The 57,671-nt window shown below is 52.1% G+C and carries 46 protein-coding genes (1 of these 46 running past the window's edge); 24 read left to right on the top strand and 22 right to left on the bottom strand.

All coding sequences use genetic code 11. From position 1 onward, the window contains the following. Window positions 1–975: the 5' portion of a DHA2 family efflux MFS transporter permease subunit gene (locus RIC05_RS06720; RefSeq protein ID WP_350046430.1), read on the bottom strand. The gene continues 627 nt to the left of window position 1, outside the view; 975 of the gene's 1,602 nt are visible here — the first part of the coding sequence; its start codon is at window positions 973–975; the stop codon falls past the left edge of the window. Next, a complete protein-coding gene (locus RIC05_RS06715; protein ID WP_350046429.1) occupies window positions 975–2,078 on the bottom strand; it encodes an HlyD family secretion protein in 1,104 nt (367 codons plus the stop codon). Before RIC05_RS06715 ends, RIC05_RS06720 begins: the two co-directional genes overlap by 1 nt. A 93-nt stretch (window positions 2,079–2,171) precedes the next feature. On the opposite strand from RIC05_RS06715, the gene RIC05_RS06710 reads away from it, so the two are divergent. Then, complete coding sequence (locus tag RIC05_RS06710; RefSeq protein WP_350046428.1) at window positions 2,172–2,810, top strand: TetR/AcrR family transcriptional regulator; 639 nt, start codon at window positions 2,172–2,174, stop codon at window positions 2,808–2,810. A gap of 167 nt (window positions 2,811–2,977) precedes the next feature. Here the strand turns inward: RIC05_RS06710 and RIC05_RS06705 are convergent, their stop codons facing one another. The 6 genes from RIC05_RS06705 to RIC05_RS06680 form a co-directional block, all read right to left on the bottom strand. Then, window positions 2,978–3,442: a RidA family protein gene (locus RIC05_RS06705; protein WP_350046427.1), complete on the bottom strand. Its 465-nt coding sequence runs from the start codon at window positions 3,440–3,442 to the stop codon at window positions 2,978–2,980. Beyond that, on the bottom strand, window positions 3,435–4,310 hold the full coding sequence (locus tag RIC05_RS06700; protein WP_350046426.1) for a PhzF family phenazine biosynthesis protein: 876 nt from the start codon (window positions 4,308–4,310) through the stop codon (window positions 3,435–3,437). The genes RIC05_RS06705 and RIC05_RS06700 overlap by 8 nt, the downstream gene beginning before the upstream one ends. After that, on the bottom strand, window positions 4,307–6,181 hold the full coding sequence (locus tag RIC05_RS06695) for a TRAP transporter permease (protein ID WP_350046425.1): 1,875 nt from the start codon (window positions 6,179–6,181) through the stop codon (window positions 4,307–4,309). Before RIC05_RS06695 ends, RIC05_RS06700 begins: the two co-directional genes overlap by 4 nt. A 68-nt stretch (window positions 6,182–6,249) precedes the next feature. Beyond that, window positions 6,250–7,251: a TAXI family TRAP transporter solute-binding subunit gene (locus tag RIC05_RS06690; protein ID WP_350046424.1), complete on the bottom strand. Its 1,002-nt coding sequence runs from the start codon at window positions 7,249–7,251 to the stop codon at window positions 6,250–6,252. An 80-nt stretch (window positions 7,252–7,331) separates the two neighbouring features. Continuing rightward, window positions 7,332–8,174, bottom strand: a complete 843-nt coding sequence (locus RIC05_RS06685) for a helix-turn-helix domain-containing protein (protein WP_350046423.1) — start codon at window positions 8,172–8,174, stop codon at window positions 7,332–7,334. A gap of 203 nt (window positions 8,175–8,377) precedes the next feature. After that, window positions 8,378–8,551 (bottom strand): hypothetical protein, encoded by a 174-nt coding sequence (locus RIC05_RS06680; protein WP_350046422.1) that lies wholly within the window; start codon window positions 8,549–8,551, stop codon window positions 8,378–8,380. Between the two features lie 420 nt (window positions 8,552–8,971). Here RIC05_RS06680 and RIC05_RS06675 point away from each other — a divergent pair, with 420 nt between their 5' ends. The 5 genes from RIC05_RS06675 (at window position 8,972) to RIC05_RS06655 (ending at window position 19,429) form a co-directional block, all read left to right on the top strand. Then, window positions 8,972–10,186 carry an NADP-dependent isocitrate dehydrogenase gene (locus tag RIC05_RS06675; RefSeq protein ID WP_350042100.1) on the top strand — a complete coding sequence of 405 codons (1,215 nt, stop codon included), beginning with the start codon at window positions 8,972–8,974 and terminating at the stop codon, window positions 10,184–10,186. Window positions 10,187–10,696: 510 nt separating this feature from the next. Then, window positions 10,697–11,677: an AraC family transcriptional regulator gene (locus tag RIC05_RS06670; protein ID WP_350046420.1), complete on the top strand. Its 981-nt coding sequence runs from the start codon at window positions 10,697–10,699 to the stop codon at window positions 11,675–11,677. Between the two features lie 420 nt (window positions 11,678–12,097). Then, entirely contained in the window at window positions 12,098–14,641 is a 2,544-nt protein-coding gene (locus RIC05_RS06665; protein WP_350046419.1) for a tectonin domain-containing protein, read from the top strand. Window positions 14,642–14,929: 288 nt separating this feature from the next. Next, entirely contained in the window at window positions 14,930–16,798 is a 1,869-nt protein-coding gene (locus tag RIC05_RS06660; protein WP_350046418.1) for a secretin GspD/PilQ domain-containing protein, read from the top strand. A 36-nt stretch (window positions 16,799–16,834) separates the two neighbouring features. After that, entirely contained in the window at window positions 16,835–19,429 is a 2,595-nt protein-coding gene (locus tag RIC05_RS06655; RefSeq protein ID WP_350046417.1) for a hypothetical protein, read from the top strand. 301 nt (window positions 19,430–19,730) lie between these two features. On the opposite strand, the gene RIC05_RS06650 is transcribed toward RIC05_RS06655, so the two are convergent. Then, window positions 19,731–20,537 carry a hypothetical protein gene (locus tag RIC05_RS06650; RefSeq protein WP_350046416.1) on the bottom strand — a complete coding sequence of 269 codons (807 nt, stop codon included), beginning with the start codon at window positions 20,535–20,537 and terminating at the stop codon, window positions 19,731–19,733. Between the two features lie 185 nt (window positions 20,538–20,722). Here RIC05_RS06650 and RIC05_RS06645 point away from each other — a divergent pair, with 185 nt between their 5' ends. From RIC05_RS06645 to RIC05_RS06635, 3 genes are all read left to right on the top strand, one after another. Continuing rightward, window positions 20,723–21,247: a sigma-70 family RNA polymerase sigma factor gene (locus tag RIC05_RS06645; protein ID WP_350046415.1), complete on the top strand. Its 525-nt coding sequence runs from the start codon at window positions 20,723–20,725 to the stop codon at window positions 21,245–21,247. Further along, window positions 21,244–22,026 carry an RT0821/Lpp0805 family surface protein gene (locus RIC05_RS06640; RefSeq protein ID WP_350046414.1) on the top strand — a complete coding sequence of 261 codons (783 nt, stop codon included), beginning with the start codon at window positions 21,244–21,246 and terminating at the stop codon, window positions 22,024–22,026. Before RIC05_RS06645 ends, RIC05_RS06640 begins: the two co-directional genes overlap by 4 nt. A gap of 103 nt (window positions 22,027–22,129) precedes the next feature. Further along, window positions 22,130–23,116 (top strand): hypothetical protein, encoded by a 987-nt coding sequence (locus RIC05_RS06635; RefSeq protein WP_350046413.1) that lies wholly within the window; start codon window positions 22,130–22,132, stop codon window positions 23,114–23,116. A gap of 110 nt (window positions 23,117–23,226) precedes the next feature. On the opposite strand, the gene RIC05_RS06630 is transcribed toward RIC05_RS06635, so the two are convergent. The 4 genes from RIC05_RS06630 to glpQ form a co-directional block, all read right to left on the bottom strand. Continuing rightward, window positions 23,227–23,997 (bottom strand): substrate-binding periplasmic protein, encoded by a 771-nt coding sequence (locus RIC05_RS06630; protein ID WP_350059748.1) that lies wholly within the window; start codon window positions 23,995–23,997, stop codon window positions 23,227–23,229. A 174-nt stretch (window positions 23,998–24,171) separates the two neighbouring features. Next, window positions 24,172–25,035, bottom strand: coding sequence for a pirin family protein (locus RIC05_RS06625; RefSeq protein WP_350046411.1), 864 nt, complete (start codon window positions 25,033–25,035; stop codon window positions 24,172–24,174). Between the two features lie 184 nt (window positions 25,036–25,219). Continuing rightward, entirely contained in the window at window positions 25,220–25,822 is a 603-nt protein-coding gene (gene wrbA, locus RIC05_RS06620) for an NAD(P)H:quinone oxidoreductase (RefSeq protein ID WP_350046410.1), read from the bottom strand. Between the two features lie 126 nt (window positions 25,823–25,948). Next, a complete protein-coding gene (gene glpQ / locus RIC05_RS06615; RefSeq protein ID WP_350046409.1) occupies window positions 25,949–27,028 on the bottom strand; it encodes a glycerophosphodiester phosphodiesterase in 1,080 nt (359 codons plus the stop codon). Window positions 27,029–27,280: 252 nt separating this feature from the next. Between glpQ and RIC05_RS06610 the strand changes: the two genes are divergently transcribed. Continuing rightward, on the top strand, window positions 27,281–31,174 hold the full coding sequence (locus RIC05_RS06610; RefSeq protein WP_350046408.1) for a PAS domain-containing hybrid sensor histidine kinase/response regulator: 3,894 nt from the start codon (window positions 27,281–27,283) through the stop codon (window positions 31,172–31,174). Window positions 31,175–31,179: 5 nt separating this feature from the next. On the opposite strand, the gene RIC05_RS06605 is transcribed toward RIC05_RS06610, so the two are convergent. The 3 genes from RIC05_RS06605 to dctP all read right to left on the bottom strand — a co-directional run bounded on the left by RIC05_RS06605 (window position 31,180) and on the right by dctP (window position 34,741). Beyond that, complete coding sequence (locus RIC05_RS06605; RefSeq protein WP_350046407.1) at window positions 31,180–32,367, bottom strand: vWA domain-containing protein; 1,188 nt, start codon at window positions 32,365–32,367, stop codon at window positions 31,180–31,182. 5 nt (window positions 32,368–32,372) lie between these two features. Continuing rightward, complete coding sequence (locus tag RIC05_RS06600; protein ID WP_350046406.1) at window positions 32,373–33,224, bottom strand: AAA family ATPase; 852 nt, start codon at window positions 33,222–33,224, stop codon at window positions 32,373–32,375. A 413-nt stretch (window positions 33,225–33,637) separates the two neighbouring features. Continuing rightward, window positions 33,638–34,741 (bottom strand): TRAP transporter substrate-binding protein DctP, encoded by a 1,104-nt coding sequence (gene dctP / locus RIC05_RS06595; RefSeq protein ID WP_350046405.1) that lies wholly within the window; start codon window positions 34,739–34,741, stop codon window positions 33,638–33,640. Window positions 34,742–34,904: 163 nt separating this feature from the next. Here dctP and RIC05_RS06590 point away from each other — a divergent pair, with 163 nt between their 5' ends. Further along, window positions 34,905–35,546, top strand: coding sequence for a TetR/AcrR family transcriptional regulator (locus tag RIC05_RS06590; RefSeq protein ID WP_350046404.1), 642 nt, complete (start codon window positions 34,905–34,907; stop codon window positions 35,544–35,546). Here the strand turns inward: RIC05_RS06590 and RIC05_RS06585 are convergent, their stop codons facing one another. The 3 genes from RIC05_RS06585 to RIC05_RS06575 form a co-directional block, all read right to left on the bottom strand. Next, window positions 35,547–36,116 carry a YdeI/OmpD-associated family protein gene (locus RIC05_RS06585; RefSeq protein ID WP_350046403.1) on the bottom strand — a complete coding sequence of 190 codons (570 nt, stop codon included), beginning with the start codon at window positions 36,114–36,116 and terminating at the stop codon, window positions 35,547–35,549. Window positions 36,117–36,231: 115 nt separating this feature from the next. Next, window positions 36,232–37,227, bottom strand: a complete 996-nt coding sequence (locus tag RIC05_RS06580) for a helix-turn-helix transcriptional regulator (protein WP_350046402.1) — start codon at window positions 37,225–37,227, stop codon at window positions 36,232–36,234. A gap of 216 nt (window positions 37,228–37,443) precedes the next feature. After that, complete coding sequence (locus RIC05_RS06575) at window positions 37,444–38,064, bottom strand: TetR/AcrR family transcriptional regulator (protein WP_350046401.1); 621 nt, start codon at window positions 38,062–38,064, stop codon at window positions 37,444–37,446. A 143-nt stretch (window positions 38,065–38,207) separates the two neighbouring features. Between RIC05_RS06575 and RIC05_RS06570 the strand changes: the two genes are divergently transcribed. The 8 genes from RIC05_RS06570 (at window position 38,208) to RIC05_RS06535 (ending at window position 46,404) form a co-directional block, all read left to right on the top strand. Next, complete coding sequence (locus tag RIC05_RS06570) at window positions 38,208–39,296, top strand: polyamine ABC transporter substrate-binding protein (protein WP_350046400.1); 1,089 nt, start codon at window positions 38,208–38,210, stop codon at window positions 39,294–39,296. Between the two features lie 164 nt (window positions 39,297–39,460). Then, window positions 39,461–40,324 carry an ABC transporter permease gene (locus RIC05_RS06565; RefSeq protein WP_350046399.1) on the top strand — a complete coding sequence of 288 codons (864 nt, stop codon included), beginning with the start codon at window positions 39,461–39,463 and terminating at the stop codon, window positions 40,322–40,324. Window position 40,325: 1 nt separating this feature from the next. Beyond that, window positions 40,326–41,117: an ABC transporter permease gene (locus RIC05_RS06560; protein WP_350046398.1), complete on the top strand. Its 792-nt coding sequence runs from the start codon at window positions 40,326–40,328 to the stop codon at window positions 41,115–41,117. Beyond that, on the top strand, window positions 41,114–42,232 hold the full coding sequence (locus RIC05_RS06555; RefSeq protein WP_350046397.1) for an ABC transporter ATP-binding protein: 1,119 nt from the start codon (window positions 41,114–41,116) through the stop codon (window positions 42,230–42,232). Before RIC05_RS06560 ends, RIC05_RS06555 begins: the two co-directional genes overlap by 4 nt. Then, window positions 42,229–42,960, top strand: coding sequence for an MBL fold metallo-hydrolase (locus tag RIC05_RS06550; protein ID WP_350046396.1), 732 nt, complete (start codon window positions 42,229–42,231; stop codon window positions 42,958–42,960). Before RIC05_RS06555 ends, RIC05_RS06550 begins: the two co-directional genes overlap by 4 nt. A 74-nt stretch (window positions 42,961–43,034) precedes the next feature. Next, window positions 43,035–44,459: an aldehyde dehydrogenase family protein gene (locus tag RIC05_RS06545; protein WP_350046395.1), complete on the top strand. Its 1,425-nt coding sequence runs from the start codon at window positions 43,035–43,037 to the stop codon at window positions 44,457–44,459. A 162-nt stretch (window positions 44,460–44,621) separates the two neighbouring features. Next, window positions 44,622–45,356 carry a hypothetical protein gene (locus RIC05_RS06540; RefSeq protein ID WP_350059747.1) on the top strand — a complete coding sequence of 245 codons (735 nt, stop codon included), beginning with the start codon at window positions 44,622–44,624 and terminating at the stop codon, window positions 45,354–45,356. A 205-nt stretch (window positions 45,357–45,561) separates the two neighbouring features. After that, a complete protein-coding gene (locus RIC05_RS06535; protein WP_350046393.1) occupies window positions 45,562–46,404 on the top strand; it encodes a tetratricopeptide repeat protein in 843 nt (280 codons plus the stop codon). A gap of 54 nt (window positions 46,405–46,458) precedes the next feature. Here RIC05_RS06535 and RIC05_RS06530 read toward each other — a convergent pair whose 3' ends face one another. Then, window positions 46,459–47,718, bottom strand: coding sequence for an MFS transporter (locus tag RIC05_RS06530; protein ID WP_350046392.1), 1,260 nt, complete (start codon window positions 47,716–47,718; stop codon window positions 46,459–46,461). Window positions 47,719–47,804: 86 nt separating this feature from the next. Next, window positions 47,805–48,506, bottom strand: coding sequence for a TetR/AcrR family transcriptional regulator (locus RIC05_RS06525; RefSeq protein ID WP_350046391.1), 702 nt, complete (start codon window positions 48,504–48,506; stop codon window positions 47,805–47,807). A gap of 286 nt (window positions 48,507–48,792) precedes the next feature. Between RIC05_RS06525 and RIC05_RS06520 the strand changes: the two genes are divergently transcribed. Next, window positions 48,793–50,127: a DUF2254 domain-containing protein gene (locus tag RIC05_RS06520; protein WP_350046390.1), complete on the top strand. Its 1,335-nt coding sequence runs from the start codon at window positions 48,793–48,795 to the stop codon at window positions 50,125–50,127. A gap of 76 nt (window positions 50,128–50,203) precedes the next feature. On the opposite strand, the gene RIC05_RS06515 is transcribed toward RIC05_RS06520, so the two are convergent. Further along, entirely contained in the window at window positions 50,204–50,644 is a 441-nt protein-coding gene (locus tag RIC05_RS06515; protein ID WP_350046389.1) for an Lrp/AsnC family transcriptional regulator, read from the bottom strand. Between the two features lie 143 nt (window positions 50,645–50,787). Between RIC05_RS06515 and RIC05_RS06510 the strand changes: the two genes are divergently transcribed. The 4 genes from RIC05_RS06510 to RIC05_RS06495 all read left to right on the top strand — a co-directional run bounded on the left by RIC05_RS06510 (window position 50,788) and on the right by RIC05_RS06495 (window position 57,470). Then, a complete protein-coding gene (locus RIC05_RS06510) occupies window positions 50,788–51,684 on the top strand; it encodes a DMT family transporter (protein ID WP_350046388.1) in 897 nt (298 codons plus the stop codon). A gap of 126 nt (window positions 51,685–51,810) precedes the next feature. Next, window positions 51,811–52,620, top strand: a complete 810-nt coding sequence (locus tag RIC05_RS06505) for an ImuA family protein (protein WP_350046387.1) — start codon at window positions 51,811–51,813, stop codon at window positions 52,618–52,620. Further along, window positions 52,544–54,163 carry a Y-family DNA polymerase gene (locus tag RIC05_RS06500; protein WP_350059746.1) on the top strand — a complete coding sequence of 540 codons (1,620 nt, stop codon included), beginning with the start codon at window positions 52,544–52,546 and terminating at the stop codon, window positions 54,161–54,163. Before RIC05_RS06505 ends, RIC05_RS06500 begins: the two co-directional genes overlap by 77 nt. Window positions 54,164–54,167: 4 nt before the next feature. Further along, window positions 54,168–57,470, top strand: coding sequence for an error-prone DNA polymerase (locus RIC05_RS06495; RefSeq protein WP_350046385.1), 3,303 nt, complete (start codon window positions 54,168–54,170; stop codon window positions 57,468–57,470). Window positions 57,471–57,671 lie beyond the last annotated feature (201 nt).

The following is a 57,671-nucleotide window of genomic DNA, read 5'->3' as shown; positions in this document are numbered from 1 at the left end:
GACAATGCCGATCTCAAGACTGTCATAGCCCCGAATACGGCTGAGCATCAGCGGCATGATATAGACACTGCCATACAGGCCGATACCAAGGGTAAAGCTGAACACGCAGCCCATGGTAAAGTTGCGATCAGCAAATGATTTCAGATCAACAATCGGCTTGTCATAATGAAACATCCGCCAGAAGAAATAGATGCCCGCCAGCACGCAAACAATTGTGCCATAAACGATTGCTGTTTCATCGAACCAGTCATCTTTCGGGCCTTCATCAAGCACATATTCCAGACTGCCCAAAAACACCGCCATGGCGACAAGCCCCTTAAGGTCAAACCCCTTAAGCAAGGACCGGTCGCCCTTATCGATATGCAGCGTCATGCCAACGACAACTGCGATCAGAATACCGGGAAGAACATTGATCAGAAACAGCCAGTGCCAAGATAGCGACTGGGTTAAAAAACCGCCCAATGTCGGACCAATGGTAGGTGCCATGGTGGCAATCAATCCGATCATGACTGAGGCCGTATTGCGTTTTTCCGGCGGGAAAATGATGAAGGTCGTGGCGAATACTGTGGGGATCATCGCACCGCCCAGGAACCCCTGCATGGCCCGGAACCAGATCATGCTTTCAATCGACCATGCAAAGGCCGATGCAATCGACATGACGGTAAAGCCAAGTGCGGAAATCACAAACAGCCAACGGGTTGATATCAGGCGCGACAGAAAGCCCGAAAGCGGGATCATCACCACTTCGGCAATCAGATAACTGGTTTGAACCCAGCCGATTTCATCCGGGCTTGCCGACAGGCCTGCCTGAATATTTTCAAGCGAGCTTGCGACGATCTGAATATCAAGGATCGCCAGAAACATACCGACAACCATCGCGATCCAGCCAATGAACTGGGCACGATCAACCGGCCCGCCTTGCGCAGGACTTATGGCGGGGCTTGGTGCGGTTGAACTGTCAGCCGTACTGCTCATCAGTTAAGCTCCGAGACTTCCGTAGCTGGCAGAGTGCTTTGCGCCAGACCTGAACCGGCAACATGACGTGTGCCATCGGCATCGCGGGTATCGACATCGACAACAACCGACAGGCCCGGACGCAATGCCGCCGCCCATTTGCTGTTATCAAGCGAAATGCGGATCGGAACGCGCTGGGTGATCTTGGTAAAGTTGCCGGTCGCATTTTCCGGCGGAAGCAAGCTGAACTGTGCACCGGTTGCCGGGGCAAAACTTTCGACATGGCCGGTAATTTCGGCATCCGGGAAGGCATCCACCTCGACCGAGACTTTCTGTCCCGGGGCCATGTGGCTGATCTGGGTTTCCTTGAAGTTTGCCACGATATAGGTGCCCGGCAACGGCACCAGCACCAAAAGCTGCTCGCCCGGTTGCACCAATGCGCCGGTCTGAACCGACCGGTTGCCAACCACGCCATCAAACGGCGCATAAATCTTGGTATCATCCAATGCCTGTTGCGCCTGATCGCGCGCAGCTTCAGCCTGACTTACGGCGCGCTCGGCCTCGACTTTCTGGGCGCGCAAAACACCCAGACGTCCCTTTTCCACCGCCAATGTCGCATTGGCGGCCGCGACCTCTGCCTGCGCTGTTTGACGATCAGCCTTGGCGTAATCGAATTTCTGACGGCTGGCCGCGCCCTTTTTGACGAGATCCTCATACCGTTTGTAATCGTCGCTGGTGCGTTCCAGTTGGACGCGCGCGATATCGACATTGGCCGATGCCTGCTTGATCGCAGCATCCTGAAGGGCAATCTGTTCTTCCATAGTACCAACAGCGGATCGGCGCGCCTCAAGGGCTGCGTTGGCCTTTGCCAGTTCAAGTCGGAAATCCTCATCCTTGATGCTCAGCAAAAGGTCGCCTTTATGCACCGGCTGATTTTCCGCGACCCGCAATTCGCCGACATAGCCTGATACCTTGGGGGATATGGCAACTTCATCGGCCTGGAGATAGGCGTTGTCGGTACTCTCATGGTACTGACCTTCGGTCACCCAATAGTACCCGTAATATCCACCGCCACCGATAATCGCCGCTGCGATCAGGGGCAGGATGATCTTTTTCACACTCATCGCCTGATATTTCCTTTTGGTATTGATCAGTACCATTTGTGTATTTATGGTACTATCCAGTACCAAACGTCAAGCCCGGAATCGGAATCCCCTGTGTCAGACACCAAGAAGATTGATCCAAGAACCCTGAAACGCCGTGAGGCCATCATTGCCGCGGCACGGGAATTGTTTTGCGAACATGGACTTGCCGGTACGACACTGGAAATGATCACAGCCGAGGCTGGCGGATCACGCCGCACGATCTATGAACTGTTTGGCAACAAGGATGGGGTGTTCGAAGCGGTCATTCGCGACTGCACGGGTCGAGTCACCTCTGTCATGAGCGATCTTGAAATGTCGGACATGCCGCTTCGCGCCGCCCTGATCCATTACGGCGAAACGCTGATGACGCTTCTGACCATGCCCGATACCATTCGCTATATGCGGCTTTTTCTGTCCGAGGTGCCGCGCTTCCCGAAACTGGGCAAGGTCTTTTATGAAAGCGGACTGATGACGGGGCGTCGATACATTGCGTCTTATTTCGAACGTCAGATGACGGATGGCAACTTCCCGAAGGGCAACCCTTGGCAAGCCGCCATATTCTTTTCCAGCCTGATCAAGGCGGACTACGATATCCGCCAAATGTCCTATATCGATTGGGAACCACAGGAAAAGGACCTGCGCAGCCATGTGATTGCCGCAGTCGATATGTTTCTGCGCGGCCATGGGCTTGATCCGGAAAAAATGACGTAAACCATACGACGAACAACCCTCATGCCTGTGGTCGAAGGTGTTCGCATAGACTTTCGAAACTTATCACCCTGCAAGGTGGTGCTTCTCATATCCGAAAAATTCCGTAAGACCATCTCGAAACCTCAATGGAGCAAAGACTTTTACTGAACTCTAATCAAGACCTTGCACTAAGCCATAATTTGAAATACCGCTTCAATTTCGACTAACCCACCAGAAGGCAAACTACTAACACCAACCGCAGTCCGGATATGTTGCCCAGGGGACCCTGGCCACACTGTTCGGAAAACGCTTGAAGCACCGTCAAGGACCTTAGAATGGTCTTTGAAGTCCATTGTTGCCGCGACAAATCCTCGCACTGACACAACTTGACTAATCCGGTTTAAAGCTCCCAGATGCCCTTTAGCCACCGCCAAGCATCTTAACGCACAGACCTCTGCCGCTTTAACGGCCTGACTGATGTTCTCTCCATCATCAATTCGTCCGTATAAAACTCCATTTTTTGATCGCGATAGCTGACCTGACGTATGAAGCAACTCATTGACAACTATTGCGGTTACATAGTCTCCATTGGCTTTGGGCAGTTCTGGCAAATGATAACCTGCCCGGTTCAACCTCTCTTCAACATCATACATGACCAGCCACCTTCGACATACGGCGCTCGACAATACATTCACCTTTCAACCAACATGACACCACCTTGCCATCTTGTTGCTCAAAGCTAATGTCGATACGCGAAGGAAAGTTCATTGCCTCGCCCTGATGGATTACGACACCTTCAGTATCTTCAACGTACTTCAAGTCCAGCAGACCGAACGCAAGTGCCGATGCTGCAATTCCTGTAGCCGCATCTTCCGGATAGCCGGAATTCGACGGGAACTGGCGCGCATGAAAATGACCTCGCTCCTTGCCCACAGCGAACGGATATAGTCCGGTACTCTCCATTTGGTTGCAAACTGACCGAATATGCTCGAAGTTTGGATTCAATTGATGGAGTTCTTCAACCGATTTAATCGGGATCAGCGTTTTTGTCCTACTTGTTTTCGCATTCATACATATAGCGTTGTGAAAGTAGTCGTGGGGCAGGTTTAAGACGGATGCAATGTCCTCCCCGGCTTTGCGAGATAGCTTTCTAACAACCCCAAGGGGCTGAGAAATTGCAATAGCTCCACTTTTTGGGACAATTGCTCGCACCAGACCACTTTTTGTTTCGATCAGCTGATTTTCGCCAACAATCAAACCTGCATCACGCAAAGCCCAGAGTGCTCCGATGGTTGCATGGCCACACATTTCCATCTCATGATTTGGGACGAAGTACCGCATTTGCCAATCTGCAGGTGAAACTTCGCTTGGCTTCTGAACAAAACCGCTTTCATGACCGGTAACTTCGGCAATCTTGCGCATCTGCTCATTATCAAGTTCATCCGCAGCGATAACAATCGGCGCGGGATTTCCCCCGTATTCGGTAGCAGGGAAAACGCGAATGATTTTTATGTCTGTCATTTTTTATCTCCAGCAACACTCATCGCATCTTCACTGCACTTCTTGTTTCTTTTTACAAATGAATACAACAAGATAGCCCCACCAATAGCAGCTCCGGCGACTTGCAGAGACCAACTAGGGAAAAGAATAAGGATTGAAGCGGAAGCAGTTATGAGGCGTTCATACGCGTTCAACTTCGCAAACGCCTGTCCAGTTGACGCAACAGCAAGAAGAGCAAGCGCAAAAACACCTGTTCCAGTTGCATGTACAACGTCGGAAACGTTGTTTGTAAAAAGTAACCCGTGAAACACAAACAGGACCGGCATGATGTAAAGCCCTTTGCCTAACATCATCGCATTAACTCCTGTTTTAACCGGATTTCCTCCCGCGATACCAGCAGCAGCAAAAGCCGCGAGACAAACGGGTGGTGTTAAAAGAGAGTCCTGGCTTAGCCAAAAAATGGCCATGTGAGCGGCAACCGGCTCGACGCCCAGTGACACGAGTGCTTGTGCCCCAAATGCGGCAACGACAATGTACGATGCTGTAACAGGCAGCCCCATGCCGAGAAACATTGAGATCAGCGCAATAAGCCCGAGGATGATCAGAGCGTTCTCGTCACCAAAAGCAGCAAGAGATTGGGCAAGAGCCACAACTAGACCAGATGTTTCAACTGAGACGACAATAAGACCAGAACAGATCAAAACAATTGCCGTTGGCAGCACTGTTTTCATCGTGTCTTCGACAATCGGAATCCATTTTGAAACCGTCAGTGGCTGCGGGCCAAGAAAGCTGCACACCACAACACCTGCAGCGGCAATCGCAGCTGAATAAACAGGTGAATATCCAATTGAGAGCAAGACAATCAGGACAGCGATAGGAACAATGAAAGCAATACCATCGCGAAACTTTACTTCAGGAACCTCGTCATCTTCACAGATGGTTAAACTCCCTGATTTCAACAGTTGCAAATGAACTGTGAAGGAAATCGACATAAAGTACAGAATGGCTGGGATGATCCCTAGCAGAACGAGTTCGGTATACGGAACACCGACCCAGTCCGACATTATAAAGATTCCGGCGCCCATGATCGGCGGTACAAGTTGAGACCCGGTCGAAGCCGCGGCCTCGACGCCACCCGCCATTTCAGGTTTCAAACCTGCTCGTTTCATCATTGGGATTGTCAACGCCCCCGTACCTGCGACGTTCGCCACAGCACTACCACTGACAGTCCCCATGAGGGCGCTGGACAACACAGCGACGTGGGCTGACCCACCCGGAATTTTTCGCAGTAGACGCACAGTGCCATTGATAATGAACTGTGTAGCACCTGCAGCACGCATCAGACAGCTCATGAAAACAAACATGAAGATGATTGTCGCTGAAATCGTCGTTGTAGATCCTAACAGAGCGCCATCTTGCCAAAATAGCCGATAGGCCATCCGGTATTCGCTGATACCTCCAAAGAAAAACACACCATCAGCGTATTTTCCGAGATACATAACGTAGGCCATCAAGAAAACAGCAATGGCCGGTATCACCCACCCAACCACGCGTCGGGTCAGTTCAAGGACCAACAGTACCGCTCCAAATGCGACCAATTGGTCCATGAGTGTTAACTCGAAGCGTTCAAAAACCTTGTCCTCGTTCAAGATGAAATAGACACCGGCACAGAGACCTGTAAGTGCCAAAACTGTGTCTCGAAGCTTCGTTAACAGGGTAGCATCCTTCAGTAAGCCAAAGGCACCAAAGCCAAGACACAGAACAAAGGAAAGATGCCATGCATTCAGAATTGTGTCCGATATCGGAATGAACACGATAAATGTGATATGCAAGGCAATCGCAATCGCGGCCAATACACGCCAAGCGAGCGCGGAAAACAGAACTGTCCGCACGAAAGAGCTCCCAGGTTTTAGGTAAGAGAGGAAGGCGGCGGGAGAACAACGTCTCCCGCCTCAAGACATCATGGCATCAGATGGGTGGGGACATCGATCCCGACATCTTTGTAGTAACGAATGGCACCAGGATGCAGGGGGACAGGCAAACCCTGTAGTGCGTCATCCATACTGATCGCGCGGGCCGCCTGATTGGCCTGTTGAAGTTTGTGAAGATTTTCAAACATTGCCTTGGTAATCAGATAGACCGTTTCTTCAGACAGATCGGCAGAAACAGCAAGGAAGTTTGGTTGGCGAATGGTCTGCACCGTCTCACCCTGATTTTCGTATGTTGCTGCTTTGATTTCTGCTCTTGTAAAGAGCCCGCCCGAACTCTTGCTTATTGCATCAAGTTGTTCATCGCTGACATTCAGAAGAGCAATCTCGTCGCCCGAAGTAACAAAGGCCTGCGCGACAGAAGGGGTTGGCACACCAGCAGAAGCACTCATACCATCAATTCGCCCGTTTTGCAGCGCCTCTGCTGCCGCATCATATTTCATGTTGGTCACTGAGAATGCTTTTTCCGGCTCAATGCCAACAGCACCAAGAACCAAACGAGAGGTCCCTTCTGTTCCTGAATTACGTGGTCCGATAGAGAACTGAGTGCCAAGATCACCGAGATCCGCAAGTGTGCCAGATTTAATTTTATCTTTCCGCACAACGAACTGTTCGACATTTTGCCACAAAGCGGCAATTGACCGCAGATTTGTTACCGCAGGACGCCCTGCGCGTGTACCTGACGCGGTGTATCCGTCCCTGCCGTACAAGCCCATCATGATCGCCATCTGGGCTTCGCCCAAGCGTATCAGGTCAACATTTTCAGCAGAGCCCCCCGAAGTTATCGGCGACATACGAATGTCGTAGAACTCCGCAAGGTCGTTAGTAACAGCCGTTGAGAGGGCAACGCCTACCGGATAGTAAGAGCCACCGGTTGAAGCCGTGGCGAGAACAATGTTCTCTGCCGCCGCGGCTCCTTCTGCGAACAAAAAAATGCCCGCAGCGGCAAACACAATACGTTTAATTCTTCTCATTTTGGTCTCCCTGATTGATACCAAGTCAATCAATAAGCGAAACCAAAATCCGTTACTTTGTTGTCAGGGCCAGAAAACTTTCAGTTACAGGCCAAAGCGTTTCTTTTTCTTAGTGCGGAGGGGGAAACGCCAAACTTTTCTCGAAAACCGGTTGAAAACGAAGCAGCGCTTTCAACACCAACTGACAAAGCAATTTGCTGCATAGACCACTGAGTGTTAATCACCTGATCATAGGCATGGCGATACCTTTGATCTTTCAAGAACCCGTGAATAGATCTGCCAGTTTGTTGACGAAAAACTCTGACTAGATGTCGACGGGAAATACCACATAACTCCGCAAGAGTATCTATTGAAGGCGGGTCAGCAAGGTCAGAGACAAGTATCTCTATAGCCTGGTCAACAATCCCTCTATGCGTTTCTTCCGGATGCACAAAACAGGCTTTACTTGTTTTGATATTTTTGAGGCAATCTTCTGCGATCAGCGCCGATAGCTTGGCCTTCCAGTCCCCCTTACTCTGCCCAGAAAAGCTTGAAGAGAGGTTATTGTCTTCGCGCTCAAGAACATGCAAAAGATCAACAGTTGTCTGACCCAAAGACCAGATACCAGACATCAAACCCGCCCCTGCCCCAAGGCCAAAGTGGCCCGATAAAAACAATTCCCATTCCTTATTCAAATAGAATGCGAAATGCTTCTGGTCAGAGCGAATGGCTTTCGTTTGATGAGGCACCCCCGACGCAACGTAATATGCGCACCTGCGCTCCAGTGAACGGTGCTGCTGCGAGAATTGATCAATTACTTTCATCGTACCTGAGCGGGGTATCAGAATCATCGCATGGTCTGCATGACTGTGCTCTGCAGTTGAATAGAATCTCTCATGCGAGTGAACAAACTTGACAGTATCAGTGTTGGAAAGATCAACCATCGGAAAACGAGCTCAAAGAAAACCTTTTAACTTTTAATAACAGACCTAGCTAAAGTATCGTCCCCATTATGTGAAAAGGCAAATTGATTCCTGTCGCATCTAAAACGCGACATCAAATGCAGGAGACGACCTCATTGATAGTGATCAAAGGCATCAACAGGGTTACTTGCGTGCAACCTAGTCGAACTAGAATCACATTCAAACTAAAACAAGGTCAACAGCCGCCAGGCAACCGGCCCCAGCATCGTCAGGACGCCAACCCACATCATGGCAACACCCCAGTTGCGATCACGATTGGTAAAGCCAAATCCCAGCAGGCAAAATCCAATCACACAGATCACCAGAACAGCAATGTTTTCGGTTGTCGTCATGTTCATGGCAGTTCCCCTTTGATGACGCCGCATAGAAACGGAGTCTCCACCCTCCACCGGCAATAGCATCACATTATCGGTTAACCGACCAGCCGGTCATTGATCCGGATCATAAAAATCAGCCCCGTACAGCCGATCTATCGTTTTTTCGAACATCTTGGTAAAATCGCCTAACCGATCAGGATCATTGCGCTTTTTAGCGGTTAAAATTAACAGAATTGCCGCCGCCACCCCTTGAAATTCCGGGTTTCGCGCCCCTCATCACATTGTTGTATTCCAGCCCTCTTTGATTTTCTGGTGGCTTCCTGTATGTTGCGGGCTCCCGACGCGGCCAGGGCGCTCCCTCGCGCGCCGGAAGACAGAGATTTAACCATCTTGAATGGCAGCCGCGCTGTATTCCGGCAGCGGCCAGCAAGGGAGTATTCTATGAGCAAGATTCAAGTTAAGAATCCCATCGTCGAGCTTGACGGCGATGAAATGACCCGGATCATCTGGGACTTCATTAAGAACAAACTGATCCTTCCTTATCTCGACGTTGACCTGAAATATTACGATCTTTCAGTTCAGAAACGTGACGAGACCGACGACCAGATCACCATTGATGCGGCAAACGCCATCAAGGAACACCGCGTTGGTGTTAAATGCGCGACCATCACCCCGGACGAAGAACGTGTAACGGAATTCGGCCTGAAAAAGATGTGGAAGTCGCCGAACGGCACCATCCGTAACATCATCGGCGGTACTGTTTTCCGTCAGCCGATCATTTGCTCGAACGTTCCGCGTCTGGTTCCGGGTTGGACCCAGCCGATCGTTATTGGCCGTCATGCATTTGGCGATCAGTACCGTGCGACCGACTTCAAAGTTCCGGGCGCAGGTAAACTGACGATTAAATTCCAGCCGGCAGACGGTGGTGAAGCCATCGAACATGAAGTCTTCGACTTCCCGTCTTCGGGCGTTGCCATGTCGATGTACAACCTTGACGATTCCATCAAAGGTTTCGCACGTGCTTGCATGAATTATGGTCTTAACCTCGGCTGGCCGGTTTACCTGTCGACCAAAAACACCATCATGAAAGCCTATGACGGCCGCTTCAAAGACCTGTTCGAAGAAGTCTTCCAGGAAGAATTCGCAGACAAGTTCAAAGCAGCCGGCATCACCTACGAACACCGCCTGATCGATGACATGGTTGCTTGTGCCATGAAATGGAACGGTGGCTTTGTCTGGGCTTGTAAGAACTATGACGGCGACGTTCAGTCTGACACCGTGGCACAGGGCTTTGGCTCGCTCGGTCTGATGACTTCTGTTCTGATGACCCCGGATGGGCAGACCGTCGAAGCAGAAGCAGCACACGGCACCGTGACCCGCCACTACCGTCAGCACCAGCAGGGCAAAGAAACCTCGACCAACCCGATTGCGTCGATCTTTGCCTGGTCGCAGGGTCTGAAATACCGTGGTGAATTCGATGGCACCCCGGAAGTCGTCAAATTTGCTGAAACCCTTGAAAAAGTTTGCGTCGACACCGTCGAAGCCGGCTTCATGACCAAGGATCTGGCGCTTTTGATCGGCCCGAACCAGAAATGGCTGACCACGACCCAGTTCCTCGACAAACTGGACGAAGGTCTGAAAGCTGCAATGGCCTGATCAGTGATCTGATCTGCCCCGTTACATAAACGAGCAGTTTACCAATCAGAAAAGCCCCTACTGACGCATATCAGTGGGGGCTTTTTTAGTATTAGGGTTCTGACCATAAGTCCAACAGGGATGACAAGTCCGATTGCACCGGTCTGAATCATTGCGCCCTGATAGCTCATTGATTTCAAAGCATTAACTCTTTTGCAAGCTGCACGGTCTACAGAGCCGCAACGACAAGGTTGTAAAAACCTTTTTCCGCCGCCGTGCCTGAAAAACAATCGACAATAGATTAGGCCATCCTTTAGCGGTACTATTAGGAAATATTCATCAATAGATAACTTGCATTACTTCTAATATATCTAGAATTTCTAGTGTAGTTTTCTGCCTTTTTATTAAGTAGTCGGCGCATATTCTTGATCTGCGACATGGGGATGTTTCATTGACCGGGAAATTCTGTCGCCGTAGCTCTTTGATATCTGGAATGGCGGATTATTTGGGAAATGGACGCCGGGGGCGACAATGACCTATCTGCGAAACCATACGATTTTATCGTCGTCCGATTTAGATGAAGTTCGCGCGTCCATCAAGGATCTGGCTTCGCGACACGATTTGGATGTTAAGGGGCCCAATGCGGAATTTAGCGCCCGTGTTGCCGCATTGGAATGTGGCGACCTCAGCCTCATGCATGTCACGCTTGGCGCAACCAAACTCAGTGTGGCTTCTTCTGAAGAGGACCCTGACGGGCTGCTTTTATACATGCTTACCAGTGGTTCGGGGATCGCCCAACATTGTGGACAAGAACTGACCTTTTCGACGAATGGCGGGTTCATGCGTGATTTGGCAGCCCCGGTAAGCGCCACTGAAGATAACTTTGGCGCTTACGTCCTGCGTTTATCGAAGGAAAAATTGAAAAACCATACCCGTTCTCTGGTTGGGGACGACGTCGATCTGATGGGATTGAGCTTCAACACTGCAATTGATCCCGCCGGGCTGGGTTGGAATGTTTTTCGCAAGACAGTGCACTATGTCGCCGAGGCACTGGATGGTCCGTTACGCGAATTGCAAAACCCGATCGTAACTTCGCAAATGGAAGATATCCTGTTGACGCAGTGCCTGAGCCTGTTGCCTAACAGCTATCAGGACATCATGAACGGCCAAGACGTTACACAGGTTGTTCCATATTACATCAAGCGTGCCCGTGATTACATTCACGCCCATGCCGACAAGAAAATCGGGCTTGCCGATATTGCAGCCGTGGCCGGATGTGGCTACCGCGGAATACAAAGGGGCTTCTTGGATGCCTACGGGACAACGCCAATGGCCTATTTGCGCATTGTGCGATTGAAACGCGTCCGGGCAATCTTACAGTCAGAGTTAGATGGAAGTGCCATCGCTGATGTCGCGAAGCAGTGGAGCTTCACGCATATGGGGCGGTTTGCGCAGGATTATTATCGGGAGTTCGGCGAGCTTCCCTCTGAGACAGTCCGCAAATACTCATAAAGCATTCATCTCAATATCCAAAAAACGGCCGCAATATCCGAAAAGCGTCATAAACGTATGACGGCTTATCATTACGTGTTCCCTTCTCACGGCTCCTGCTCAATTCTCTGCGCGGGGATTGGGCCGTCATGCCCTGATTTTCAGACGTGACGGATAGTGGGGGAACACTTGGTTCAAAGGACAGTCCTGAAATTTGTCAGGACTGTCCACCCAACAGCAATCAAAGCGTTAACCTTGCTCTGCAAAGACTTGGTGTGTCGCTGCTTGATCTGCTGTCTGGCAATCATTTCGGGTTATCCCGGCTCGTCTCATCCCCAACGCAGTCCATGGGAACATCCCGTGGCATTTTGCGTGATGAACTCTGATCCATTCCAGAGTTCCATGCGCAAGAGACAACATGTTTTGGTTGAGGAATGACCCATGGGAACCCGTTTTCGGTCCGCGAATACAGTTTGGCGCAGTTTGCTTGTCCTGACTGTTTTCGTTATCGGCGCTTTGGCAAATGCGTCTGATGCAAAAACACAATCACTGACGATCGTATCCGGACCGCCCCCAGAGGAAGGCCATGTGATTTGCGGTGCGATGGATTTGAAGACGGGTAAGCTTATGCCGCCGTGCGGTTTTGATAAGGCGACGAAAACCCGTAATGCCGTCGGTAGATGCCCAAGTGGGTCTTTCTTTGATATTGGAACGTGGTCCTGTTTCTCCTGCCCAAGTGGCTACAACCGAACCGGTTTCGCGGTCGATACGCCGAAAGCCTGTTCCAAGCAAATTTCCACGCAATACACAGGCGCGACGCGAACAGGCAAGCATAAGGCTTGTCCTAAAGGGTCGTTCTTTGACGGCCGCAACGGCGGCGAGTGCTGGGCTTGCCCGGCCGAGTTCGGTCGCACCATGTCCTCGGTGGATTCTTGGGATGCCTGCGGCAAAATTTTTCAAGATGCGCGCCGGGCCGAATTCATTGACCGGGTTTGCCCCGAAGGGGCGTTCCCCGATCTTAATGGCAGCTGCTACACCTGTCCGGAAGGGTTCCGCCGCACCATCAATGCGGTGACAGGAAGCCAAGCGTGTTTCCGAAATGAATCATTGGTGTCGGCGACCAAAATGGCCTCTTTATCATGTCCAGCCGGCGAACTTTTCGACTTCATCGACGGGGGAACCTGCTGGTCATGTCCGGTGAATTCGGTCCGGTCGGTTTATGGCGTTAAGACCAATCAGGCTTGTGAATACCTTACCATGCGTTGGGAACCCGCAAGACGCACGCCGAATGGGTTGTTCGGTCTGCCTGGCGCCCATGAGATTGTTGCCGAGGTGATTAAGGACCGTACGCTGATCGATGAAGGCATCACCAATTACATCGCAGCAGCCGGACTCAATAAAGCCAAAACAGACGAGCTAAAAGCCGAAGCTTGGAACCTAATCCTGACGGAACCCGAGGAATCGGCAATCCTAAAGGCGGCCGTTTATATGCATGTTTTCAACGTGATCAAAAGAGGGCCAAAGACAAAGCCTGAACGGGACTTGTTGAACTATATGGCCGTGTACGTCCAAAAATCCCGGCTTTTGGTGGCGACAGAAATGCAAAGCGTCTGGGAAAGCTGGGAGCGCGGCTTGAAGGTAGTGCGGCCAGGTATGTCAGACGGCTTGAATCCCAATGATATTGGTGTTCGTCCGCCACAAATGGAAGACCAGGTAGGCGACATCATGTTGCTTGCACCTGGTGCTGCAATTGTCGTCGCATATGCAGGGCTTGGAGGCGCAACGCTTGTATCAACGTCCGTCGCCAAAGCGGTGGGAACGGTTGGCAAAGCAATTTTTCCCTACCTGAAGCAAGGCTTGAAAGAAACAGCGAGAATAACAGTAACGACGACTAGTATTGGCACCACCTCTATGGCCTTTATGGCGCCGACAATGATTATTTTGACCGCAAGCTCGATTGTCGCCAGCATCGGAACCGATATTGCCCTGGATCAGATCAAACAGGCATCCATTATCACTGACGCCCTGGCGAACTCGAAAAAGCCCGTAAACTTATCCCGCCTTCTATTGACCGATAACGGCCGGACAGAGGTATTAACGAACTGGGCTCTGATGACGCAAGAGCCCATCAAGCCAAACACACGGACCTGGGCGCAATTGATGCCGTCTGATAAGGCACAGAGTGGCGTGACGTTTGAAGACGGCAAGGTTGTTGTCGGCAACTTCGATATCGATACTGCTATTGATGGCGGCCAAACTAAGAATGACACAATCACGTTAACCCAGATTGAATCGATCAGTATTGACGCCTCGGCCGGGCGTTCGGCGAAATGGGATCTTATACCGGGAGAAGCCACAGATGTCGCGACCGGTACGGACGGGACAACCTATGTCATCGGCCTGACCAAGGTTGGCGGCGGGTATGAAATATTTAAACGCGCCAAGACCGCAAAAAGATGGACCAAAATGGCCGGTGCGGCAATCCGTGTCGCTGTTTCAGATAAAGACGCATGGGTCGTCAACGACGCGGGCCTGATATTCGCCCAATCAGGATCAAAATGGCGGCAAATCCCCGGCCCGAAGGCACAAGATATTGGTGCTAGTGCCACGGGGGTTTGGATCATTGCGACTGATGGCAGCATCCATTTCCGCGACGGAAACCGCTGGCAAAAGGTTTCGGGAACGGCAAAACGGATCGACATTGATCAGAATGGTCGACCATGGGTCGTGAACGATAAAGGCGATATCTTTGTTCATGACAACAACAGGAAGTGGGAAAAGCTTCCTGGTACTGCTGTCGATATCGCAGTTGATATCCCGGGCGCAGCCGTCGTCATTGGCACGAATGGCAAGACTTACCTGTTTAATGGCACGAAACGCGATTGGGATATGATTGCACAGGATACGGATTCCAACGCCGTCGGTGCCGGGGGTGGGCAGGTCTGGCGGCTGACCAAGAACAATGAAATTTACCAGATGCAATAAGATAAGGGGCTGACGCAACGTCAGCCCCTTTCGTTCTGTTTTCAGTTTTTGAGGGTGAAGACAATCCGGACAGTTCTGTAGTCCGGATTGTCAGGGATCGAATTACACATGGCCGTCGCGCCGGGGGGCGTTTTGTTTTCAAGCAATAAGGCTGTTGATTTTTTGGGGAAGTGGCGTTTGGTCCAGATAAGTAAAGAACTCAAGCGACAAAATATGATGAAAACATCCTTTAGAGCGGCTGTAGTTTTATCGACGTTTCTGGTTGCTGGCTGTCAGACAGTAGATTTGATGTCTCAGCGTTCACTAAGTGGCAACGGCGCACAGTCAGTGCCCCGCGAAGGTGGGCAACACCCCGTCTTCACAGATTCCGTCGTCGAAGACGATGCCGTTCAGGTTCTGGTGCGCGAAAGTATCAACGCATTGGAAGCCCAGAACATGGATGAAGCATCCCGCTTGATCAATCTGGCTTTGAAACTTGATATCACCAATCCGGATTTGCAGTTTCTCAACGGATTAACCTACCATCTGATGGGGGTAAAGGGTGACGCCAGCAAGTTTGAATTGGCCGAGCAAGGTTATCAGCAGGCACTTAAATTTGACCCGGGTAACTTGTCGGCAAATTACCAATTGGGCCTGTTGTATATGGATCAACGGCGTTATGGGCTTGCACAGGGCTATTTCGCAGCCGTTGCCCTTCATCGTGGTGACGATCCGGCAGTGCTTTATAGCCTGGCCTCGGCTTCATATTATGCGCGGGACCCCAAAACGGCGGAAGCCGCGCTAAAGCGTTTGCTGAGCGTTGCACCTGACGCAAATGAACAACCCGAAATCCTGAAAGCTGCGGCGTTGTCTCTCGCCGCAATGGATGATCGCGCGGGGGCAGCGTCGTTTGTCGAGGCCTATCGCAAGGCCGTGTTGGGTCCGGAAAACATCACGTATCTGGAAAACCGGGTTCAGGGGTGGCAGTCCTTTTATGATAGCGATGCCAAGGTCATGATGGCGCAGTATGGAAATGATCCATATGGCTCCAGCAATCCATACGGTTCGAGTAATCCCTATGGTTCCACTGATCCCTATGGTGCGGCGCCCGATCCTTATGCCGCCGCGCCACAGGACGCTTATGGGGCCCCCGGCCCACAAGGTGGTCCAACGCAACAAGGCTTTGTGGATTCAAGTATGGTGGTGGTCGATGTTGTCTTGATCGGCACCCAGGAAGATGTTCGTAATTCGCGCGGCATCAATTTGTTGAACGGATTGCAATTGCAGTTTGGAGACCCACTGACCGGGACGACCGGATTTGGGTATGAGTCAACACGCACCAAGGATTATTTGAATACCGGGCTGGAACAAAGCACCCAAACAATCACGCGTGCAATCAGTATTCCCGCTGTGACATATTCGCTTAATATTGCCAATTCGGCCGATGCAAATAATCAGGTTTTGGCCAAACCAAGTCTGGTGGCGCAGGCGGGGCAAACGTCCGAGTTTTTCTCGGGTACAGAAATTCTTGCTGCTGCGGTTTCCGGCGGCAATGGCGATAGCGTTTCGGTGCAAAAGGAGGTTGGTGTCAAACTTGCCGTCACACCGGAAATTTTGCCTGATGACATGATCCGTTTACATGTCGTAGCTGAACGGACCTTCCTGACCGATCCGTCCAATTCAGTTGTGTTTGAATTCCGCCTCGACACAACCAAGACCAATGTGAACTCAACCGTGACAATGAAGTTCGGCGAGACCCTTGTGCTTGGCGGATTAAGCGAGCGCGAGACATCCAAATCAGCCGATGGCGTGCCGGGTTTGATGGATGTGCCGCTTATCAATCTGTTGTTTTCCCAGCGTGTTGAACGCCATTTCGAACGTTCTGTCCTGATTTTGATGACGCCACGTCGCCCGCATTACGCCCGCCGCGCGCAAGCTGATCGTGATGTTGTGATCGACGAAATGTCGGATCTGGAACGCGACATCGAACGTCTTCAGCTTCGTCATAAAGACTGGTTTACACCGCGCGCAACCTTCAACGAAGTCATTGAAAAGCTGCAAGGACGTGAATTCTTTGAGGAATTCAGAAGCGGCGATGTGAAAGTTCAGTCTTGGCAAAACGACCCCCAAGACCAGCAACACATCGCGATGGTGCGTGAACGTTTGCTTGGTAAATAGCGTTTGTTTTCAAAAACTGTGATGCGAGGTTGTCCAATGACATTGGCAATGCTGCGGTTTTGTCTGGTTATTTTCTGTGTCGCACTTGGTGCAGCCCTGCTTCTCAAGGGTGTTTGGGCGCAAAATACCCCAACCCCACCATCTGTGAATTGGACCCGGTTGCCGGGAACGGCTGTTGATATATCGATCAACAGTCAGGGGCAGGCCTATATCGTTGCGCCGAATGGTACGCCCTGGCGTTGGGATGCGCTGGAACAACGTTGGCGCAAGATGTCTGGTGATTTCGTCCGGATTTCCGCAGCTGAGGGAAATCGCCCGTGGGCGATCAACGCGCAAGGCGTGGTTTTTCGCTATAACGGTTTGTGGTGGGAAAGCAAGGATACAGAAGTTGTCGATGTCGCTGCCGATGCGTTGGGCAACGTCTATATCGCCAAAGTGAACGGTGAAATAAAAAAATGGAACCCGCTGCGTAGTGAATGGCGGACGCTGGAAGGTCAGGCGTATCGCATCGCATTGGATATGGCGGGAAATCCCTGGGCCGTGACCCGCGATGGAAGTATTCGAACTTTCAACGGCAAGGATTGGACTACTGTGCCCGGACGGGCAATCGACATTGCTGTTGGTGCCAATGATACAGTGGTAATTGCCGATGCTGAGGGCCGGATAAGGGTCTGGAACAGTCTACAGCGCAGTTGGCAGGTGCTTGCCGGGGTTGATAGTGTGACAGCGGCGGCGGCGGCACCGGATGGCGGGCCATGGGCGGTCCTCGCGGATGGCAGCATTATGGCGACCACATTGCTGGTCGCACCAGAGCAAATCAAAACTGAACAAGGCCGCGCCCCGGAAGCAAGGGCACCTACGGTGGTCGCACCAGTCGACACAGCCCCTGCGGCCGTTGCTTCTGGAATTTCGGCAGAACCTTTATCAACGACGACGACCGTTGCGCCGTCGCCCCAGGTGGCACCGGTAGCTGCACCTGTGCAGATTGCAAGGCCCCTCACCGCCGCCCCGGTTTCACCTGAAACAGGCGCGCCGCAAAATGGCGCCAAGACGGTTGCGCCCGGGACAGAGAACACTGCCACGCTTGATCCGGTAGCTGTAACGACGGACGAAAATATTACCTTTGTGAACACCCAAAAAAGCGCCTCGACACTGGCAATCGGTCGGGACGGTAGTGTGTTTGGTCTTGATGCCGCAGGGAACATCCTGCGATGGTCGAACACGCGCAAACGCTTCGAAAGCTTCCCGGGCACCCTTATCCGTATTGCAGTTGACGCACAGGGCAACCCATGGGGAATTTCTACTTTGGGGCGGGTATTTCGCCATACGGGAAATTTGTGGAAACAAATCCCCAACGCGACAGGTTCTGACATTGCCATTGGCGCGGATGGATCGGTTGTGATCGCCGGCGCAAATGGAAATTTATCGAAACTGAATGACACAATGACCCGGTTTGATCGTATTCCGGGCCAGGGCCTGTTGGTGGCGGTGGCACCCGATGGCACGCCTTGGACCATTCGTTCTGACAATCTGGTACAGCGTTGCGCATCAACGCCCTGCGAAGTCTTCTCGCAAAAAGCAAAAAGTATCTCCATCGGTCCAGATGGGAGTGTCTATGTCGTCGCCGACAGCAATTTTCTGATGCGTCTGGGCACGGATGGTAAGAATTTTGACGTGATTCAAACGCCAGGTCATACACCACAGAATGTAGCAGTGGGGCCAAATGGTTATCCATGGGTGGTTACGACATCAACACTTGCACTGGCCTCTACGTTCTTTGAACGCAACGAACAGGATGATCGTACAATCGCCGCATCAACAGCCGGTGACACCACCGGCAGCGGAAGTACTGCAGCAGTGGTCGATGTTCCCTCAAACAATGCCTTTACGTTTACGAAGAACTTTGCCTTCGAGACGTTTGTCACGAACCTAAATACGATTGAAGAATTTGTCGTCGGGCAAGATGATGGTGTCTATGTGTATGGTTCGTCCCAAAATCAGGGGCCAAACCCGTTTTTGAAATTCAACAGCACGCAAAAGAAGTTCGAGGAAGTCTCTCTTTCATTCAATCAAGACTTGCGCAACATCGACATTGCGAGCGACGGCAGCATCTGGACGACCGAAAACGGATCGATTTATAGACTGTCGTCAACCGGCAGCATCAAGCGAACCTACAGTGTCACATCCGGTAGTATCGAAAGCTTGTCGATCGGCATCGATAACACGGTTTATGTTGTGATCAGCAACACGCTTTATCACCTTAAGCCGGGAACCAACGCGTTTACCAAATTCAACAATGATGACGTTTCCAAGGTCGCTGTTGGTCGGGCCGGCGATTTGTGGATTATGGATTCCAACAACATCGTCCAGCAATTCACCGGCACAAAATTTGAAAATCGCCCGTTGGGGCAAAGCGTAAATGCAAATGACATCGGAGCGGGCACAGACGGTAGTGTTTATATCTCTGCTTTGGATAACAGCCAGTACGTTTTGAAAAAATGGAATGCCACAAACAACTCGTTCGACACGGTCAAAAATGCGACCCCCAACAGAGTAGATGTTGCATCTGATGGCCGTCCGTGGATTGCAAATACCAGCTCAAGCACTGACGTCAAACGAGCCAAGGATTAACCCCTTTCAATGAGTACCGACCGCATTGGGTTACAGAAAATGACGTCAACACCCTCTCCAGCTTAGGACCTTGGCCCTACAGTCAAGGATTTGGCGCTTTTGATTTGATCACGCTGGCAGTTTCGCCAAATTCAGAAGCCCTCGCCGATTACTCGGCGGGGGCTTTTTCGTGCTCGGCCCCCAATTCTTTATCAAAAAAATGGCCCCGTCGGTGGGGGACCAGACGGGGCCTTGAGTATCACCGTGGGCTTGGGTACGACCACGGTGTTTGAAGCAGGATCAACTGCTTTGTAGTTCGTCCTTAGGCATTATCGCCTGTGTCGCCGGTATCAGCGGTATCGTCAGTGTCACCTGTATCGCCTGTATCGCCTGTATCACCGGTGTCACCCGTATCACCTGTGTCGCCCGTATCACCGGCATCCCCCGCGTCACCGACGTCCGGCTCACCATCATCAGGGGTTTCGCCATCATCTGCGTCCGGACGGGTCAGCTCTTTCCAGCCCTTGGTAATGATGTCCTGCTCGACATCCGGGTCAACGTCAGGCCCGGCTGGTGCGCCAAATACCCGCTGGATACCCGGTGGCAATGCACCGGCAAGCCCTGGCGCGTTTGCAATGCCGGGCGGCATGCTGCGATCTGCAACGCCTTCTTCTTCACCCTCTTCGGCAGATGCAGATTTCGACTGAAGACCAAGCCCCTGCGCGCTGGAACGTGCAGCAGCACTGTTGCCCTGCCCTTTGCCACCATCTGCGCCATTCCCATTGCCGCCACCGTTACCACCGGCATTCCCGTTGCCACCAGCATTGCTGTTACCGGGACCGCCGGAACCACCGCTATTGCCCGGACCATCGGCACCATTGCCGTTACCGTTACCGCCGCTATTGCCGCTGCCTCCCCCATTGCCGCCGGAGTTACCGTTGCCGCCACCATTACCATTGCCACCGCCATTGCCGTTTCCGTTGCCTTGGGCAAATGCAGCATTGTCGGTCATTTTATAGAGGCTGATATCGAACGACACCGGTGTTGCAATCAATGCAAAGGCACCAAGGCCCAGTGCGCTTACCGTGGCGATCTTCGTGCGCAGACGTTTTGTTTCGTGGCGTGTCATTGGTCTTCTCCAATCCAGTGCAGGGAATTTCGTGTTGATTTGCAAGGACAACGCCCCGGCTTATCGCTTTATTCCCAACCGTCGTAATTTTTTCTGTATTTTTTTTGAACTGTGACGGAAGAAACAGACCAACGCGCACGTTATCTACACAATAGGACCCACAAAACCAGAATGGGACACCCGGTTTGGACACCGCACTCAAAACAGAACTAACTGATCTGTTACCGCGCGCCTTGCGGTTTGCGCGGTCATTGACACGTGATCCAATCGCAGCTGAGGACTTGGTACAAACCGCCTATGCCAAAGCAGTCGAGCGGATCCATCAATACGAACCCGGGACCCGGCTTGATAGCTGGATGTACCGGATTATTCAGACCAGCTGGATTGACGAAAAGCGTCGGGACCAGCGACGCGGCAATGTCATTTCGTTTGAAGATGCGCGCGACAGCAGCGCACCGAGCCAAAACCATGGCGGTGTAGACAGAATGTTCCTGCAATCTGCCTTGGCTGCACTGGGGGAAGAACAGCGTTCTGCCATCACATTGGTTTTGATTGAAGGATACAGCTACCGCGAGGCCGGCGACATTCTTCAAGTGCCCGATGGAACCGTCATGAGTCGCGTCGCCCGTGCCCGAAAGGCCCTTGCGGCCCTGCATGACGATGACAGCCAGACAACAGATAACACAGATATTCAACGAGGATCGCCATGACCACAGCATTAACGGATCAGGACTTTATTTTGCTGTCGGCTTATATCGACGGCGAACTCGCACCGACTGAAAGCCGCAAGCTTGAAGACCGGATTGCCAATTTCCCGGTATTGACCCGCCAATTCAACATTATGGCTGGTCAATCCATCGTCCTGCGCAACCAGTCCGAAAGGCTTCTGCCTGATGCGCTTTATCCGGAACTTTCGAAAAACATCGAAGATATTCTCGATAACAAGCCAATCCCGTCGCGTGTCCGGACCTATACAGACAGTGGCAAGACATCAATCACACCACCGCACGCGGCAAATGGCAACACTGCGATCTGGACCGGTATTGGTGCGGCCGCAGCCGTTCTGATCGCCTTTGTCGGTGGCAATTGGTTTAGTCAGATGGCGGCAACTGACGTCGCAAGCCTATCTGACGGTAATGCGCAACTTGTGACCTATTCGCCGGTTAGCAATCCGGTACTTGATCAGGAAATCAGTCTGACACTGGAAAAGACTCTAAGCGGTGCAATCCGCCATGTCGCCCTTGATCAAGGGAATTCTGATAATGCGGAAACATTGATCGAACCGCTGCGCACCTTCCGTCAGTCCGGGCATTTTTGCCGTGAATATCAGGTGACGTTCCCGACCAATACCTTCGCCAATGGTCCTGACAGTTTTTATGGCCGCGCATGCCGCACCGGCGATGGTCAATGGGAAACGGTTTATCGCTTGATCCCAGGCGCCAGCCTGCCCGAGATCGAAGATCCCATGGCACCGAAACAGAAACTCTAAACGCAATCAGACAGTAATCGGGTATCCACCAGTTGCTGCCTGATTGCGACTTGACGACCAAGATGAGAAGACACAAATATAAAGAATGAGCAGGATCGAACCAATGACTACGCCCAATCTGATGCGCCCGGTAACGGCGCTTTTTTGCGTTTTCGCCCTTGTCGCACTTGGCAGTTGTCAAACGATGGATGACTTTTCCCAATCCCTGAACGATCTCAATGACGGGCTGGGCGCCTACGCAAAAGAAACGCCAAATTCCGGACCTGAACTTGCCCCGGCATCCTTGCCAAGCTTTGGTGTTGGCGACGCATTTGTTTTTGACAGCGGCCGGGCCATTTATGTCAAAAGCCTGAATGGCGATCGCGTCGAATGGAATGGCGGCGGGGACTACCGATTTGAAACAACGGCGGATTTCACCGGTCCCAACCTTGACTGGTCCTATACCGATCAGGAAGACCGCAAAAGAACTGGCAGTGCGACGGTCAAGGAAGGCTCAGAAACCATCTGGCCACTCTCGGTTGCGAAGTTTGTCCGGGTATCGACGAAATCGGAAAATATTGATCCCGATACCGGCGATACCAACAGTTTCGACCAATGGCTGACTTGCAAGGTTCCAGCCACCGAAACGGTCGAAGTCCCAGCAGGCACCTTTGACAGTTTCGTCATTGAATGTGCGCGGTATTACAAACAATGGTGGATGCAAACGACCAGATGGTGGTACGCGCCCGACGTCGGCTTTTACGTAAAGCGGTATCGCAAGTGGAATTCAGATGAGGAAGATGAAGAAAGCCTTCTGACCTACGGTCCCGCACCGGCCAAAATTCCACAGAAACAGCGCGAACGCGTGTCAGACACCGTTCAAGTCGCACTCGAGAATATCAATTCTGGTGATACCAAACGCGCAACACAGTCTTCCCTGACCATCGCAATCACCCCCCTTAAGACAGTACAAACGGACAAGGGGGTTTGGTGTCGCACATATCGCCAAGAACTCAGTGCGCGCAGCCGAACCAGCGAACAGATCAAAACCGCCTGTCGCACCGATGACGGGTGGGTTATTGAAGACGAGGTTGCCGACAAGGCGAGTTAAGCCATCAGTCAGATCATTGTCGCATCACCCCTGTTGGAACGGCTCATATCCCGATGGAAGAGTGTCCTTACTTCCAAGGGCGTGACCAACCAAGACTGGTCACAAGTGTGCTAGTACTGCGCCTGCCCAAGGATCTGGTCGAGTTCGCCACTATCGCGCAATTTCTTCAGGCCCTGATTGAAATCATTCATGATGGTTTGGGCTCTGGGGTGTTTTGGGCCAATGATGAAATGTAAGGGCATATCAGAAAGGCTTTCATCGATATGACCAAAATCATCTTCGGAAAACCCACCCTCGGTTATCGCGGCAAGGGCTTCTGGCACGGGGGAGACAACGCTATCGACCCGCCCCGCGGCAAGCAATTTGAAACAGGTTTTCATATCCGGTGGCGAAACGCGGTTTGCCTGTCCTGATCCAAGCAGGCGCCCCGTCTGGCCAAGTTCCCCATGCCCCAATGGCAAACAAATCGCCTTACCGACCAGATCAATATTATCGCGATAAGGGTCCCGTTTTTTGGAAAACCAGCCATAGGCAGACAGATTGGCAATCGGATTAGAAAACAACATTGACCGAGCACGTTCAGGCGTTTGCGCATAGGGGTACGTACCATCGACTTCCCCTTCAAGCGTCATTTCATACCCTTTGAGCCAAGAACGCCAGATCACCGTCACCTGCTGATAACCGGCAATGTCAAAACTTCTGCGAACAACTTGGGTAATGATGCCACCGCCATCAAACTTTCGATCTGCGAAAGGGGGAAAAGCATCGCCGGTGACCAATCTGATTTCTTGGCGAAGTTCATCTGCCATTACAGGCGATGCGGATGCAAAGCCCGCCAAGATCAAGACCGTATAAAGAATGCGCCGCGCTATTGTGACCATCGCGCTGTGATCGCCTTTTGTTTCATGCTTTCTATAGGTTAGAAAATATTACGCTTCTTTCAAGCCCGGAACGATCCCAGAAGCAACTTTAAATCTGTCCAACAAAAAAGTCCCGATCAAAAATGACCGGGACTTTCGCGTTAAACGCTTACTGCGTAGAGGGTTCCGAGCGTTTTACGATGCAGCCTTGCGCACAAATCTGCCATTCTGGAAATCGTCAAAGGCCTGCATCAGTTCCTGTTTGCTGCTCATGACGAACGGGCCATAGCGCACAACCTGTTCATGCAACGGACGGGCTGCAATCACCAACATCCGCCCACCGTCTTCGCCCCCTTTGAGCGTCACACTGTTCCCGTTGCGCAAAACCGCCAGATGGTGCGTCGGAACGTCTTTACCGGCAATCACCGCATCGCCGATGAAAACATAGACAACCCCGGCATGGCCTTCTGGCATCGGGATGGAAACTTCTGCACCGGCATCAAGTTTGACATCAACAAACACCGGATCAGTCGAAATTCCGTTGATCGGACCGGTTTTGCCAAACATTTCACCGGCAACAAGGCGCAGATCAACCCCCTCACTTACGGCAATTTCAGGCACATCCGGCGCTTCGATATTCTGGTAGCGCGGATCGATCATTTTGTCCTTGGCAGGCAGGTTGATCCACAGTTGGAACCCCTGCAAAAGGCCGTTTTCCTGCTTGGGTGTTTCAGAATGAATGATCCCGCTTCCGGCTGTCATCCATTGCACACCACCTGATCGCAAAACACCTTCTGAGCCAATGCTGTCTTTATGACCCATTGCGCCTTCGACCATATAGGTCACAGTTTCAAAGCCACGATGGGGATGTTCCGGGAAACCGGCAATGTAATCATCGGCATTGTCGGTCGAGATTGAATCAAGCATCAGGAACGGATCAAGCATATCAAGCTGTGGCGAGCCAATAGAGCGTTTCAGCGAAACCCCTGCCCCGTCCGAGGTATCCATGGCCCGCAAAACCCTTTTCACACCGCGTGCTTTTGTATCGGCATCCGACATTTTCAAATCTCCTGAGCTCACCGGTGCTGCGCACCAGATACAATTTCATTGCACCACTTTCGCACAAAACTGTCGCCAAACAAGACGCAATCAGGCACCGGATTGTTTCCATATGTGCGAAAATATACAAAAAGGCAGTCCCGTTGGCGGAACTGCCTTTCTTGTTCATAACAGATTTTAAGGCTTAGCCAGCCAGTTTTGCGGCAAGTTCAGCAACATGCTTGCCTTGGAACTTGGCGATATCAAGCTCGTTCTCCGACGGCTGGCGCGAACCATCAGCCCCGGCAAGGGTTGATGCGCCATAAGGCGACCCGCCCGTGATTTCATCCATATTGGTCAGGCCGGCACAGCTATAAGGTACGCCAACAATCACCATGCCATGATGGAGCAAGGTCGTATGGGTTGAGGTGATCGTGGTTTCCTGACCACCGTGCTGGGTGCCGGTCGAGGCAAAAACAGAACCGATTTTGCCGATCAAAGCGCCCTTGGCCCAAAGGCCGCCGGTCTGGTCAAAGAAGTTCCGCATCTGGGCTGACATATTGCCAAAGCGGGTTGGCACACCAAAAATAATCGCATCATATTCTGGAAGATCCGAAACACTTGCAATCGGTGCAGCTTGATCAAGTTTCGCACCGGCGGCCTTTGCGGCCTCTTCTGGCATGATTTCCGGGACACGTTTGATGTCGACATGCGTACCGGCAACGCCGCGCGCACCTTCTGCCACGGCATTGGCCATGGTTTCGATATGCCCATACATGGAATAATAGAGAACAAGTACCTTGGTCATAGCGAGCTCCTTGGATGATGTGTCAATTTTTTATGATGGCAGTCTCAGGCGACATTCGAAACGTACAGGTTGGAAACAAACTGATGCATGAAACGCAACAACCGTTAATCCACCTTTACGTTTAAATTATGCCCCCGGATTGCTGGCGAGATATTGCACGACCTGATCGGGGAAATCGGTGAAAATGCCATCAATCCCGGCATCGTCAAAAATCGCCTTTAATGCAATATCCATATCCCCGGCCCACTTCGGCAATTGATCCGCACGCAACGTATAGGGATGAACCATAAGCTGTGCCCGTTGGGCCGAAATCAGGGTGGGTGTCATCATCGCCGTGCCATTCTCGCTCAGCCCTTCAATGACCTGAGGCAACCATGGGCCAATGCCATCCACGACCTTGGCCATGTCAAGAATGCCGTCTCTGGATTTCAGATAGTCATAATCGGTTCCGTCCGGTGCGCCCCAGCGGTTTTCGCCGATCAATTGTACCAGCTTGCCCTGATAATTCAGTTCATTGCGGATACGCTGCGTTTCGGCCCAGTCAAAGCACTGAACAAAGGCATTTGAAGCCGGATTGTTATAGCCCCATTTCTCAAGGACCGAGATCACGGTTTTGGTGATGTCCTGCCCTTCGGCACGGTGGAAAGCCGGGTCTTTGATTTCGGGATAAATGCCAACATCGCGCCCGGTGGAATGGTTCAGTCCCTGAACAAGTTTGATTTCTTCTTCCAGTGTCGGGACTTTGAACATGCCAAATTCACCCGGGAAACGATCCGCATAAACCTGCTTGCCGGTATCGGCCTTAAACCGTTCGGTGACGTTCAGGGTTTTGATTTCGGCCAAGGTGAAATCAATTGCGTAATACCGCCCGTCTTCGCGGGTACGTTCGGGGAATTTTTGCGCAACGTCGGTGGTGGTATCAAGATGAATGTCATGAAGGATGACCGGAATGCCGTCCTTTGACAGAACCACATCCTGTTCGATGTAGTCGGCCCGCATGCCATAGGCCAGCGCCTTTGCCGCCAAAGTATGTTCTGGCAAATAGCCCGACGCACCGCGATGGGCGATAACGACTTTTTCCTGCGTCACATCCTGGGCAAGTGCGTGACCAACACTTGGTCCAAACATATTCAGACCAATCAACGCAGCGAAAACCGACAGGCTGACAGCAAACAGTGCTGCACGGATCGTCTTTTTAACCATCATCCCAAAATCCTTAATGCCATTTGCCACCGCCATACTTTCCTGCGGCGTTTTCTGGACTATAGGCTCAGCCTTTGGGCTGAGAAACGCTCCTGTGTGTTGTTTTCACGTTCTTCATGAAACTGTTACACACCCAGATAACGCTTGATGACCGGTTGAGTTCCACAACCATTTAATTGACCCGTTAGCACAATTGCCACTGGACAAATTTCGCACGATACCAATTTAGCATAGAACAAGGTTCACACGGCTCTGGTGGTATTGGAGATCCAAATTAAAAATACATTTTCTCTAAGAAAGTTGCGGTTCCTGACACTAACCATTGCGACGATCGGCATCGTCATCACAGGGGCAACAGCATGGCAGTTACACACCGGAAACCTGAACTATATCCACACTGCCGTTGAAAAAATCGCAGAAGAGACGACGGCTGCAATCAGCGAGCGCTTCAAGCTTTACCAATATGGGTTGAGCGGTACGAAAGGTGTCATTCTTGCTTCTGGCGAAAACGACCTTACCCGCAAGAAGTTTGTTCAGTACAGCCAAATCCGCGATATCGATACAGAATTCCCCGGCGCGCGTGGCTTTGGCTTTATCCGGCGCGTTGCTGTCAGTGACGAGGCCGAATTTCTGGAACAAGCACGTAAAGACGATGCCCCGTCTTTTTCAATTCGACAGTTAACCCCCAATTCCATCGAACGATACGTCATACAATATATCGAGCCCTCCGCCAGAAACATGGAGGCCATTGGCCTTGATATCGGGTCAGAAGCCAACCGACGCAAAGCAGCCGATGATGCGATGAAAACCGGAACAGTCCAGCTTACCGGACCGATCACGCTCGTACAGGCATCGGGTAAAACAAAGCAGGCTTTTCTGATTCTGGCGCCGGTATATAGACCCGGAAGCGATCTGGAAACTGAAGCACAACGCGTTTCGGCTGCGTTTGGCTGGAGCTACGCCCCCTTGTTGATGGAAGAAGTTCTTGCCGATCTGGATATTTATAACGGTGCTTACGAACTTGACGTGATTGACGTTACCGATCCGAGCAACGCCGTCACCTTTTTCAGGAACCTGCCGGAAGGTTCGGTTGCTAAAACCGATTTCGACCACAGCATAAAAATTGAAATTTTTGGCCGGGTCTGGTTGATCAACCTTATTGTCACACCCGAATTTATTCGAAACCTTAATCTGACATCGCCCGAGGCTGTACTGGCGGCGGGAACTACTGCCAGCATTGCACTGGCACTTTTGTTCGCCGCGATGATGTCGAACCTGCGCAATAAGCGCGATGCCATGGAACGACGCGCCGAACTGGCATCCATCGTCGAATCCTCGTTTGATGCAATTATTGGCCGTGACCTTTCAGGGATCATAACAAGCTGGAACCCCGGCGCGACGGCCTTGTTTGGCTATAGTCAGGAAGAAGCCCTGGGGAAATCGTTCAATGAAATTCTGGTTCCCCTGACCTTGCGACAGGAAGAAGTTGAACTTACCGCACGACTTGAAACCGGGCAGCAGGTTGAAAACTTTGAAACGCAAAGACTGCGCAAGAATGGAACGCCGGTTGATGTTTCGGTTACGGCATCGCCCATCAGATCGAAATCGGGAGAAATCATAGGATCTTCCAAAACAATGCGGGATTTCACCGAACAGAAAAGAGCCCGTATACGCATCAGCGAGATGAACGAAAATCTTGAAGCAATGATCGCCGAACGTACGGCTGAATTGACCAGTGTGAATTCTCTACTGACAAACATTTTACGGTCAGCATCAGATGTCGCAATCATTGCAACCAATGAAAACGGTCTGATTACGTTATTTAACAGCGGTGCTGAACATTTGCTGGGATACGACCGGTCGGACGCCATTGATAAAATGGATATTTTTAGCCTGTTCAAACAGGAAGAACTTGGAAAGCGTGCCGCGCTCCTGTCCGAACGTTACGGCCATGCCATAACGCAAAATCAGGCCCTGTTTTACGATGCACTTAATGGTCGGTCGATGGCTACCGACTGGACGCATGTCAGAAAAGATACAACGGAATTCAACGCCTCGACCATTATATCGGAAATTCAGGACGAAGAAGGAACACACCGCGGGTTCTTGTTTGTCTCGATCAATATCACACAGCAATATAACTTCCGCCGTCAGTTGGAGATTGCACGAAATCAACTTGAAATGGCTGCTGATGTTGCCGAAATGGGTGTTTGGTCCTGGGAGGTTGCAGATAATTCTCTGCAATGGAATGACCATATGTTCAAAATTTATGGATATCCCGAAACCGTAAAAAACAAGGGCGTCAAACTTGACCATTGGACTTCCCGCCTCGCCCCGAAAGACATCGAAAGAGCACAAAATCGCCTATCTTCTCTTATTGAAGGGACGAATGATTTCAACATCAATTTTGAGATTATAACGCCTGCAGGCGAACAGCGTGTTCTTCAGGCCGGCGCGGATGTCGAACGCGACGAACAGGGAAATGCCATCCGGGTAACAGGCTTCAATCTGGACATCACAGACCAGATTCATCGGGAAGAATTACTGCAACAAGCTAAAGAAAGTGCCGACAGGGCAAATGTCGCAAAATCAAACTTTCTTGCAAATATGAGCCATGAAATTCGCACGCCGATGAATGCCGTGCTCGGGATGCTGCAACTCACACAGCAAACCGACCTTACGGCCACTCAAAATGACTATCTAACCAAAGCACAAAGTTCGGCAAAGGCACTGCTTGGAATATTAAACGATATTCTCGACTACTCTAAAATTGAAGCAGGCAAACTGGAACTCGACATGCACGAGTTCGAACTTCATCAATTGTTTGAGGATCTGGCCGACACGTTTTATGGCAGTCACCACAACGACAATGTCGATCTGATTTTCAACGTCTCATCCGATATTCCAATGCGGGTCATAAGTGACGGCCTTAAATTGCAACAGGTCCTGACCAATCTCGCCGGGAACGCGTTAAAGTTCACCCAGAACGGGTATGTCTGCATTTCCGTCACGCCCGTCACAGGCCAACAAGCACTTTCAACGAGACTTCGCTTCGCCGTTGAAGACACCGGCATTGGCATTTCAGATCAACAACTAGCGCGCCTGTTTACCGGCTTCACACAGGCAGAGGCGTCAACCACGCGCAGATTTGGTGGAACCGGTCTGGGCCTGACAATCAGTGAAAGCATTGTTGCGGCCCTTGGTGGGAAAATTAACGTAGAGAGTCAGATTGACAGAGGAAGTGTGTTCTCGTTCGAACTTGAATTTGATGTGCCTGCCGGTTCTAACAATACTGCAATTCCTTCTGAGAACGCTCCGACGAACGAGGCGGTCTATTTGCTCTCCGTGACGGATAAAGCGAGGGAAATTTATCAAAAATCTCTGACCCCTCTTACGTCCAGCCCACGCGACTGTCAGTTGGTGATCTCAGAATCTCTGGCCGGGTTTATCAAATCTTTGCCAGCCCCAAACCAGCCAAACCAGACGCTGGTAACAATGATCATTGATGAACACGGCTTATCTGATAACGACACCCGTGATCTGGTCAATGCACTGGCTGCCTTTGACACTGATAGTACGCAAATTGTTTCGCTGTGCAGGCAAGAAAGCAATCTAAAAAAGGTTGATCCTTCCTTGCCTGTACGCACGCTTCAAAAACCTTTTACGTCCCGATGCCTTCACGCTGCGCTCGAAAGAACATTAACAGTAGACGGACACGCAACCATCAACATCGCCAAGCCGAAGACCGCACGTCTTGCAGGTTTGAATATTCTGGTCGTTGAAGACAATCTATTGAACAGAGAAGTCGCCAAAGGACTGCTACAAAGCGAGGGTGCTACAGTTAGCTGCGCGGTTAACGGCCTAGAGGGCGTTGAGAAGGCGCTCGCACCAAATCAGACTTATGATTTTGTTATGATGGATGTACAGATGCCTAAAATGGATGGCATGGACGCAACACGCGAAATCCGGAAGTTCAAATCGAAATCTGAACTTCCGATTATTGCAATGACAGCAAATGCATCTCACAGCGACCGGGCGAGCTGCCTTGATGCCGGCATGAACGCCCATTTAAGCAAACCGATCGACCCTGAAGAGTTGGTATCTGTACTCATCGACACGGATAATGCTGAACGGAAAACACACCCTTGATCTTCCTAACGATTAAGCTCGCCCGTCATGCGATCAAGCCCATCCAGGCTTAATGGGAACATGCGCCCGGCCATCAGTTTGTGCATGATCTGGATCGATTGATGATGTGGCCACCAGTTTTCCGACTGCGGATTGATCCATGCGGCATGGCCGAAATGATCAAGTAAACGTTGAAGCCAAACAGCGCCTGATTCTGCGTTCCAATGTTCCACCGCCCCGCCGGGATAGGTGATTTCATAGGGGCTCATGGTGGCATCGCCAACGATCACGAGTTTGTAGTCCACGCCATATTTATTGATCACGTCCCAGGTTGATACCTGTTCGTTCCAACGCCGCGCATTATCCTTCCAAAGCCCTTCATACGGACAGTTGTGGAAGTAATAATATTCAAGATGTTTGAATTCGGTTTTGACCGCAGAAAACAGTTCTTCACAGACCTTGATATGGTCATCCATCGACCCGCCGACATCAAACAGCATCAGGACCTTGACCGCGTTATGGCGTTCGGGGCGCATCTGCACATCAAGCCACCCCTGCCGTGCAGTTGACGTGATGGTGCCGGGCAAATCAAGCTCGTCCGCCGCCCCGGTGCGTGCCCATTTGCGCAACCGGCGCAAGGCAACCTTGATGTTGCGCGTGCCGATTTCGACACTGTCATCAAGGTTTTTAAATTCGCGTTTGTCCCAGACTTTGACCGCGCGGCGATGGCGGGATTTATCCTGCCCGATCCGCACCCCTTCGGGGTTGTAGCCATACGCGCCAAACGGCGACGTTCCAGCCGTTCCGATCCATTTACTGCCCCCTTGATGGCGGCCTTTTTGGTCTTCCAAACGCTGTTTAAGCGTCTCCATCAGCTTTTCCCAACCGCCAAGGGCTTCGATCTCGGCCTTTTCTTCGTCCGTCAGGAACTTTTCAGCGAGTTTGCGCAACCATTCATCGGGGATTTCGGTTTGCCCGACCTCATCCATGCCATCGGCAAGGTCAATCACACCTTTGAAATGTTCGGAAAAAACCCGGTCGAACTTGTCAAGATGGCGTTCATCCTTCACCAAGGCCGCGCGAGAAAGATAATAGAAATCCTCTACCGAATATCCCGCCAGTCCCTTTTCCACCGCCTCAAGCAACAGCAGATATTCGCGCAAGGATACCGGAACGCGGATCTCTTTAAGCTTATAGAAAAAGCCGGTGAACATCCCGCTTAGCGCCCTTCGCGCCGGGCCATAAAGGCAAGGCGTTCAAACAGATGCACATCCTGTTCGTTCTTAAGCAACGCACCGTGCAAAGGCGGAACGGCGGTTTTGGCATCCTTGGCCCGTAAGGCTTCAGGTGGCAAATCTTCGGCCATCAAAAGTTTCAACCAATCAAGAAGTTCCGAAGTTGATGGTTTCTTCTTTAAGCCCGACACATCGCGCATGTCGTAAAACAGGTTCAATGCTTCGGCGACCAGACGTTTTTGAATGCCGGGATAATGTACCTCGATGATCTCGTTCATCGTATCGGCATCGGGGAAGCGGATGTAATGGAAGAAACAGCGGCGCAGGAATGCGTCTGGTAGTTCCTTTTCATTGTTCGATGTAATGATCACGATCGGACGGTTGGTGGCCTTGATGGTTTCCTGTGTTTCATAGACAAAGAATTCCATGCGATCGAGTTCCTGCAACAGATCGTTGGGGAATTCGATATCGGCCTTATCGATCTCGTCAATCAGCAAAACCGGTGCATCGTCGCCTTCGGCTTCAAACGCTTCCCACAGTTTTCCTTTGACGATGTAATTGCCAATGTGATGAACCCGCTCGTCGCCCAACTGGCTGTCGCGCAGGCGCGATACCGCATCGTATTCATACAGGCCCTGCTGGGCGCGGGTGGTCGATTTGATCGACCATGTGATCAGTTTTTTACCAAGGGATTTGGCGATTTCTTCGGCCAGAACCGTCTTGCCGGTTCCGGGCTCCCCCTTGACCAAAAGCGGACGTTGCAACGTAATGGCGGCATTGACCGCGACCATCAGATCTTCGGTTGCGACGTAATTTTCCGTACCCTGAAATTTCATTTGTGCCCTGCAACAAAGGTTGACGTTTACGTTAACCTAGGGTGTTAAAGCTACTTGAGCAAGGGGGCAAACCAACCTTGTAATCTTGTGACTGGTGACCGCAATTACGCATAGTTTCGATTAACCGCCTGCACGGGGCTTTGCATAACTGCTACTTCCTGAAAACTTGTTCTTGTGCCCCCTTTATCAACCCACTCAGCTGATGTTGTGGTTTTGTGTCCTTGTTGGTCTATTCGTTATCGAGCATGCACCTTATTACCGCTTTTAAACAACGGTTTACGTTGAGAACAGCCTCGGCTTTCGACATCAAGAGGGCAAGTTTTCAAAATGAAATGCAAGGAACACAAACCGTGCTCCTTGCATCGATGGGGTTGGCCGGATGTCGGCCGGGGAGATTTGGTTCCGAAGGCGGTTTAGTTGGTCTTCACCATCACGTCATTCATGATCGCGGTAACCTCGCCCATCACAGCACCCGCTTTGGTGATGCCATTGGCTTCCTGTTCAGTGACCCAGGCCGCCTGAACGTCCTGATATCGGGTGGCGGCGGCGAAGGCTTTGACCTCGGCTGCGTCAAGCATGCGGACATTTGCCCCCGCCTCTCGCAGCTTTTCGACCTGCGCATCAAAGCTTTGGATCATGACATTGCCAAGGGCTTCATAGGCCTTGCTTGCCGCGCGTTTGATCGCGTCCTGATCCTCAAGCTTCAGGCTATCCCAGACATCCTTGTTCATGGTGAGCGGATAGACGTGACCAAGCCACAAGTCATAGGAGACCAGAATATTTGGTGCCACCTCATGAGCATTGAGGAAATAGCCGCTATCGACATTAACCATCAGACCGTCAAGTTCACCGGATTTCATCGCTTCATAAACTTCCGGCCCCCAATGCACGCGCACAGGCGTCGCACCAGTGTTTTTCAGGAAATCGAGATGCCAGAAGCTAGCCGAACGCCATTTTTGCTCGGCGATGGTCGAAAGGTCTGCCATCGGCTTCGTGCCATAGAACGCCACCGGATAACCCGTTCCAAAGAAGATCGGCACTATGTTGCTGGCAGCCAGTTCTTCATTAAAGGCCGGGACCTCATCGTAAATACGCTGGAAAAATTCGACCTGGCGATCACCCGTCGGACCGACGATGAAGCTTTTGAATATCTGATGAAGTGGCAATTCCTTGGCGGTGTATTCCGGCACCGTGGTTGCCATATCCACCGCCCCGCTGCTCACCGCACCCAAGGCATCATAAGCCTTGGCAAGTTCGCCGTCCCAGTGATCTTCGATCTTGAGGCGCCCGTTTGATTCCACCTCGATCAACGGAAAGACAACGTCGCGCAGGAAACGCGTGCGCATGCGATCAGATGGCTGATGATCGCTGAATTTCAGGATACGGGGCGCTGTCCTGGCATCCTGTGCCATGGCCTGCACCATGCCTGAAACCGAAATAACGGCCCCGATGACGGTACCGACAAACAGTCTGCGGCCAATGGTCACAAGGGTTGAGTTTTGGCGATCTTCACGCATATATACCACTCTCCAATCGTGGGACGGGCATCCAATTTGATAGCTTTGCTGGTGCTCGTTTTAAGTTTGCAGTCATGATCAGGCCTGTTTGATATGGTCCGTCTTGACCCGATCGTCATGATGCAAATATATCTGAATTATCCTTCAGCTTGGAATTCGCATATTGAAATCGTCCACAACAGAGAAACTAAAGCCCAGAAAACAGCCTGTTCAGGAACGATCCGGGGTGACCGTTGATGCGATCTATACGGCAACCATTCAGGTTTTACTGGCCGATGATATGAACAAACTGACCACCACGCGGGTCGCCGAACGTGCCGGTGTTTCGGTTGGGACGCTTTATCAATACTTTCCCAACAAGGAAGCGCTTCTTTACGCCATCCTGCTGAAGCATTTCGAAGAAATGGCACGCGCCTATGAAGAGATCGCAGCACATCATCCACCCGCCCCGCTTTCAGAACTCGCCGCGTGCATTGCAGATACTTATGTCTCTGTGAAAATGGTCAACCCCGATGCAACCGAGGCGATGTATCGCGTTGCCGGTGCGATCAATCAGGTGCGCATGTCTTCCAATGTTTTCGCCCGCATAGGCATGGCCATCTGTAATCTTTTGGCACAGGCATCTGATGCGACCTTCAAAGACCCGAAACAGGTTACCTTTACCGTGCTGTCATCACTTGCCGGTTTGTCGCGGGCAAGCTTCGGGCAACTTGCAGCAGGAAGTGACGCATTGGCGCGATTACAGGATGAAAGCCGGTTGGTGGCACAAGCCTATTTGCACGCAGCAGCCGATAAGGACGCCTGATCAGCGGTCGTGAAGGCCCTTGCCTTCAAGGATGCGATCGCGGTATTTTTCAACCCGGCTGAAACGGGTCGCGGATTGCTTCGCCCCACCGATATACAGACCATATCCACGCTGACGTCCGGGTGTCAGGGCGTCAAATGCCGCTTTCAACTCTGTGTCTGCATCAAGCCGGATAATCAGTTCCTGTGGCAATTCGATTGCATCGGGCTTTTCGATTTCAGTACCAGATTTTTCGATGGCCTCAGCGACAAAGGACCCGATCGCGTCCTTGGCAGTCTCGATATCTTCGAGAGTTTGAAACCGGAACCGCCGACCGGATCGCGAATTCGGACCGGGTGCTTCAAGCAGTCGATCGGGATCGTCGAGCACCGCGCCTTTGAAAAACATCAAAGCCAGAACATTCTTCATCGGCTGGATAATGGCAATGTTTTCGCCTTCAAATCCGTAACAGGGTTTTCCCCATTTCAGATCTTCATCAAGATCGCATTCCAGTAAAACCTCGCGCAAACGCGTCATCTCTTTCGACCAGTTTTTTGCATCGGTGAAATAACGATCAATCGATCTGCTCATATGTGCAATCTCCGCTATCAAGGCTCAACCCAAAGATGTAAATCCCTACCATTCCATCCGGATCTTTTCGATCAAATTTTCCACCGTGATGGTACGGCAACTGCCATCCTCCTGACTATTTGCGCAGCAGTGCCGATGCCGGACTTTCACCATACCAGTCGCGATATGACCGCGAAAAATTACTGACATGACTGAACCCGACATGGGCTGCAATTTCCTTGATTGAAAGATCGCCCGTCGTCAAAAGATCACGCGCAATCGCCATCCTCTCGGACCGGACATATTCCGCGCAGGTTTTGCCGGTTTGGGATTTAAGCAAACTGTTCACGCGACTTTCGGGCATCTCAAATTTGACGGCAAGCTGCGATAGCCCCAACGGCCCACCCGGCGTGGTTTTGATCAGGGATGTGAGTTCATCAAAAATTGCCTGATCTAATGCGGAAAGCTCAGTTCCCCCATCCGAGGTGTCAAACTCAGAACGCGCGGCATAACTGTCAATCATTTCGGCCAGAAAAAGGGTCGAAAGACCTTCAAGTTTAAGCATCCGCCCTGCCCCCGTCACATCGCTGCCAAACATCGAACTCACGATGCTGCGCATTCGATTGGTCAAGGCAAGCGGTTTGATCAGAACCACATCATCGCGCTTGGACAGGAAAGGATCAAACACCTTGGGCAAGGTCTCCCCGAACCGGTCGCGCAAAGAACCAAGCACACAGGCCACACCGACATGGCGGATCTTTTGCCCCGCAGGCAGGAAATATCGCGTTCCAAGCGGATCAATACGCATCACCATGCCTTGATCGGGCGTCAGTGGGTGTGAAGCGCCATTCGGGCAGTCAACCCGAAGGTCTCCCATCACATTAATTGACCCTGCGATCCAGCCCGGTGGCAATGAATTTTTGACGTTAAAACAGGAATCTTCGCGCACATTAAGCTCTGCACGATGCAAATACATGCCATTGGGAAACTCGATCCGCTCCAGCCGCCCCTGAACACCGGGCAGCTCAAACAAGTCGCCATCAGCAAGAACAAGCGTGTCGATATTTTCGTCATGTTCGGTATCGGGCGCATATCCAAACCCGCCTTCCGAAACATTCGTATTCACCGTCATCTCCCTTCCCAATCTCAAGATGCCTCCGGCACATTATCGACTGAGCATCACCTTACGATATTGATGTTGTTATCATTTGCACGGGAAAGCAACTGTGATGGTCCTCACCCGAAACGTCAACCTGCGCAAAGTTGCATTTTGCTGTCGGCAAGCTGACCGGAATATCCTTGTGAAACCATTTCGGAAAATGACCGGTGTAGTGCTGTCACTTAGCGGCTAAAGCACATCTGACATGAGTGCCGCGACGGGGGCATTCTGCCGGGTGACCTCGGCCTTTAACCCGTCAATATCCATATCCTCGTCTTTGACGAACTCGATGAACATCATGTTCACATTGTTAAAGACGAGCTCACCCGTCGCGTCGCAATCAACGTCCTTGCGCACGATCCCGCGTGTTTGAAGCGAACGAAACAGATCGCAGACCTGTTTGGACAGGCGGTGATCAAGGGCGGTATAGCGTTTTGAAAACGGTGTTTCAGGCTGCCCGATTGAAAGTGACATCGCGGTGCGCCACATTTCTTTAGAAAGATATGTCAGGGAATGGTCGTAGTATTTGCTGATCAGTTCCGACAATGCTTTGCCGACATCATCAAGTTCACGACCAATGACCTGATCACCTGCTGCCAGCACTTCTTCGACCTCCATCGAGACCGTCGCCATCAGCATGTCGCCCTTGTTTTTATAATAATTATAAAACGTTCCGACGGACACACCGGCCATGTCGGCAATGTCTTCAATGCGCGCACTGTCATACCCGACCTTGCGGAACAAGGTCGTCGCCGCTTCAAGAATACGGCGGTTTTTGTCGGCTTTCTTTTGGGCGCGCAAACCAGACATCGTCACTCCGGGAAAACTGAACGGGTTCAAAATTTACATTGACTCAAAAAATGAACACGTTCAATATTTTTTCAACGGCACCGAAATGAGTGCCGAGATACCCAATAAAAAGGGAGGCCTCAATATGAAATCAGGGAGAGCCAATGTTTCGTCACGTTTCCACGGGGAAAACCCGCATTAAGCTGCTGGGCGGTGCTGCGACCTTTATCTTGGGCGCAGCCGCGATTGCCAACAGCGCACAGGCCACCGAGGAGCTTAATGCTCTTGTCTGGTGCGATCATACCGATCCGGCTTTGATCGAGCCGTTCGAAAAGCAATACGACGTCAAAGTCAATCTTAAGGAATATGAAGGTACGGGTGCGGGCCTTTCGATCATTGAACAATCCCGTCCGGGCGATTGGGATGTGCTTGTGATTGATGGCGTTGATGTCCATCGCGCCGTTGAAATGGATCTTCTGGCCGAAATTCCGGCCGATGCCCTGCCGACCGCTGATCTGTTCCCGGAAGTCGTGATGGCCGGAAACAATACGCAAGATGGCAAGACCTATGCCGTCACTGAAAAGTTCGGCTACAACACCATTTCGTTCGACAAAACGAAAGTTGATCCCAAAGACATGGAAGACATGTCGGTGATCTGGTCGGACAAATATGCCGGACGTATTGCGGTTTATGATTATTACCTGCCGGTGATTGGTCTGGTTGGACTTGGCCTTGGCATCGACACAGCCGATCTTGGCGCGGACGATATGGACGCAATCAAGGAAAAGCTGTTTGCGATGAAGAAGGTCTCCAAACAGGTTGGCGAAGTTGTCTCCTCCCAGACGGCTTTGGCCACGGGTGAAGTCGACATCCTTGTTGGCGGTGGTGAATGGATCACCGCGGTTTTGTCCGAAGACAAACCCGACCTTGATTGGGTCATCCCGAAACAGGGTGGACTTCGCTGGGCACAGTCGATTGCGGTGATGAAAGACTCAGCCAAGCCTGATCTGGCGCTGAAATTCGTCCAATACATCATGAGTCCCGAAGGTCAGTCGCGTCTTGCAACCTCATCTTGCTATTGGGGGATGCCCGCCAATGCCAAGGCAGGCGAAAACCTGACTGATGCGCAAAAGGCCGCCCTTCGCTGGGATGATCAGCCAGCCTATCTTGCCAACTCGCAACTTTATCCGATCCCGGATGCCGATCTGGATGCCCAGATGCAGGATGCCTGGGTCGAGATGCTGCAGCAATAAGCATCCCTTGCTTGTTGCACACCCGCCATTGCCCCGCTTTTTGCGGGGCAATGGTTCAAACTTGCGCTAGAATTGCCTGAACGGCCGCGCCCCACCCAAATGTCACTGACTGACAGCACCCCGGTCCGAACCGACCATACGGGGTTGCGACAAAGGACACCGTGATGGCTTCTACCACCCTTGAAACACGCGAAAATCGCCGCGCCTGGGGGTTTGTGACCCCGGCTTTGCTGTGGACGGTCGCGTTTTTCGTTATCCCGTTTATCGTCATGGCCGCCATAAGCCTTGCGACCCGCAAAGGGCGCGAATTGGTGATGGCGTGGAATCTGGATAATTACATCACGTTTTTTGAAAAGGCCCATTTGCTCAAGGGTCTTTTTGTCTCGCTTGAAATCACCTTTACTGTCACCTTTATTTCGATCCTTCTGGCCTATCCGCTGGCATGGATTATTGCTGAACGGGTGCCCCAAAAATGGCAACGCATGGCACTGATCATGGCGATTTTGCCATTCTGGACCAGCTATGTTGTCCGGTCCTATTCATGGCTTCTGGTTCTGGCCAAAAACGGCGTAATCAACAATACCCTGATCCAGATCGGGCTGATTGCCGAACCGCTTGAAATGGCCAGCACACGGTCGGCAACCGTGATCGGGTTTGTGCATTTCTTTGTCATGCTTTTAACCCTGACGATTTATGCCAATCTGGTGCAGATGCCGCCAAACTATCGCCGGGCCGCGGCCGATCTTGGCGCAAACGGTTTTCAGGTGTTCTGGCATGTTGTGTTACCGCTAACATTGCCCGGTATCATGGTCGGTGCGTTTCTGACCTTTGTTCTGTGTATTGGCGATTACATCACCCCACAAATTTTGGGCGGCAATAACGAACTTGCCCTGCCCCAAGTCATCATGCTGCAACTTGGCAGGCGGGCTGATTTCCCGATGGCAGCAACCCTTTCGATCATTCTGATGGGTGTTGTCACACTGGCCTATGTTGCCTGTGCACGCTGGCTTAAGATGGAGAGAACATAAAATGATCTCTTCACGCTTTTCCAAAACCCTGTCATGGGCCTATCTGATTGCGCTTTACGGCTTTATCTTTTTGCCCGTCGCGGTCCTTGTCCTGTTTTCGTTTCAGGATGGCCGCCTGCCCGTTCCGCCATTTAATGGCGCAACATTGAAATGGTATGGCGAAGTCTTTGCCGATGACCGCCTGATGTCCGCCCTTGGCAATTCCCTGATGGTTGCCCTTGGCTCATCAACTGTTGCCTGCCTGCTTGGATTTTGTGCGGCTTACGGCCTTGCGCGCTATGTGCTTCCAGCATCCCGGTTACAGCGCGGACTTCTGGTTGCCCCGATGACGGTCAGTTACCTGATCATTGCCCTTGGGCTGTTATCGACCTTTAACTGGATGGGTGTGTCGCTGTCGCTTTGGACAGTGGGGGTTGGTCATGTCGTGATTAATTTGCCGCTGTGTTTTGCAATCATTTACGCATCGATGGGGGACCATCAAAAAAACATCGAACGTGCGGCCCGTGATTTGGGCGCCGCGGAATGGCAGGTGATGACACAAGTCAGCGCACCGATGCTGATGCCATCGATTTTGGCGGCATTTTTCCTTTCGGTGACGTTTAGCTGGGATGAATTCATCATATCGTTCTTGCTGTCGCGCTTTGACGTCACCTTGCCTGTTGAAATCTGGAGCATGTTGCGGTCGGGCCTGAACCCGAAAACCAACGCGGTCGGAAGCATTGTCTTCCTTGTATCGGTTGCCCTGCTGCTTATCCTTGAACTGATTGTCTTTAGAAGGACGGCAAAGAAATGACCGCCCCAGTATCCATACGCAACGCCACCAAAGTCTTTGGCGACTTTACCGCCCTTGATAACGTCAGCCTTGAAATCGAAGCTGGCGAGTTTATCGTCCTTCTTGGTCCGTCAGGCTGTGGCAAAACCACTTTGTTATCGCTTCTTGGCGGGTTCTTATCCCCGACCAAAGGCACCATTGAAATTGCCGGGCGCGATATGGGTCAGGTCCCGCCATCCAAACGCCCGACCACCACAATGTTTCAGGATTATGCCCTGTTTCCGCATATGACGCTCCGCGACAATGTCGCATTTGGCCTTAAGATGCGTAAAATCGGCAAATCCGAACGCCATGCCAAGGCAGAAGACCTTCTGGATATGGTCGGCCTTAAATCATCTGCGAACAAAAAACCGCACGAACTTTCCGGCGGACAGCGCCAGCGCGTTGCCCTTGCCCGTGCCTTGGCGGTTGAGCCCGATGTCTTGCTGCTGGATGAACCACTTGGCGCACTGGATTTAAAACTCCGCCGTCAGATGCAGGACGAGCTTAAAGCCATCCAGAAACGGGTTGGTACAACATTCGTTCACGTGACCCACGATCAGGAAGAAGCCATGGCAATTGCCGATCGGATCGTCGTGATGAATGGTGGTAAAATCGAGGATGTCGGCCGTCCGGAAGACATCTATATGCGGCCCAAAACCCTGTTTTCCGCAAGCTTCATGGGTGAAGTCAATTTCATCCCCGGCACCCTTGATGCCATCACAGATGATGGTGCGCATATCAACACCATCCTTGGAACTGTCAAATTGCCGGAAGCTGCACTTGGTGATCACGTGATCAAGGCCGGGGAAAAGATTACGCTTGCGATCCGCCCGGAACATTTTCGCGCCAGCACGGGCACAGGCCAACGCATCACATTGGGCAAGGCAAAGGTCACCGATGGGGCCTTCTTTGGCACCCATCACCGCACCCATCTTAGCCCGGTTGACTATCCTAACATGATCATCACCGCCCATATGCCGCAATCAGCCATCATTGAACCCGGCGCGTGGATTGATCTGACCATTGATCCAACCGCCATCGTCGTCCTGCCCGGCCATCCAAACGCATCAAAGCAGGAGGACGCCGCGTCATGACACTGGAACACGCCAAACCCGAAGACTGGTACAGCCTTAAGACAGTCGGGGATGACGTCACCTATATTGGTGAGCCGTTTATCGAAGAATTTTACCGCTGCAATATCTGGCACATTCGTGGGCGGGATAGCGATATGCTGGTTGATAGTGGTATGGGCGTCGTCTCATTGACCGATTGGGTGCCGCTGGTGACGGAACGCTCCGTTCAGGCGGTGGCAAGCCACACGCATTTTGACCATATCGGCTGCCATCACGAATTTGAAAACCGGATTTGTCATCGCTGCGAAGCGGATCTGTTGGCCGCGCCAACGCGCAAAAACACCCTTGCCGATCCTTATGTCACCGACGAGATTTTCACCAAACTCCCGCCACTTCCCTATTCTTCCACGACCTATGCGGTCAAGGCCGCCCCGGCAACCCGCATTGTCGAGGATGGTGATGTGATTGATCTGGGGGATCGGCATTTTGAAGTCATCCACACACCGGGCCACTCGCCGGGTGGCATTGCATTATGGGAAGCCAAAACCGGCATCCTGTTTTCCGGCGACATCGTTTATGATGGACCTTTGATCGAAGACACTTATCATGCAAATGCACGTGATTATGTGCGATCCATGGAACGGCTTTATGACTTGCCGGTGCGTGTGGTCCATGGCGGACATTTTGCCAGTTACAGCGGCGAACGCCACCGCGACATCATCAAAGACTGGCTGAGGGAACGGACCTGAAAAAAGAAATCAGTGCCAAGACATGACGCAACATGATCTGGCCAGTTACACCCAAATGCTCAGGAAGGCTTCCTATGGAAAACGCAGGCAAATTTTACATTAACGGCAAATGGATTGATCCGATCTCGTCCCAGAGAATGGACGTCATCAATCCCGCCACAGAAGAAGTCATCACCCAGATCACGCTGGCCAGTGAAGAAGATGTCGACCTTGCGGTTGCCGCGGCCAAGCGTGCTTTTGAAACCTATAGCCAGACGACGATTGATGATCGGCTTGGCATGCTTGAACGCCTGCTTGTGATCTATAAACGCCGCTATGAAGAAGTTGCTCAGACCATCACGGCCGAACTTGGCGCACCGATTACGATGTCGCGCGAACAGCAGGCCGATGCAGGCGTTGCCCATCTTCAGGACTTCATCAATGTTTTGCGCGACTTCAAAACGGAAGAAACCCTGCATAACGGCGAAACGCTTTTGCGTGAACCAATCGGGGTTTGTGGTCTGATCACGCCGTGGAACTGGCCGATCAACCAGATTGTTCTTAAAGTCATCCCGGCCTTGGCGACGGGCTGTACCTGTGTTTTGAAACCATCTGAGTTTACCCCGCTTAACGCGATGCTTTATGCCGAAATGATCGATGAGGCAGGCTTCCCGGCAGGCGTGTTTAACCTTATTCAGGGCGCAGGTCCGGTTGCCGGTGCCACCATGTCGCGCCACCCCGACATCGCCATGATGTCCTTTACCGGATCAACCCGGGCGGGCAAGGCGATCACACGGGATGCCGCCGAAAACATCAAACGCGTCACGCTGGAACTCGGTGGAAAATCGCCCAACATCGTCTTTGATGATGTTGATATCGAAGACCGCATTACCTTTAGCGTTCTCGACGTTTTCAATAATACCGGCCAAACCTGTGACGCGCCGACCCGCATGCTGGTTCAACGATCAATCTATGACGAAGCGGTCAAAGTCGCCCAAAAAGTCGGGGATGCGGCAAAGGTTGGCGATCCAAGTGTTGAAGGCAATCATGTCGGGCCGCTGGTCAGTCACATTCAGTATGACCGGGTTCAGACCCTTATTCAGGCCGGCATTGACGAAGGTGCCAAACTGCTGGTCGGCGGTGTGGGCAAACCCGATGGTATGAACGAAGGATACTTTGCCAAACCAACCATCTTTGCCGATGTGAACGATAATATGCGCATCGCACGCGAAGAAATCTTTGGCCCGGTCGTGGCCATGATCCCGTTTGATACCGAAGAAGACGCAATCAGGATCGCCAATGACACGCCATATGGTCTGGCGGCCTATATCCAGACCCCCGATGATGCCAAGGCCGACCGGGTTGCGCGCAAACTCCGTGCGGGCATGATCCGCATCAATGGTGCCTTCCCACGTCCGGGAAGCCCGTTTGGCGGCTATAAACAATCAGGTGTCGGGCGTGAAGGCGGGCTATTTGGCCTTGAAGACTTCATGGAAGTCAAAATGCTGCATAAGCCTTAATCGATGAAGTTTGGCTGGTCATTGTTCACCGACATGGTGACCAGCCATAAAAATTGCAGATTGGTATAGGGCGCCCCGCATTTGAGCCTATCCGTTTGAGAGCAATCCACCAACTATGGATAGTTTACCCTTTCCTTACAGACACTTAAAACTTCTGTAGACGTGAGGAAAGGGACACAAATGATAAGAAAACTCATCGTACTGGCAACTGCAGCGCTGTTATCGGGCTGCGTCACAGCAGCGACCCAGTTTGAGCAAGACGTACCAATCGGGCGTGTATTTTCAGATAAAATAACCATGCCGCAAGGTGACGTTCTTTTACCCCCCGGCGACTGGACAGTTGTTGGTCAATCGATCACCCGAAACAACCACTATCAAGCTTTTGGCCATACCGCATTGGCCCGTATTGATGACGACCACAACCTCAACGGTCTTGTTTTCCTGATGACCGCGCTTGAGACACCACTTGGCTTCTCTTTTTATTCGACAGATCACTGTAATCCTGACGAAAAAGATATCTACTTTGAGAAGGTTGCCAATCGGGACCTTGGCCGACAGATATGCTTCTATATTGACAACTGGAGCACATGGCCAGCAGCAGAAACAGACGGCGTGTTTCGACAGGCCGACGTCTATCTAACTTCCAAAGCAATAGATCGCCCCGACAGCATGCTGTTTTCCGTTCATCGCATTGTGCGACGGAACAAATTCCTGATCGCTGAATACGGCTTTGACTATCGTGAACCGGTAGATGTCGCGTTCCCCGGCTACACACCTGCCGATACATCCGTGACAAAGGATTTATACAGCAACCCGCGTTGGCAGAAAAACTTGGACAATGTGATTGCCTGGTCCCGCGAGAAACAGGACCTGATTGCAAGCGAGTTTTTGGACTAAACAACACAAACCCGCTTCAAACAAAGACCCCGGAAAATTCCGGGGTCTTTTGCGTTTCATGTTAAAGTCACACCGCGCAATGCCCTTGCGTCATCCACATATGATATAGGGCTGGTAATGATGCAATCGGCTACTATAATCCCATCGTTAATCGATAAATTTAACGATCCGGGCAACGGATCAGATACGGATTGGGAGACGAGAAATGAATGCAATGTCCTTTTCCGAGATGGGACTTGCGGCGTTAAAAAGGCGGCAATTTGATGCCGCCATCAATATGCTGCGTCAGGCACTTAGCGAAAATATGGATAATCTTGAAGCCCGGTTCGGGTTGGCGCGTGCCCTTCACGAAAAAGGTTCGATTGTCGAAGCACTTGGTGAATACCGCACGGTGCTGCAATCTGATGCGGGCCATGAAGATTGCCTGTATCACATTGCACGCGCCCTGCTGGAAAATGGCGATCCGCGCGGTGCGCTGAACCATGTCGATATCATTTTGCGCGCCAAGCCAACCAATCCTGATTTTTTGACCCTGCGCGGTCAGGCATTGCTTGATCTTGGTCACAGCAAAACAGCCCTGTCATCGCTTCAAACCGCAGCACATCATAGCCCCGGCTCACAAACCATTCATCGGCTGATGGCCGCCTGTCACCGGGCGAATGGCGATATCGACGGCGAACGCCGCGCGGTTGAACAGCTCCTGCGGATTGACCCGACATCTTTGACCGCCTCAAACGATCTGGGCGTGATCAATCTGCGCGATGGACAATTCATCGCAGCGTTTGAGGCGTTTGAACAAATTCTGGCACTGACCCCTGATCATAGCGAAGCCACCCTGAACCGGGCCATTACCCTGACCGTCATGGGCGGCATGGATCATCAGGCGATCTGGGAACGGGTCATGGCCGTTTGCCGTGACATTGACGGGCTTGATGACATCCGCGCCATTGCAGATACCGTTACCGAACTGACCGATGACAAACGCCAAAACAGCAAGGAAGCAGCCGATCTCATCGCCCACGCGGCCCTTGCAACCACCGACATCTAGAACCCGAAATACCCGCGCCCTTGCGCGGGTATTTTTGATCAGCTTGGTTGGCAATTAGCTTACGGGTGCCTCGACAATTGACCCCTCAGAGCTGCGCGTTTTCACCCAGCCCAGAATACCAATCACACAGATCACTGCGGCAACACCCCCGACAACAAACGGTGAATTGCTGTTCAGGCCTGCCAGAACACCCCCGACCAAAACGGCGGCGGCCTCGGCCAGAACATGGACGGATCGGTAAATCCCCAATGCCTGGCCCTGTTCATGCGCGCCCGCCCCGTTTGAAATGAACAGGCTGGTGGTTACTTCGCACCATGCAATCCCGAAGGCCGCCAAACTCATCGGCACAAAAATCCACACCAGATCATCGGGCAGGATAAAGGTCACAAGACCAACCGCCAGTAGCATATGACCAAGGGCCGCAACACCGCGAAGCCCCATCGGACGTTGTGCCCGTTCAACCGTCAATCCCGCCAAAATCAGCGGGATCGAGATGATGGCGGCACACATGCCAAGGAAACTGCTTGTCACATCATGGTTCTGCACCATGTAGACGCCATAGAAACAGAAGAACAAATAGATCGCGACATAACTTGCAAACGACACGACATAACCCGGCAGCAAAACCGGATCGGTCAAGGTGGCCCAGACAGACCGGGTGGCAACTGGTGCGCCCTTATCCGTGCGGCCACGGCGGCGGGCATATTCCGGAATGTTCAAAACCACAGCAACAACCAAAAGATTGAAGCCATACATGCCTGCGGCAAAAAAGAACGGCCATGAAACGTTGAAAGACGGATGAATAGACGCGTCCGAGAAAAATCCCCCCATCAGCGGACCGACGATCCAGCCAACATTGATCGCAACCGTAATCAGGCCGAAATTACGCACCTTGTTTGCAGGTGTGCTGATGTCTGATGCGATGGATTGGGCGATTGCCATATTGCCTTCGCAGAGGCCCGACACAAACCGCCCGATCAACACCATCGATAAATTGGCATTCGCAACCCCGATGGCGACAACGATATAGCCAATTGCAGCCCCCAAAAGCGATGCCACCAGAACCGGCTTGCGCCCGACCTTGTCGGATAACCGCCCCAACCAGGGTGCACCAACAAATTGCCCAATGGGATAAAGCGCCATCGCCACCCCAAGCAGGATGGTGCGATATTGTTCGGGAACCGACGGATCAAGAAACCCCAGTTCAGGTTTTAAAAACATCGGGCCAAAGACCGGATAGGGCAAACTGAAACCGGCAAAGCCAAACAGGACAGTCAAAAAGACTGCCGACATTGCCTTGTTTTCCTGCGACATAAGGGACGAACTCCGTGGGGCGTTAGAAGGCTTGTGTGATTGTGTTTAAAAGGACCGCGCGGCGTGTAGCGTGTGGCAGAACGCCGTTACAAGGCGACGTAACGATCCGCAAGGGTTCGGACTTTTTGCCGGGCATCTTCAACCTGCCACCCCGCCCCGATCATAAGATCAGCCAAACCATCACACAGGATATTGACAGCATTCTTGCGCAATTCCTGTCCGTAGTGGCGATCGGTAATTTCCGAGAGCACAAGCACATTGATCCCGTAACCAAGCCCCCAACTGCCAAGATTAAGGTTGCGGCTGCGGCTGGTCATGTCCGATGCAATGCCAAGTTCTGCCTCACCTTCGCTGAGGAAGGCCTGAAACATCGATGTGATGGCATTGATCTGATCAAGCTGCGCCTGATGGCGCGCATAGGTCGCGCGTTTCCAGATCGATGGGGCAAGGGCAAGATATTCCGCCTCAAACCATTGCGGGTGATTAATGGAAAAGCGCAGATCAAGCAGATTGGCGATGATGTATTTTTCAATCGCACTGCCATCATGATTGCGCGCAATGTCAAACTTCTCGGCACGTTTGGAGCCTGCCATCACCGCCAAGCCAATCAAAAGATCTTCCTTGCTGGCGAAATGGCCATAAAGCGTACCAACCGAAATGCCACATATGCGGGCAAGGTCCGACATTTTAAGTTCAAAGAAACCAACTTCTGCAATCAGTTCCCCTGCCCCGTCAAGGATCAGTTCTTCACGCTTTTGGCGTTTTTCCATGCGGTTCTGCGCAACCATGGCAACCCGGCCTTTTCATCGACTTTATAGTTTGTGACGTAAAATCGAATTTGGTTCATTTTTTGAACCGGGACAATTCGTAATTTTGCATGGGTGTCATTCGATGGCGCGAAAAGCAGCGATAAGCAGCAAAACCGCGACGCATTTCCCATTTGACCGGAACAGCTATCGTTATGATGCGTTTCCAGCATAAGATCGTAGGGTCATTACCCCCTAAGCCCAAAGCAGCTGCTCCATGGATCGGACGGCGTTGCACCCCCGTTATCCTTTTTGAGTGGTTGCCAACATGTTTCAACGCTTCATCCGCATATGGGAATTTCTGGCCTATAGCCTGTGGGTATCGCCATTTCTTTTTGCCCTTGGCGGTGCCGCCTTTGCCGTTCTGGTGATGGCGCTTCCGTCATATGGTCTGGGGGATATCCTGCCTTCGTTCTGGCCGGGATTTGATCAGTTGCCAACGATCCGGGATTTGCTTCAAACGCTTTTGGCAACCCTTGTCACGATGACGACATTTGCCTTGTCGATCACGATGGTTGTCCTGACCTTGGCCGCCGGATCGCTTGGCCCGCGCATGATCCGAAACTTCATGGGTGATAGCAAAACACAAAATGCCCTTGGCACATTTGTCGGCAGCATTCTGTTCCTGATCACGTCCCTTCTTCTGATGGGCGACATGCCTGAAACCGCGCCGATCCCGCAGCTTAGCGCAACAATCGGCATCGCGCTTTTTGTGATTTCTGTTTTCGTTCTGATCCTGTTTGTTCATCACCTTGGACGGTCAATTGTCGCCGATGAAGTCATCCAGCAAGTCGGCCATAACCTTGAAACCACCATCCAGTCGGCCTGCAGCACGTTACAGGACCCAATCCAAAGGGCCGAAAAGGCACAAGTGGTCCTGCCCGATACGATGGAGATTTCAGATGACGTCGCCCTTTATGCCGCGTCTTCGGGATATGTTCAGGGTATTGATTATAACAAGCTGTGCGAGATCGCGACAGAACGCGGTATCTGCGTTTCATTGGTTGTCCGTGCCGGGCAACATGCGATCAAGGGCGACGTTATTGGCTGCGTTTCACCTGCGCCCAACAAAACCCTCAGCACAGATATCTCGGTGTGTCGCACCGACATCAACGAAACGATCCTGACCGGCAATCACCGTACTGCCATGCTGGATGTCGAATTTGCGGTCCGCCAATTGGTCGAGGTTGCCTTACGTGCCCTGTCGCCAGGCATCAATGATCCGTTTACCGCGATTTCCGTGATTTACCGGTTAGGCCGCGCATTGCCAAATGCCATGACGTTTAAATACCCGGTGGGGACATGGAATGATGATGACGGCATTATCCGCGTTCAGGCATCCCTTTCGGATTTCGCCGGGATGCTTGGGGCGGCCTTTGATCAAATCCGCCAATCGGCAAGTGCCAAGCCCGATGTCTTGTTACCAATGGCAGAGATCATCGAAAGCCTGATTAAACTGTCAAAAACAGACCACCAATCGACAGTCCTGCGTGATCACGCCCGCCTGATCCTGCGGGGGGCAGAACGTGACATTCGCGAAGAAAATGATCGCAAAGCTGTTGAAACCGCCATCAACCGTATCTTGCGCAATCAGGAAAAGTAGCCCCCCAAACAAGTATCGAATGCGGGCAATAAAACGGGGTTTCGTGAACAAACCCTTCCTGCCGCTGGCCTGATGGTTATTTTGCTGTAAGCGGCGGCATGCGCCGTTCAACCGGTTTGGATTTAACAATTGCGGTGTTGGTTTCGGCCTTATCGACAATCTGATCCAACAACCCATCCAGTTCCCCCATGGAGCGCACATACAGCCGGGCGACAAAGCAATCATCGCCCGTCACCTTGTCACACTCGCCAAATTCCGGAATTTCCGAAATCAGCTGCTGCACGATATGGAGTTTGCCCGGAAGCGGGCGAATGCGCACGATAGCTTGTAACGGATAGCCCAATGCTTCGGGGTCGACATCAATAGTAAAGCCCCGAATGATCCCGCGTTCTTCCAACCGACGCACCCGTTCAGCCGCACCGGGGGCTGAAAGCCCGACCTTGGCGGCCAGTTCCTTTTGCGAAATGCGGGCATCGCGCATCAGAACTTTAAGAATCTTCTGATCGATTTCATCCATGGCCTTATAAATCCAAGAACTTTGTCATTTTTACCTCTATTAAAAATGCTACATCCAACAATCACCTTGTTCAAGTCATATAAAACCATCGCAAAAAAGCGGAAAGTTATGCCATCAAACGCAATTCAAGACGGAGCTTTCCGATGAAAGAACAAGTACGCGGGACGGTCGAAATGACCGCTGCAATGACGATTTTGGGAACAATCGGCTGGTTTGTCGTGATGTCCGACCGCCCGGCTTTGGACGTGGTATTCTGGCGTTGCGTCTTTGGCGCGGCCACACTTTTGCTGATTTGTGCCGGGATGGGGCTTTTGCGTGGGCTTTTAAACCTGCGCATGTTGGGCTGGGCCGCCCTTGGCGGGGTGGCGATTGTGACGAACTGGTTCATGCTGTTTCAGTCCTATTCGATGGCATCGATATCGGTCTCAACCGCGGTCTATAACACCCAGCCCTTTATGCTGGTTCTGTTTGGCGCGGTATTCTTTGGCGAAAAATTGACGCTGAATAAATTCGCATGGCTTGGCATTGCCTTTGCCGGGTTGCTTTTGATCATTGCGGGCAAACCGACCGGCGGCTTTACCGGGTCTGATTATGCTGGCGGGATTTTAATGGCGCTGGGGGCTGCGTTCTTCTGGGCGACAGCCGCCATCATCACCAAGAAACTCAAAGGCACCCCGCCACATCTGATCGCACTTATTCAGGTCTGTGTCGGTATCTTGATGCTGATCCCGTTTGCCGATCTGCATAACCTGCCTGACACCGCACAAAGCTGGGGATCGCTTGTCACCGTCGGCGTGGTTCATACCGGGATCATGTATGTGTTGATGTATGGCGCGGTTCAAAAACTGCCCACCCATTTACAAGGGTCGCTGAGTTTCATCTATCCGGTCGTCGCGATCATTGTCGATCTGATCGCCTTCGGCTATCGCCCGGATGTCGGCCAAATCATCGGTGCAGTTGCAATCCTGATTGCGGCCGCCGGGATGAATTTGGGTTGGCAATTGATCAGACCTCGAAAGTCGCAACGCTCTGCGTACTGAAATTAGATACCTTAAAAACAACCCTTTGTGAGCTGTGTCTCCCGGACGGTTCACAAAGGGGCCATCCATCCATCTTGACTCTTATTCTGATTTGACCACATAAAAGAACAAATCAGGAACATAATTATGTCAAACAAACGCATTTATCAGGCCCGCGCTACCCTTTCCCGCGCAGAACAGCAATGGAAAGGTCAAGTTTTTTGTTTATCCGGCGCGATAGACGAGCTGATTGCGCACGCCTTTGGCGGGGATTTTCTGCCTGATCATATCAGTATCGGCGGCATTACCCCCGTTGGAGTGCATGAAGTCGTTTGTGGTCATGATGATTGTGCTGCATCGCTTTTGGCATGGCATCTGGCCACCCTCACACCTCTTGGAACAAACGGTGCCATGCCCGCCCAACAATCACGTGACACACCATCGAAAAATATCTTCTGGATCCGGCAACGCCGAGCCCTTGATCAAGGTGGATTTTATGCGCTTTCCTTGCCCAAACACGCCTTAAAATCTGCTCCTCTGATGATGACGGTTGATCAACAATCCACCGCCCTTTGGACCTGTGAAGAAGTCGCGAAATCAGGGCAGGTCAGCACAGTAATTATCGAGACCACCGATTACGATCTTACCACCGCCCGGCGGTTACAGCTGGCGTGTGAAAGCGGGGGAACGCGGATCATTGTCATGCGCCCTGCCCCACGCAATGGGCATTTATCACCATCAAGCGCATGGACACGTTGGCAGATAACCCCACAGAGACAACTCCAACTCAATAGACAAACGATACCAACAGGGAATGACCATCATCTCAGCCTGATCGGGGGACGCGGGGTCCGGCCGGGAAGCTGGAAAGTAAAAACCGATGCAGCAACGTTTTCTCTATCTGTGGCTGACCCACTGGAAAACCGACTGTCACAAGATCAGCCTATCCACGCCTGATCATCCCTGCGAATCTGGCAGTCGGGCCACCGAAATGGAACTCTCTCTTGATGTCCCACATGTTATCACCCGCGTGGATCATAAGGGCGTGCTTGTTTGCGGGCTGAATGCCGTTGCTCAACAGGTCGGATTGCAGGGGGGCATGCGTTTGTCAGATGCAAGAAGCATCCTGCCTGATTTACAAAACACCTCAGAACAACCCGATATGTATGAAACGCATCTTGCCCGTATGATCCGGGGGATGGATCGGTATAGCCCATGGGTTGCCCCGGATCGGGAACTGCACGATAGGACCCTGAACGGGGATGCGGGTCTGTGGCTTGAAATCACCGGCGGCAGCCATTTGTTTGGTGGTGAGGGGGCGATGATTGCGCATATCCTTCGGGATATGAAAAGCCGGGGATATGGCGCACGCGTGGCCATTGCCGATACGGCAGGGGCGGCATGGGCAGCGGCACGGTGTCATCCGGGCCAAGCATCGGACCGCATTCTGTCATTGCCGGCCGATCATGCGTTTGCCGCACAGTTTCCAGTCTCATCCTTACGCCTGTCTGATGACGTTATCGCGCTTTTATCGCGTCTTGGATTGAAACATCTGGGCGATATCACGCCGCTACCCCGCGCCAACATCACCACCCGGCTGGGACCGGATGTTTTGCATCGGCTTGATCAGTTTTATGGCCGTCTGCCCGAACATCTCAATTTCGAACTTCCGGATCATCCGTGGTTGATCCGTCAAAGCTTTGGCGAACCATTGGGCGATGCTGCCAATCTGGCCCATGCGGTTGAAAGCATGATGGAAAAGCTGTGTTCCGGGCTTCGTGCCGATAATCTTGGTCTGCGGCGGTTGATCCTGCGCTGTGTCCGGGTGGACGGACAAGCACATACCATCACGACAACAACCGGAACCCCATGCCAGTCCGCAAGCCATATCTTGCGGTTGCTGGCGGAAAAAATGCCCGGTGTGGATACCGGTTTTGGCGTTGAGCACGTCATCCTTTATGCGCCATGGGTCGAACATGTTGCCTTTCGTCAGGTTCGCCTTGATCGCAAACAGGATGACAGCAGCGATAGCATTGCACTGGCCCAGTTGCTTGACCGCATCAGCCATCATCTTGGCCCGCGCGATATCCTGTATCACCCTGCCCATCACGCAAGCCACCTGCCCGAACGTGCCGCCATTCGCCAATCCCCAACCGGAGCAGCCAGACAACCATCCCGGTTGGCGGATGCCCCCCTGCCACGCCGTCCGGTTCGCCTGATTGATCCACCTGAACCGGTTGATGTGATCGCACGCACCGCATCGGGTGCGCCCAGCAAACTCCGTTGGCGCAAGATGATGATTGATGTCCTGCGTGCCGAGGGGCCAGAACGCATTTGCCCGGAATGGTGGGAAAATCTGGATCGGGATAATTACGCGTTGTCGCACATGACGCGTGATTATTTCCGTATCTGTGATCAGAACGGCCGGATGCTGTGGCTGTTTCGAAGTGGCCATGCCGGTCAGGATATCTGGTCTGTCCATGGATTGTTTGCGGGATGATCCAATGAATAACCACATCTCGACACCCGACATTCCGGCCTATGCCGAACTGCAGGTCAGCAGCAATTTTTCATTCCTGCGCGGCGCATCCCATGCCGAGGAACTGGTGCTTACTGCTGCCGTCAAAGGCCTGCATGCCATTGCCATAACCGATTGCAACACACTGGCGGGGATCGTACGGGGTCATACGGCCCATCGCCATTATCAGGACCGATTGAAGTATGTGGTTGGCTGTCGCCTTGATCCGATGGATGGGCCATCGTTGTTGTGTTACCCAACAGATCGCGCGGCCTATGCAAGGCTGTGTCGGCTTCTGACCCTTGGCAAGCGCCGGGCGCCTAAGGGATCGTGCGAGATTTATATCTCGGACATTATCGAGCACAGCCAGGATCTGTTATTCATCGCCGTTCCACCACAGGTGCCCGATGATGATTTTCGCGCTGAGCTGATTGCGCTTAAAGCACATTTTGGTCCTCGGTTGTGGTTGTCGATCGGGCGGTTCATGGATGGATTTGATAGCGAACGCCTTGCTTTTACCCAAAGCATAGAGGCCGATCTTGGCATTCCGGCTGTGGTCACCAATGATGTCCATATGCATCAGCGATCGCGCAAACCATTGCAGGATGTCCTGACCTGCATTCGTCATCACTGCACCATTGAAGAGGCGGGATATCGTCTCTTTCCCAATGGGGAACGCCATATCAAATCACCGCGTGAAATGGCCCGCCTGTTTCCCGATCATTCGCACTGGCTGGCCCGCACCGTCGAAATTGCCGATCAATGCACGTTTAGCCTCAGCGAGCTTCGCTATGAATATCCCGATGAAAATGACGGATCGGGAGAAGGCACACAGGAACGCCTGATCCGCCTGACATGGGAAGGGGCGCAGAAACGATATCCCGACGGGGTGCCCAACAAAGTCAGGAACCTGATTGAGGCCGAACTGAAACTGATCGATGAATTGGGCTATGCCCCCTATTTCCTGACCGTGCATGACATTGTCGCCTTTGCCAGATCCAGGGGGATTTTATGTCAGGGCCGTGGTTCTGCGGCCAATTCATCGGTGTGTTTTTGCCTGCATGTCACATCGGTTGACCCGGACAAGGTCCAACTGCTGTTTTCACGGTTCATCAGTAATGCGCGAAGTGAACCGCCCGATATTGATGTTGATTTTGAACATGAACGCCGCGAAGAGGTCATTCAGTTCATCTATGAACGTTATGGCCGGGATCGTGCAGGCCTGACCGCCACCGTGATTTCATACCGGTCGCGCAGTGCCATTCGGGATGTTGGCAAGGTGTTTGGTCTATCTGAAGACACTATTGTCAAACTGACCAAAACCATCTGGGGATCGAGCAGCAAGGGTGCGCATGATGAAATGATGCGCCAATCTGGCATTCATCCCGATGAACCGCGCCTGAAAGCCGTGCTTGATCTGGCCGGGGAATTGACCGGTTTTCCACGCCATTTGTCCCAGCATGTCGGCGGTTTTGTCATCACACGCGGACCGTTGTGTGAGCTTTCCCCGATTGCCAATGCGGCCATGGCGGATCGCACCACCATTGAATGGGACAAGGATGATATTGATGCGCTGGGTATTTTAAAGGTCGATATTCTTGCCCTTGGCATGCTGACCTGCATTCGCAAGGCGCTTGATCATCTGCGCGACCATAAGAATATCAATTTCGATCTTGCCACGCTGCCCCATGAAGATGCCGCGACATATCGTATGTTGGCCAAGGCCGACAGCATTGGCACCTTTCAGGTCGAATCCCGCGCACAGATGAGCATGCTGCCGCGCCTGAAACCGCAAAGTATTTATGACCTGACCATACAGGTCGCCATTGTCCGCCCCGGCCCGATTCAGGGCGGGATGGTGCATCCGTTTTTGCAACGGCGCATGGGACGTGAGAAGGTTGAGTATCCATCGCCTGAGCTCAAAGCCGTTCTCGAACGCACGTGTGGTGTGCCGCTATTTCAGGAACAAGCCATGCAGATTGCCATTGTCGGTGCGGGCTATTCCGGCGGGGAGGCCGATAATCTGCGCCGGGCCATGGCAACCTTTAAGCGCACCGGCACGATTGGCGAACACCGCGACAAATTCATCAATGGCATGCTGAAGAACGGCTATGACATGGACTTTGCCGAACGGTGTTTTAAACAGATCGAAGGCTTTGCCGATTACGGTTTTCCCGAAAGCCACGCGGCAAGTTTTGCCATTCTGGCCTATGCATCCTCCTGGCTGAAATGCCATCATCCGGATGTTTTCCTGTGCGCACTTTTAAACTCTCAACCGATGGGGTTTTATGCCCCGGCACAATTGGTTAATGACGCGCGCAATCACGGGGTGCGTGTGCTTGAAATCGATATCAATCACAGCTTCTGGGACAATCAGCTTGAACGGGAATTGGGCCGCGCCAGCGGATATCATTCTGTCCGCCTGGGCTTTCGCCAGATCAAGGGGTTTGGCGAACTTGATGCGCTTTCCCTGATTTCCAATCGACCAGCCGGCGGGTTTCAGGATGTCTATCTGATGGCGCGTCAAACCGGATTATCGCCTGCTGCCCTTGAAAAACTGGCCGAAGCAGATGCCTTTGGGTCGCTTGGCCTGTCGCGGCGCGAGGCCTTATGGGCGGTGCGCCGGTTTGGCAAAGGCCGCAAGGCCCCAAGCGCACTCCCGCTGTTTGAAGCCGCGCAGAACTTTAACCACAATATGGGTGTTTCGGCCGAATTTGGCGCCGAAGCCCCAGTGGATCTACCGATTATGGGACCGGGCGAGGAAATTATCGAAGATTACGCCAGCCTGCGTCTGTCGCTTAAAGGGCATCCGATGAGCATGCTCCGCGATGCGCTTGGCGGAGCAGGCATTTGCAGGGCAAGTGACCTGTCGAGTGCGCGCGATGGTGAACGTTTGACACATGCAGGTCTTGCAATCGTTCGCCAACGCCCAGGCACCGCATCCGGGGTCGTTTTCATCACACTCGAAGATGAAACCGGCATCACCAATCTTGTGGTCTGGAGCAAGGTGATGGAAAAATATCGCCGCGAAATCATGACGGCAACGGTCCTTGGTGTTGCGGGAAAGCTCCAGCGCGAAGACGGGGTCACCCATATCATTGCCGACAAGCTGGTTGATCTGACAGGGATGCTGCAAGGCCTGACAGACAATGCCAAAATTGCGCGCAGCAACAACACGCATCCGCGCAATCTGCGATGGGCAAACGGGTTGGATAATTTGAGCCAGACACATACTTCCAAAGCACAGGACAGACCAAAACTGAAAATCGATAGTCACGATTTTCACTAACCCCAAACTCAGCATCCCATTCTTAAAATAAAAGGGCCTCGAACGAGGCCCTTTTAATCTTCATATGTCCCGTCCTGAAATACGTTGTCACCCATAGGAGACGACAATGTCTAGTTCAGGCACAGAGCGACGTAAGCGCACACAACGTGATTACAATATGGGCTTTAAATTATCGGTTGTTGATCAGGTTGAAAAAGGCGA

The sequence above is a fragment of the Thalassospira sp. genome (assembly GCF_040218635.1).
Taxonomy (GTDB): domain Bacteria; phylum Pseudomonadota; class Alphaproteobacteria; order Rhodospirillales; family Thalassospiraceae; genus Thalassospira.
The sequence above is the reverse complement of the archived record's forward strand: the minus strand, read 5'-3'. Positions and strand labels throughout refer to the sequence as shown.

What these genes read in the sequence shown, in the direction of transcription:
- RIC05_RS06535 (WP_350046393.1), top strand. Translation starts at nt 45,562, where the DNA reads ATGAATGCAATGTCCTTTTCCGAGATGGGACTTGCGGCGTTAAAAAGG.
- RIC05_RS06520 (WP_350046390.1), top strand. Translation starts at nt 48,793, where the DNA reads ATGTTTCAACGCTTCATCCGCATATGGGAATTTCTGGCCTATAGCCTG.
- RIC05_RS06525 (WP_350046391.1), bottom strand. Translation starts at nt 48,506, where the DNA reads ATGGTTGCGCAGAACCGCATGGAAAAACGCCAAAAGCGTGAAGAACTG.
- RIC05_RS06600 (WP_350046406.1), bottom strand. Translation starts at nt 33,224, where the DNA reads ATGAAATTTCAGGGTACGGAAAATTACGTCGCAACCGAAGATCTGATG.
- RIC05_RS06510 (WP_350046388.1), top strand. Translation starts at nt 50,788, where the DNA reads ATGAAAGAACAAGTACGCGGGACGGTCGAAATGACCGCTGCAATGACG.
- RIC05_RS06530 (WP_350046392.1), bottom strand. Translation starts at nt 47,718, where the DNA reads ATGTCGCAGGAAAACAAGGCAATGTCGGCAGTCTTTTTGACTGTCCTG.
- RIC05_RS06625 (WP_350046411.1), bottom strand. Translation starts at nt 25,035, where the DNA reads ATGTCGGATGCCGATACAAAAGCACGCGGTGTGAAAAGGGTTTTGCGG.
- RIC05_RS06570 (WP_350046400.1), top strand. Translation starts at nt 38,208, where the DNA reads ATGTTTCGTCACGTTTCCACGGGGAAAACCCGCATTAAGCTGCTGGGC.
- RIC05_RS06575 (WP_350046401.1), bottom strand. Translation starts at nt 38,064, where the DNA reads ATGTCTGGTTTGCGCGCCCAAAAGAAAGCCGACAAAAACCGCCGTATT.
- RIC05_RS06680 (WP_350046422.1), bottom strand. Translation starts at nt 8,551, where the DNA reads ATGAACATGACGACAACCGAAAACATTGCTGTTCTGGTGATCTGTGTG.
- RIC05_RS06660 (WP_350046418.1), top strand. Translation starts at nt 14,930, where the DNA reads ATGTCTCAGCGTTCACTAAGTGGCAACGGCGCACAGTCAGTGCCCCGC.
- RIC05_RS06505 (WP_350046387.1), top strand. Translation starts at nt 51,811, where the DNA reads ATGTCAAACAAACGCATTTATCAGGCCCGCGCTACCCTTTCCCGCGCA.
- RIC05_RS06565 (WP_350046399.1), top strand. Translation starts at nt 39,461, where the DNA reads ATGGCTTCTACCACCCTTGAAACACGCGAAAATCGCCGCGCCTGGGGG.
- RIC05_RS06700 (WP_350046426.1), bottom strand. Translation starts at nt 4,310, where the DNA reads ATGACAGACATAAAAATCATTCGCGTTTTCCCTGCTACCGAATACGGG.
- glpQ (WP_350046409.1), bottom strand. Translation starts at nt 27,028, where the DNA reads ATGATGGTTAAAAAGACGATCCGTGCAGCACTGTTTGCTGTCAGCCTG.
- RIC05_RS06550 (WP_350046396.1), top strand. Translation starts at nt 42,229, where the DNA reads ATGACACTGGAACACGCCAAACCCGAAGACTGGTACAGCCTTAAGACA.
- RIC05_RS06545 (WP_350046395.1), top strand. Translation starts at nt 43,035, where the DNA reads ATGGAAAACGCAGGCAAATTTTACATTAACGGCAAATGGATTGATCCG.
- RIC05_RS06605 (WP_350046407.1), bottom strand. Translation starts at nt 32,367, where the DNA reads ATGTTCACCGGCTTTTTCTATAAGCTTAAAGAGATCCGCGTTCCGGTA.
- RIC05_RS06675 (WP_350042100.1), top strand. Translation starts at nt 8,972, where the DNA reads ATGAGCAAGATTCAAGTTAAGAATCCCATCGTCGAGCTTGACGGCGAT.
- RIC05_RS06560 (WP_350046398.1), top strand. Translation starts at nt 40,326, where the DNA reads ATGATCTCTTCACGCTTTTCCAAAACCCTGTCATGGGCCTATCTGATT.
- RIC05_RS06670 (WP_350046420.1), top strand. Translation starts at nt 10,697, where the DNA reads ATGACCTATCTGCGAAACCATACGATTTTATCGTCGTCCGATTTAGAT.
- wrbA (WP_350046410.1), bottom strand. Translation starts at nt 25,822, where the DNA reads ATGACCAAGGTACTTGTTCTCTATTATTCCATGTATGGGCATATCGAA.
- RIC05_RS06685 (WP_350046423.1), bottom strand. Translation starts at nt 8,174, where the DNA reads ATGGTTGATCTTTCCAACACTGATACTGTCAAGTTTGTTCACTCGCAT.
- RIC05_RS06630 (WP_350059748.1), bottom strand. Translation starts at nt 23,997, where the DNA reads ATGGTCACAATAGCGCGGCGCATTCTTTATACGGTCTTGATCTTGGCG.
- RIC05_RS06585 (WP_350046403.1), bottom strand. Translation starts at nt 36,116, where the DNA reads ATGAGCAGATCGATTGATCGTTATTTCACCGATGCAAAAAACTGGTCG.
- RIC05_RS06635 (WP_350046413.1), top strand. Translation starts at nt 22,130, where the DNA reads ATGACTACGCCCAATCTGATGCGCCCGGTAACGGCGCTTTTTTGCGTT.
- RIC05_RS06655 (WP_350046417.1), top strand. Translation starts at nt 16,835, where the DNA reads ATGACATTGGCAATGCTGCGGTTTTGTCTGGTTATTTTCTGTGTCGCA.
- RIC05_RS06715 (WP_350046429.1), bottom strand. Translation starts at nt 2,078, where the DNA reads ATGAGTGTGAAAAAGATCATCCTGCCCCTGATCGCAGCGGCGATTATC.
- RIC05_RS06555 (WP_350046397.1), top strand. Translation starts at nt 41,114, where the DNA reads ATGACCGCCCCAGTATCCATACGCAACGCCACCAAAGTCTTTGGCGAC.
- RIC05_RS06705 (WP_350046427.1), bottom strand. Translation starts at nt 3,442, where the DNA reads ATGTATGATGTTGAAGAGAGGTTGAACCGGGCAGGTTATCATTTGCCA.
- RIC05_RS06665 (WP_350046419.1), top strand. Translation starts at nt 12,098, where the DNA reads ATGGGAACCCGTTTTCGGTCCGCGAATACAGTTTGGCGCAGTTTGCTT.
- RIC05_RS06500 (WP_350059746.1), top strand. Translation starts at nt 52,544, where the DNA reads ATGCAGCAACGTTTTCTCTATCTGTGGCTGACCCACTGGAAAACCGAC.
- dctP (WP_350046405.1), bottom strand. Translation starts at nt 34,741, where the DNA reads ATGCGTGAAGATCGCCAAAACTCAACCCTTGTGACCATTGGCCGCAGA.
- RIC05_RS06495 (WP_350046385.1), top strand. Translation starts at nt 54,168, where the DNA reads ATGAATAACCACATCTCGACACCCGACATTCCGGCCTATGCCGAACTG.
- RIC05_RS06690 (WP_350046424.1), bottom strand. Translation starts at nt 7,251, where the DNA reads ATGAGAAGAATTAAACGTATTGTGTTTGCCGCTGCGGGCATTTTTTTG.
- RIC05_RS06650 (WP_350046416.1), bottom strand. Translation starts at nt 20,537, where the DNA reads ATGACACGCCACGAAACAAAACGTCTGCGCACGAAGATCGCCACGGTA.
- RIC05_RS06515 (WP_350046389.1), bottom strand. Translation starts at nt 50,644, where the DNA reads ATGGATGAAATCGATCAGAAGATTCTTAAAGTTCTGATGCGCGATGCC.
- RIC05_RS06580 (WP_350046402.1), bottom strand. Translation starts at nt 37,227, where the DNA reads ATGACGGTGAATACGAATGTTTCGGAAGGCGGGTTTGGATATGCGCCC.
- RIC05_RS06640 (WP_350046414.1), top strand. Translation starts at nt 21,244, where the DNA reads ATGACCACAGCATTAACGGATCAGGACTTTATTTTGCTGTCGGCTTAT.